The organism is Viscerimonas tarda (genome assembly GCF_054601255.1).
Window position 1 is genome coordinate 1 of sequence record NZ_BAAHWV010000026.1, and the last position, 54716, is coordinate 54716.

Genomic DNA, 54716 nt, shown 5'->3' on the forward strand with positions numbered 1-54716 from the left:
CGTACAAACATGGTGCAAATATAGCACTTTTTGAGGCTTGCGACACCCATTTTGGTGTCGCAATTTCTGCAAATAACTGTGTATGTGAATTTTATAAATTTGTTAAAATGAAAGTGTCAAAGTCAGGAACAAAGTGGTATCACAAAATGTGATTCCCAGAAACTGCAATCACTTACTTCATCTCCCCCAAAACCCTACTCCTAACACCCTTATCCATTATTTCAAAGTAGAAATATAGGTCAACATCCGACAATTTATCTCCTTATGTTGTATATCAGTCTTTACTGTTATTCCGAAAATCGGAAGGAGACAGCCCTGTCATTTTCTTGAATGCCTGATAGAACGAAATGCGGTTCCCAAAACCGGCTTCGAGGGCGATGGCATCTACCGACATTCGGTTCATTTTTTTATCCGACATCATTTTTATGGCTTCTTTCACCCGGTACTCGTTGATGTATGTGTTGAAATTTTTTCCGGCGCTTCGGTTGATGGCTTTCGATAACTGATTTCGGTTCACATTCAGCTCTTTTGCCATGAAATCCAGTGTCAAGTCAATATTCTGAAAGGTTTTATCTTTCACCAGAAACTCATGGGCTTTTTTTGTCAATGCCTTCTCTTCTTCTGTTTCGTGGTATATTTCTTCTTCCGATTCTTCTTTTGTTGCTTCATCTGCCGGTTCGTCATCTGTTGGATCATCGTCGTCTATCTGCCTTTTGGGCGAAACTTCAGCCCAATCCTGAGCTTTTAGTACCAGCGTGCGGTAGGCTCTTTTATTTTTCCGGTAAAGGATAAGCAGAAATACAAGGGCCAATGAAACGATGACAATGACGGTAGAGCTATAAAACAACTTGTTTTTGTAAACAATCTCGTTTTGCCTTATATTATCGTCTTTTACTTTCTTCTCCATCTCGAAAAGCTCCTGCTTGGCGAGTAGGATATTCAGCGTATTGTATTTCTTTTCGAGGGCTCTGGTGGCAACTATTGCCGAATCGAGGTAGGCAGCGGCTTGTTTGGCATTGCCTGTTTGTACATAATACTTGGTCATCAGGAAATACAATTCGGAGTACAGGTCGGTATTCTTGCCCCTTTTGATATACTTTCTCGACGAATCAATCATGTATTTTGTTTCTTGCAAATTGTTCTGGGCGAAATACAATTCCCCCATATTCACCGTTACTCCCGAAGCCAACGCGTAATTATTGTCGGCCAACATGTGCGACAGGGCAGGCTGAAAATAAGTCAGGGCTTTAGCATATTCTTTTCTGCGTGCCAAACACCGCCCGATATTGCTAAGCGACAAGGCGTTGAACATCAGTTTGTCTTTCACTTGTTCGGCGCTGTACAGCGCTGTTCTGAAGTAGTGCTCGGCAGAGTCTGTTTCGCCAATGATGTTGAAGTATGTTCCCAGTATATTCCGGGCTTCGAGGTTGGAGGTGTCGAAGTAGTATTTTGGATGAACCAATACTTTTCGTAAATACGGAATGGCTGCATTGTAATCCTGAAAAAAGTAGTAGGCTTTGCCAATGCTGCAATAGATATAGTTTTTCCGGGGAAAGGAAGTTTCGGACACACCCTGCAATTCATCGTCGAGCAGATGCGCCTGATGAAAAGATTTTGCATATCTCATCGACGACCAATAATGATCGAAAAGGGCTTCCATCCCCCGGAGTTTCATCGAGGTATCTTCCCGTTTTGTTGCCGATAAAATAACTCCCTGTATCTGCCTTTCTTTTATCTCAAATTCTTTTTCGTTGCTGTTTGGCAAGAACAGTGCATCCATAAAATCGGCTTCGTACCGGAGGTTTTTGCTGTTGTATTTTTCGGAGGCAGACTCAATTTTCCGGATTTCCTCTTCCTGCTTTTCCGGGTCGAGAAAAGGAACTATTTCGGTGTAATAGTAATATATTTTATCAATAGTTTTCTCAAATCCGAGCGTAGCGTATTCGTAGAAGATAGAGTCGGAATTATAATACAGTATCTTATTGTACTTTTTCACATACACACTATCCTTTTGAGCACAAGCCTCGCTTGTGAAAAACAGAAAGAACGGAATGAGCAAAATTATGAATAATGCAGATTGTTTGTATGTCATAACTTTTAGTTGCATATTGTTACAAAACCGACCGTAAAGCTAAAATAAAATTCGGAGGAATTATAAACATTTGGGAAGAAAATCGGGGCAAATGCATGAAAAATTTTACTGCTTATGCCTTTCGGTAAAGTTGCTGATATGAGCAGGAGATTCCTCCCTTTGGTCGGAATGACGGTCTCCTTTTTGGGAGAGGGGATGAGGAAGCGGCGGCAAAGCCGCCGCTTCCCCATCCCTTAAACCACTAACAGGCGAGTCATTCCGACCAAAGGGAGGAATCTCACCCGTAACAGTAGTTCTAAAATTTTTCATGCATTTGCCCTTGGTAAGAAAACAGTATTCCTCTCCTCAAAACGGATAACCTATGGCAAAATGCCAGGCCATATCCCGATTTATCTTGGGGCGGTATATGACGAAGCGGTCGCCCTCGTTGCGCGAAGGATCGTATGCTTTCATCCCCACATCGAACCGCAGAAGCAAAAATTCCATGTCGAACCGCAATCCAAGGCCATAGGAAAGGGCTATTTCTTTATAAAAATCGGCAAAAGTGAATAATCCTCCATCCTGTTCATCATATTGCCTGATTGTCCATACGTTTCCGGCATCAATAAAGCCTGCAATCTCAATTAAATCGCTCACTTTGGTACGGTATTCGACACTCATATCCAATTTGATGTCGCCCACTTGGTTGATAAATGTCGTAGATTCATTCGGTTTATAGGCGCCCGGCCCCAGTCGGCGGGTACTCCATCCTCTGACGCTGTTGGCTCCGCCTGCAGAAAAACGTTTTTCGTAGGGCAGTATGTATGCGTTTCCATAAGGCATGGCAAAACCCACAGCAATGTTGTAGGCAAATGATTTCTGCCGGTCAAAATTCCGCGTCTGGGAAAATCCGGTCGTCAATTTTACATACTCGGCATAAGCGATTCCAAGTATTTCGCGATGACCGTATTTATTAGTTTCCAGCCGGTCATGGCTTACACGGTCAACTAAATGTGGCAGCCAGCCGGCCAAATCCACCGCTCCACGCAAGGTAAAACTATTGCGCGGATACCGGAACCCTGTTGTAGAAGTAGTATAGGTAATTCCGTAGCCGGTACGGGCAATCAACTGGTCCTGGTAAGTAGCCATCAGGATAGGATTATCCAGCGATTCGGTAAACGTATCCGACATCCACGGCATCCGGACGTAGTTGATGTCCAGAAAATCGAATGAGTGGTTCAAGCGGGCTCGTAATGTTGTCCACCTGAAAGTGTAGGTGGCATTAAAAAACTGGCGGATATATTCGGGACGTTGCTGATTGGTCAATCCCAATGAAATTTGCGTACTGGCCGAAGGAATTTCCCGCCATGTTCGTTTAATCCACGGAAACAAAAACTGCGGAAATGAAAGACTTATTTCGCCGCCGTATTCGTAATAGTTATGTCCCGATACGCTGGCGTTTTCCTTTCCGGTAATAAATTCGTAGGCTCCTTTCAGCTTCAGTCCCAGTATTTCGGCTCCGTTAAAGATGTTTTGATGCCGGTAGGACAGGCTGGGGGCAATACCTATGTCTCCCGCCGAATTGGTGCCGTCGATACCTGCCTGAAACCAGTGAATATTGGCCGGCGCCAGGGTTATCTGTGCATCAATCAGGTTGGCTGTATCTTGTTTGACGGGGACAAAATTGATGTCGGCTTGCTTGATGGCGCTAATACCGCTGAATGCCGTATAGCTGAGAGTCGAAACCATATCGGAATACAATTGTCCGGGGCGTATATAGTTGTTCCGGAGCAAGGTGGAATTTCGGAGAAAGTTGTTTCTCCCGTGAACAATTGTTATGCCTTGGCTGACAACCGTATCCGGGTTTTGAAAAAGGCGTTTGTTGTAATTGGCGGCAGCATCGTAGCCGCTTGTGATGGTAACATTTCTTATCCGGTAACGCTTATAGTTGGTGTTATCGGTACTGTTATACAGCGAGAGATACAAGTCCACCTGATTGGAATTGAGCGTAGTATCGGCCCTGTAATACAGGTTTTCTTTCGAGAAATAGTAATAGCCGGCATTGCGCAGCCGGTTATTGATGGCGATGCGTTCGGCTTCCAGTATTTCCTGATTGAAGAGGATGCCCGGCTTCAGCGTCGAGAATCGCCTCATACGGTTCAGGATACGGGCAATGGCGGTGTCGTTTATCAGATATTCGTAATTGCGGACAGTGTAGGGCGTGCCGCTGGTAATTTGATAAGTTACCGAGGCTTTTTTGTCTTTAAATTGGAGCGATGTATCGACTTTGGCCGTCAAATAGCCCCGGTTCGATAATTCTTTTTCCATTTGTCCTGCCGAAATTATGGCTTGCCGCCCGCTGAATATAACTGGCGCTTGTCCTATTTTCCGCAGGTTGCGGCTCAGCCATTTTGTGCTGTCCTGCCCTGCCAGATTGTATATTTTCAGTCTGATTTTGCCCAAAACGGCAATGCTTGGGTTGGGTTTCTGACGCACAAAATTTTCCATGCTGATGGCATCAATCGCTGTATTTGCCGATTCAATGTTGATATTGTCCAGCAAATACCGGCCTTCCGGTATATTCTTGGTCGTACTGCACGAGCTGAGTGTGGCAAGCGTCAATATCAATAGCAAATAGAAGGGCTGTTTCATTCGGCGGGGGTATTACTTGATAATGAATCCTAGATTTTTAAATAAGGCTCTATTTTCCTCACTGGCATTCAAAACGGTATAGGCTCCATACTCTCTCCGTAGCGGATATTGGCTTCTTAAAACCGAAAATTCGGTAAACCGACCAGTCAGTTTGTCATGGTCTTCGATGGGATTATAGGCCTGTAAAATAGCATTATATGCCGAGTTATTGAGGGCGATCAGGTCAATAACCGGGTTTTCTGCATCAGGGACACGAATTCCGCGTATGGCCTCCTGAGGAAGGCCAAAAAAGCCGGTCAGATTCTCGAGCGACATCCGCGAAGCATTCGCTTTTCCATCGGCAGAATAGCCTGCGATGTGTGGCGTTGCCATGTCCGCCAGCCTCATGTACTCTTCATCAATGTGGGGTTCATTTTCCCAACAATCTATGATGGCTCCCGAAATCCGGTTGTCCCTGATCGCCTTTTTGATGGCCTCGGTTTCAACAATCCCGCCACGCGCCGAATTGATGATGATGGGCTTTTTGGCTAAACGCTCAAAAAAACGCTTATCGGCCAGATGCATGGTTTTAAATTCGCCCTCTTTTGTCAAGGGAGTGTGGAAGGTGATTATATCCGCTTCCCTTTTTATGGTTTCCAAACTCACAAATTCATCTGTCCCCTCATTCGCTTGCCGTGGCGGATCGTTCAGCAATACGCGCATTCCCAGCAATCCGCAGGCCTTGGCAACCTTCCGCCCTACATTACCCACGCCTACAATTCCGATGGTTTTTCCTTTCAGTTCAATATTCTTTTTCCTCGAAATCACAATTAAGGCCGATAGTATATATTGCATCACAGCGCCCGAGTTACAGCCCGGGGCATTCCTCCAGGCTATTCCGTTCTGTTCGCAATAGGCCGTATCAATGTGGTCGAAGCCGATGGTGGCGGAGCAGATTAGCTTAACATGGGAACCCTCCAGCAGCTCTTTGCCGAAATAAGTAACCGTCCGGACGATTAAGGCATCGGCATCCTTTATGGCTTCTTTGCTAAACATGGCGCCCGGCAGGTATTCCACCTCTCCGTAATGCTCTACTATGCCTCTCAAATACGGTATGTCTTTGTCAACTATTATTTTCATGACTAATGTTGTAAAATAATGTTTCTACCGATTCTATATTTTCGCTACTTTCGTCGAAGACCAACCGGCCTTTTTTCAGTACCATAATCCGCGAAGCAATACTCTCCACCTCGTGCAGTATATGCGTGGAGAATAATACAATCTTCGATTTGCTTAAATGGGTGATAATCTCCCTCATCTCCAATTGCTGATCGGGGTCAAGGGCGTTTGTCGGCTCATCCAGCGCCAAAAAATCGGGATTGTGTATCAATGCCTGCGCCAAGCCCAGCTTTTGCCTGTTCCCTTTCGACAAAGCATGTATTTTCTTTTTATACTCGTTCTTCAATCCGAATTGCAGTATCGAATCGTCCACCAATTCCCGTCTGTTTTTCAATTGATAGATGCCGGCAATGTATTCGAGGTATTCGCGCACATACATTTCCTCCGGCAAGGGATTGTCTTCGGACAGGTAGCCAATCCTTTTCTTGGCCTCAATGGGTTGTTGCTCCATGTTGTGCCCAAAAACTTCTACTGTCCCGCTATCGGCTTGCAATACGCCGGTAATAATCTTCATGGTGGTGGATTTTCCGGCGCCATTGGCTCCCAGAAAACCGACCAGCTCGCCCGTGTTCAGCACGAAACTAATGTCCTCTATGGCCGATACATTCCGGTATTTTTTCGATATGTTATTTATTGTTATCAAAATTTATTCTGCATTTGGTGTTTCCGTCCGTCTTCTGAAAGAACGGAAAAGTAACTTTAATGTTTTAGCTTCCTTTGTATAAATTATCCCGATGCCCTGCGTGGTAGGCGCTTGCCGGTAGAATTGGTTGTTTGTTTTATTGTAGGCCTTTAGCTGCCACAATTTGCTTAACTCATATTCTATGTCAAAATCGCCTATAAAGGTATTTTCGGAGGTTACTGTCTGGTCGGTTCTGTATCCAAGATTCGTATTCAGCTTCAGTTTATCATTAAATAATCGTGTAGAAACATTTACACTCATATCCACATCCGAGAATGAGCCGTCTTGCGATGAAATATCCGTCCCAATTTCCCACTTGTCGCCCATAATATTCCTGAATGTAGCATTGAGCAAGCCCGATAAGGCGCCCGAGGCAACGCTTGTGAGCATATTGTTGGTGAAGTCCACATTGCCGTGGCTCGAATAGAACGAACCTGTGGCTATCAGGCTGGCAAAGTTTTTAATCTTCTCATCATCGGTATTGATAATGCTTTGCAGTTTTCGTTGCGTATCGTCATCGGCATCGGGCAGGCTGATGTTGTAGGTCAGCTCCATCTTCTGGATATTCCCCTTGATGCCCAGCACACAATCTACATTCACCTTAGAGGCCGATGTAAAAGCGTCATCCAACTTCTGAAGGTCGGCGCGCACTCTCCGGTAGGCGGTGATGTTGAAGGTTGTTCGCATCGGGTCGCCGATAAAATTCAATTTACTGCCTTCCTGTATCTTGAACTCAAGGGCTGCCAGATTCTGAAGCTTTAATTTCACGTTTCCATCGCTCAATGTATATTCGCCATAAGCCGTCTGTTTATCGGCTTGCAGGTCGTAGTTGAATTTGATTTTTCCGGCTCCCTTCACATGCATGGCATCGCCTGTTGCCGGATTGATAATAACGCCCAGGGTAATAGACGGAGTGAGCTCGATATTCATGTCCAGATTCAGCGGCAGCGTTGCGGCGGCGACAGGCTCAACAAAGGTTTTCGTTGTATCCTGCTGTGGCACATTGATATATACAATACTCTGATAATCGGATGCTTCCGACACATTGGGCAAAGTGATGTTGATGGACGAGTTTTTCTCGCTTTTCACGTCCATGGTAACATTCATTTGCTGGTTGTTTCCGTTGGCTTTTATGTTTCCGCTGGTCATCAGTTTGCCATAGAACAGGCTGTCGGTACGGTTGCCGGTATTCAGAATCATAAAATTCTTCAGGTCAAGGTTCAACAGGTAACCAAAATCCTTGAACTTCTTATGGCTGATTAAGGCGCTTGCAACAGCTATGTTTTTATTGTTATCCATCACTTGCAGGTCGCGGAATCCGATTCTGTCGGGGAATACCTTTATGGTATCCGATATGTGGTAGGTAACATTGGTGAAATCGACCCCTATATCCATATCGTTGAACCCAATCCAGCCTTTGGTGATGGGAGAGGATGTTTCCCCCACCAACGACATTTTCGCGCTGATACTCCCCGAAACCTTATTCAGCAGGTCCGACATAAAAGGTTGCAGCCATTTAAGGGACAGTTTCTCCAGATTGATATTCACATTCATCGAATCTTTCGAGGTGGAGACATAGCCGTTTATATTGCTCGCCAAGCTGTTCTTTTTCAATGAAGCATCGAAAAGGATGGCTTGCTGAATATTATTCCACTCGCTCCGCACATCCAAGGTTCCCAGCGAATCGCCGAATATAACAATATTGGCGAGGTTTAATCCCCTGGTATATAATTCGGGTTGAGCCAACACATTGGTAACTACAATTCCGCCATTGGCCTCCGCTCTAATGCTGTTCAGGTCAAAAGCGGTCAGTATATCGCCAATTTGCGCCTGATTGAAATAGAGGCGGACGCTATCCTCTTTCGATTCGGAGACAATGCCGTCGATGCCAAAATATTTTCGCCCGTTCAGCGATATACCGGCATTGGATATGGTGGTTCGTCCGGCGTAGTTGCTTATTGCCGCCGGTAGAATGGCGAAATTGAGGGCGCCGGAATTGAGGGTTGTCGGTAGAATGTTCAAATAAGAAATCCGCTCTTTGTCTTCGTTCTCAAAGTGTGCGCAGGCCTTTAGCTGCCCGTTGATGTCAACTGCCGATTGGTTGTTTTTTACCGTCAGCAGCGCAGCAATGGTGTCATTTGATATTATTATACCGACATCCGCGCCAATAGAACCGCCTTCTTGCAGCAAATTGGCCTTGGCGTTAATATTCACCGCTGAGAGCGAATTGTCGATAGTCAACGCAATACCTTTAATTTCATTTTCGCCGTAGCGGATGTAGGGCATATCTCCTGTCAGGCTTATCCGGTTGTCGATGGTATTTATACCGGCCTTGATGTTCGCCTGCTGCACAACAGTAACAGGCAAAGCAAATAACCGGCCTATATCTTCGCTGTTTTTAACAACGATGTCCATCTCGAAGTTGTTCCGGTATTTTTTCAGTTTCTTATTCTCTGCAAAAAAATTGGGGAGATAGGCGTGCATTCTGTTTTCCAATTCATCGTAGAGGCGCATAAAATCGTACTCTCCCGTAATGTTTGCATCCAACAAGGGCGATTTCAGCGTGATGTACCGGCTTGCCTCCTGGTTTATACCCGATTCGAGGCTGAATTTCCCGGGCTTATAATCAAAGCCCGTCCCCCATAGTCTCAGGGTGTCGATAACTACCTGTCCCTGTATATCGTTTATGTTATTGCCCTTCAAATCACCATTCAGGCTCAAGGTAAGTTGAGGGTTTTCCCATGCGGTATTTTTATAGAAGTGGTCAGTCTTCAAATTGTGTAGCTTGAGGTTGAATTTGATTTCGGGATTTCGTCCCTGTGTCATACTCCCTTCGGCCAGAATTTTACCCATGGGCAGGTTGGTATATAGCCATGCCGAAATACCGGCAGGGTCGTACTTCCCTTTGAAGCGGATGTCTTTAACTGTGCTTTCCTGGTATTGTATCGCATCAATTGCGCCGTCCAGTTTCAGTTTCAGATCTTTTATGGATGCCAAATCAATGTTGACATACATGCTTAGCTTTTTCAAACCGGCATCCTTGCCTACAAAAGGGATGAGATTAAAATTCTGTGTACGGAGGGATGCCTTGAGTTTGAAATCGGCGAATGTTGTATCCGTAGCAACATGTCCCGTTAGCTGTATTGCCCCCTGATTTGTCCATGCATCGGCGGCGATATTCATGTTGTTCAATCTTCCATCCATTGAGCCTTTTAAATGAAAATAATCAATCGAAGAAAAGATGCCGGGGTTGACGTAGGTAGAATCGCCAATTCGGGCTAGCTGTTCTATTGCCTTGGGACTTACCCTAAAGTTGTTGATGGAAAGATTGATTTTGCTCTGTCCATAATCCTGCCAGCCGTCAATAGACGCGTTGGCTTGCAAGTCCAAATCTTCTCCGTAATTCAACGAAAGCCGTTCCACGTTAAGCGCCGACCGTTTTCCCGAAATCTTAGCGTTCAATGCCAGCTCGTTTTTCAGGCTCTTTAATTGGGGCATGAGGGGCAATAAATCTTTTGGCAGTATGGCTGATTTTAATTGCAGGTTGAGGTCTTTGGTAATCAGGTTATGGTTCAGCTCGCTAATCTCCAGGGTGGAGGAGGGGAGTTGCAATGCTATTTTTTTACTTTCGAGTTTGAAAGCCTTTAATTGCACTTCGCCCTCCAAATTGGTAATAGTCAGCCCCGATTTTTCTTTCAATGACAGGGACTTGGACGAAATCTCAAAATTACCGGCATCGACAATAACCGCTAATTCGGCATTCAATTCGTTGACCGACAGGTGCGAAACATTGAAGGTATCGGGCGTTTGCAGTTCGGACAGTACATCGTAGTTAATCCGCGTGTTTTGGATACGAATATCACCAATATTGATCTTCATCGGATTGCTGACCGGCTTGGGTACCGTATCGGAGCTGGCAAAGGCATCAATTAAAAACTGAAAATTGAAGGTCGAACCCGGACTTGCCTGCGAAATGTTGATGGCGGCATTGTCCAGCTTCACGGCATTTATCTGCAATTCGTTGTTAATCAGCTTCCATAAATTGAATTTCAGCTCCAGTTTGGTTGCATACAGCAGTGTATCCTTACTCCGGTCTTCGATATAAACGCCTTGCAGACGGATGCTGTTAAACAGCCCTATCTGGACTTTATCAATCGAAATTTCGGTATTGACAAGAGGTTTGATTTTGCTGATGGCAAAGTCGATGACTTTTTCCTGTACGGCAGGAATGGATAGCAGCACGTAGAGCAAAACGTGCAGACCCACGATTCCGAGGAGTATGCGGCAGGTTATTTTAAGAATTTTCTTCAGAAGAGAATTCTTTTGGGGAGGCGTTATGTCTTTTTCTCCTTCGGGCATGGCAAAACCTTGTTTATTTGAATAGTTTTGTCCATTCTTCTTCGTTAAAGCCAATCACGACGAAATGATCCCCGGCCACAATCGGGCGTTTTACCAACATGCCGTTGGAGGCAAGGAGCGCGATAAGTTCTTCGGCGGATGCCGTGTTGATTTTATCTTTCAAATGAAGTTCTTTGTACAGATTACCCGATGTGTTAAAGAATTTTTTCGGGGGCAGCTTACTCCATTCTTTCCATGCAGTCAGTTCCTCTTTTGTCGGATTATTTTCAACAATCGGACGGCTGACAACGTTAATGCCGTTTTCTTTTAACCAAGCTGCCGCCTTTCGGCAGGCGCTGCATTTTGAATAGCAGATAAATGTTAAATTCTCCATAGAACATTGTTTTAATGCCGGCTTCCTGTTACTTCTTGCATCGTGCTTTCTTTTCCCGTAATATCAACAAGCATCAATTTTCCTCTTTTCTCTACAAAGGCATATCCGGCTGCCGAGAAGCGGCTGATGTTATCGTAAATAGGCGGTATCACCAATCCGTTGGTGGTAATAAACCCGTTCAAATTTCCTTTTCTGACGGCAATTACGCCCAATTCGTCCTGGGTGAATACTATTTTGTCGTAAGTGGCCGGAATGTATTGCTTGTTGATAACGAATCCGTATTTGCCTTCTTTTTTCACGGTGATATAGTAAATGCTTGTCGAACAATCTATTTCGTCCAGTACCGGGTCGGCAATTGATTTGCCGGACAAATCGAGAAGCCCCAGTTTATTTTCGATGCTGACCTTGTACATATTGCGCTGAGGCAGTTTTTCGAGCGAATGATACTTGTCGGGAATGACCGTTCGCCCCAAATCGTCGATAAGGCCTACATTCCGGCCATTTCTTGTCAGGAATAAATTGTCTGTCAAGTTCGTAATTTCGTCGTAACTGACCGGCGCCACAATGGTCCCGAATTTAGTTGTCAATCCCTTTCGGTTATCCAACCGGATAATGTATAAATAATCGGTTAATTGGTCGATCCCTGTATATTCGATGGGCAAAACCGGCCGGTTAAATTTATCGACAATACCCCATTTGCTATTCTTCAGAACCATAAACTCATCGTTGCCGAGGTTTTGAACGTCCTGATAAACAGGCGGAAGCATAATCTGACCGGCTTTGTTTGCAACGCCAATCTTTTTAGCCAGTTCAATCAGAAAATAATTATCGGTCAAAGGATAAATGTAATCGAAAGATGCCCGGATGATAACCTTATTTTTATCGTCTTTTAGCCCGAACTTATTGCCCTTCTCAAAAATAGAAACCTCCTGAGCAAAAACATAAGCGCCCCAAACTACAAATAAGCAAAACAACAATCCTTTTCTCATCTACAACAGAAATTTAAAATTACCCCAAAGATAGGGAATAAATGAAAAACCAGGAAATAATAAAATAATTAATGAGAATAATGTGCCAATATGCCAATGGGAATAATGTAGAGACGTGGCGCGCCGCGTCTGTATGGCGATATGTAAAAACCGCATTCCGAATACTATTCGGGATGCGGTTTTTATAACGTACGACGAGCGTTTCTGCTTACTTTATCACCACCTTTTTGGTAGCAACTTCCTTGCCCATCAACAGCCTGACGTAGTAAATACCCTGGGGTAAATCGGACCGGTTAATGTTTACCGCCTCCGCATCGCAGCTGGTTTTGCCCAGCATACCGCCCGAGGCATTGTAAATCTCCACCGTGTAGGGTTGTACCTCGCCCGTTATTTCCACCGTGAAATTCCCGTCGTTGGGATTGGGATATACGGTGAAATCGAACTTTTCGCTTGGATTTTGTGTGGTTACTGCTTCTTCCAGCGAGGTGGCTATTTCGGGATCATCTACAACTTTGGCAGATAGGAGGCTGGGGGAAGCTTGTGCCGCCGTGATGGTAACGTTGGAACCTTGTTTTGCCCAGAAATCGGGGCCGATGGTTACGCCGTTTTGCGAATTGATATGGACGGTCGTATTGGCATTGATAGTCGTGTTGGTTATATTGATGGTGCAGCCGGTGATGACAAATTTTCTTATTCCAAATACATTTTCGAAAGAATTTGGGTAGGTTCTATTGATGATAATTGTTTGGGGACATTCCTCTGTCAGATATTCTGCCGTTGCTAACATTTCTTTTCTAACGCCTGTCTCTGCGTCAAAAATAGCTCTCATGCGTACAACTTGTCCCTCCGTAAACAAATTCATACAAGCATCATCGGTATAATCCATATAGTTCATAAACATAATGCCGGGACTTGATGGTGTGCAACAATCTGTTGTTGGAAAAGACGGGCAATCATATTTCATAACAGACTGATTGGGAGTATCGTCAACGCCGTCGCTACCATTGCAATGACATCCAAAATCTCCATCATCCCCCCATATATGCCGTAGATTCAGCCAATGACCGACTTCGTGGGTTGCTGTTCGTCCTTTGTTGTATGGAGCTACAGTGCTTCCGTTTCTTCCAAAACAATTAGAATGAATAACTACACCATCTGTATTTGGCGACATTCCAAATTCACTCGGAAATTGTGCATATCCTAATAAATCTTGTGAAGATGTCCGCCAAATATTACAAACCCAGATATTTAAATATTTATTGGCATCCCAAGCGTTCTGTCCACCCGTAGAAGAAAATTTTACGCCATCGTTCCCTGCATAAAATTTAGTTTGAGTGGTTGACGTGCGAGTGATACCGGTTGTCGGGTTTCCATTAGGGTCAATCTTGGCCAATTTAAATTCAATATTAGCATCTCCTGCAATATTAGCAAAAACAGCAGGTGTATTTGTCCTATCAGTATTTAGCCGTCGAAAATCCTCGTTCAATACTTGTAGTTGAGAATTAATTTGCGCATCACTAATATTTTGTGCGCTTGTATTATATACAACATGCACGACAACAGGAATGATAATTGTTGCTTGAGACATACCCCGAAAAGTAGCGCTATCCAAATGCGTTTGCATTTGATTTTCCAATGCCATAATTCGTAGATACCTTGCAGTGTCTGTTTGTTGTATTTCGGCAATATTTAATTCAGAACCGCATGTTCTTTGCCCATATACATGAATACACAGGACAAACATAAATATATTGAAGATTAAAAATTTCATAGCTTACCTCCTTTTTATATCGGTTAATTCTATTCTATTATATAAATATAGCCGTGCATTTGGCATCTCCTCGAATTTACATTGTATCACATTTCCGCTGATTTTAACCGGCAGTCCGTCAATTTTATACTTCTGAGGAATATCCGTTTCACAAGGACGAATAACGCCATGACGTATTAATTCCTCATACGAGGAAAGCAATTCAAATGTATAACATTCCAAAATTCTGTTATACCTGACATAAGCCGGTTCGTCGCTTAAAACTTTAACAACTTCCTTTTCTTCACAATCACAAGAGGCGACCTGCGGTTGAAAATACAAACAATCATTTTCGTTACAGTATAATGTTAGTTTGTCGTCAAAAACGCCAAATTTTTTCACATTTTTGATAGCATCTGCATAATATTGTCCGTCAAACACTTCATTAATTTTTGTGCCGACAAGATTTCGTATTTGAAGACTTGACGATTTTAAATCAACTTCATATTCTCCACTAAATTCATTGGTGGATGACATTCCTTCCAACGTGTTATCCGATTTAAAAATAATCGTATAACATCTTTCACAATCCTGAGGTTCGAGTATTCTTAGCATTTTCTCTTCATTGATTGTATATCCGGCTAATTTCCATTTGGTTCCTTGCAACGGATTTGGCGAAAGATTCTTTTCCTCTTCCTTATCGCAGCCGCTCATTCCGGTAGTCAGGACAAACAGGGCTGTCAATATAAATAATATCTTTTTCATAGCCTTATTTTATTCGTTTATAGAAAAATATCAATGGACTTCCCAATGATTCTGCGACAATGCCCTTAACATGTTTCAATATCAGCTTGTTGTAGTTATCTTCAAACTTATACTCATATCCATGCATTTGTGTTTTTTCGTCAAATAGCTGACCGACATGATAATAGTATGTCTTAAATAAACACGAGTCTATGCTGTATTTTACCTGTAATCCGGGGTACTCTGCAAATGTGCCTGGTTGAATAATAGAATCAGGAAGATATTCCACGTACCCGCCCGAAGATACCTGTTGTATTTTATCTTCCGATGGACCCTGAGCAATCAATCGCCACTTACCTAAAATGGCTTCTTGGGGCGTATCATAATGTCCAGGCGCTTCTATCTTTTCATCATCCCCGCACCCAGCAACACCCATTGCCACAAAAAACAGGGCAATAAAAAACATATATATCTTTTTCATAATCAATCCTCCCTATTTGTTTTTCAATTCTTTCATTTCAAGTTCCAATGTCTGTATTTTGTCATTCTGTTGAATAACATACAGCGTCAGTTCTTCAATTTTTTGCAGCAGCTTTACCTGCAATACGCCCAAGTCGGTGTCGCCGCTTGTCATCTCGGCGGCAGAAGGTATTTCGGGCAGGTGTTTGTTTTCCTTGATAAAGCTATGCACTTCGTTAAGCGATTTTAGCTGGTAGTTGGGTTCAAATACAAAGTCGGCGCCTGTGTTGAGGTTTACTTTTATTTCCCTTGCCCTGAGTGTGCCGTTCACATCCAGCTTGTAGTAGGGATTGTCGGTGCCGATGCCTACTTTGTCTCCAATTGTCATGAAACTATACATGGCAAGGTTCGAGAAATTTGTAACACGACCGATAACAAGCCTGTCGGCATCATCATCCCCTAACCCAATTCTAAATTCAGAAACATCACTGCTTACGGCATACTTGGCCATCCACACAGGGTCGGTGTTCCATTCGCAGCCCGAAAAGTTCAGCATCTTTCCATATCCCCAGGCTGATCCGCTAACCAAATCTTCCCCAATCTTATAATTTCCATTGCTGTCCGAAACCAATGCAGTTTGTCCAAGCGCCGTATTTGCCAACAGTACGGCAAATACCGATAGTAAAAGTTGTTTCGTTTTCATACTTAATTGTTTTAGTGATTTTTATTACGACAAATATATAACAATATTTCAGAATTACCCCCCCCATTTAGTTAAATATGGTTAATCATTGAAAAAGAATAATTCATAAAATAAATTTAGAGGCCTCAAAATACTACGCCAGAAAAAAAATACAGACATTTGTCCGGCAAAAACAAGGAACAATGCTTTCTGTCATTGCGGGTCGGAGCCCGCAATGACAGCGTTTTTTGCCGCTTCGCGCCAATTAGCACATTATTCACATCAGCGCATTAGCACATTGCCTCACATCCTCACCAGGGCAAACCTGAAAAATTTAGTACTATTGTTACGGATGAGATTCCTCCATTTGGTCGGAATGACTCGCCTGTTGGTGGTTTAAGGGATGAGGAAGCGGCGGCGAAGCCGCCGCTTCCTCATCCCCTCTCCTAAAAAGGAGACCGTCATTCCGACCAAAGGGAGGAATCTCCTGCTCATCTCAGCAACTTTACCGAAAGGCATAAGCCTCAAAAATTTTCGGGCGTCTGCGCTGTTTTTTCTGCAAACTTAAGCCTTGGTTTCGTTTTAAATGACTATATTTGCACGCAATAAAATTAAATCATATCCCTTATGTCATTTATTGCAGACAAAGTAGTAATGGATGGACTTACATTCGACGATGTATTACTCATTCCCTCATATTCCGAAGTTCTTCCCCGCGAAGTAAACTTGTCAACGAATTTCTCGCGCAACATCAGGCTGAATATCCCGTTTGTTTCGGCAGCAATGGATACGGTTACCGAGGCTAAAATGGCCATCGCAATAGCCCGCGAAGGTGGTATTGGCGTTATCCATAAAAATATGCCCATACAGGATCAGGCACAGCAGGTGAAGTATGTGAAACGTGCCGAAAACGGTATGATTTCCAATCCGGTGAGTATCCTGAAAGACAAAACGGTGGGCGATGCGCTTGCCCTGATGGCCGAGTACAAGATAGGCGGCATTCCGGTTGTTGACCCCGAAAATCATCTGGTGGGGATTGTTACCAACCGCGATTTACGTTTTCAACGCGACATGTCGGCGCTGATTGACGATGTGATGACAAAAGATAATTTGATTACCACACAGCAATCGACCGACCTCGAAGCGGCTGTTGATATACTGCAACAACATAAAATAGAAAAACTGCCGGTTGTGGATGCCAACAACAAGCTGATTGGTCTGGTTACCTACAAAGACATTACCAAAGCAAAAGATAAACCCAATGCCTGCAAAGACGAGCAGGGCCGCCTGAGGGTTGCCGCCGGTGTAGGCGTAACTTTTGACACGATGGAACGCGTAAGCGCTCTGGTAGAAGCCGATGTTGACGCCATTGTTATTGATACGGCGCATGGCCATTCGGCTGGTGTTGTCGGAATGCTCAGGAAAGTGAAAGAGGCTTATCCCCGCGTGGATGTCGTTGTTGGCAACATTGCAACGGGAGAGGCAGCAAAATATCTGGTAGATGCCGGGGCAGATGGCGTGAAAGTAGGTATCGGCCCGGGTTCGATTTGTACAACGCGTGTTGTGGCCGGTGTGGGCGTACCGCAATTGTCGGCCATCTACGAAGTATCTAAAACCTTGAGAGGTACAGGCGTACCCATTATAGCCGATGGCGGACTGCGCTATTCGGGCGATATAGTGAAAGCGCTGGCTGCCGGTGGAAATTCGGTGATGATGGGATCGTTATTCGCCGGTGTGGAAGAATCGCCGGGCGAAACAATAATATTCAACGGACGTAAATTCAAATCGTACCGCGGCATGGGTTCGCTCGAAGCAATGCAAAAAGGCTCAAAAGACCGCTACTTCCAAGATGTGGAAGACGACATAAAGAAACTTGTTCCCGAAGGAATCGCCGCCCGCGTTCCGTATAAAGGCTCGTTGTACGAAGTAGCCTATCAAATGCTGGGCGGTCTCAGGGCTGGAATGGGATATTGCGGCGCGAAGAATATAATCGCCCTGCATCAAGCCAAATTCACACGGATAACCAACGCCGGAATAGCCGAAAGCCATCCGCACGATGTGCAGATAACCAGCGAAGCTCCCAATTATAGCAGGAGAGAATAAAATAAAGGTAGGGGCGGGTTTTAAACCCGCCCTTATGGTAGTTGTATTGTTAACATACGGAATAAACATTAAGGCTGGGGGCTGTCTTATAAGTATCTTTGAACGCGAATTACGCTGATTACGCGAATTATCGCAATTTATTTATGGTTGAAATTCAATTAGATAAGAGAAATATATAGCGCTTATTTGTGTAAATTTGCGTAATCTGCGTAATTCGCGTTCTTTTGAGACAACCACCTTGCTTTTACTGGTACGATTGGGCAAAGGATTTTACATTTGCATTCAGTCCCTACCCTGCGGGACGGCGCTTTATTAACCTTATGCTTTCAGCTTAGGGAAGATTAAATCTAAAAACACAATGTTTTGTATCATTATTGTCAGTATATTGCTGACTATTTTACTTTAAAAAATATTTTTTCAAGAAAAACACAATCTTATTATAGTTTTTCATATCTTTGCTGTCAGATTTATTCTGACAGCAAAGATATGAAAAATAAGTATATATCAACACAATCGGGCACGCTTTTGTCCTATTTAAACGGACAGGGCATAACTTGTTTTGACTATTCTTCGGCTCAAAAAGCCTTGGCAAACTCAAAAGCAAGTGCGATTAGGGAATTGCTTAGCGATATGACTAAGCGAGGACTTTTAATGAGATTGAAAGAGGGCATTTATCATATAATTCCATACGAGCAAGATGCGGATTTTTTTATGCCCGATTGGCATTTAGTAGCCGAACATTTGGTAAATGGCGCAAAACATTACATCAGTTATTATTCGGCTTTGCAAATTCATAATCTCATAACGCAACCTTCCTTGAAAGAACAAATCGTTGTTTCAAAACAACTACGACCTTCCGAAATTAAAATTAAAGAAGTTCCTTTTCAATTTATTTATCATAACTCAACACATTTTTTTGGGGCAAAGAAAATTTGGATTGACAACTTCAACAAAGCGATGTGTTCCGACTTGGAAAAAACGATTATTGATTGCCTGTTCAAACCCGATTATGCAGGGGGAATTGTTGAAATTGCAAGAGCGATTTATATTTCCAAAGAGAAAATCAAGTATAACACATTGCTTGAATATGCTAAAAAATTTAATTCGCAAGCGGTCATAAAACGCTTGGGTTTTCTATTGGAAATCCTTGAAATCAATACAAATATTATTGACGAGTTGCAAAAATTAAAAACGGCATCGAATATTGTGCTTGACACGGAATTGCCAAAAACAGGAAAACGAATTAACCGTTGGAGTATCCAGCAAAATTTAGATGCAGAAACAATTAAATCAGCTATATACACGTGATAAAATCGGGAGAAATACAGCGAAAGGCGAGAAAAATTGGTGTTCGTGACCAACAAATCGAGAAAGATTATATTCTTTCGTGGATTCTGTTTGGCATTTCCAAACACGAGCAACTGTCAAAGGCAATAGTATTCAAGGGCGGAACAGTTTTGAAGAAAATCTATTTTGAAGATTACCGATTTTCGGAAGACCTTGATTTTACCTTGCTCAACAACGAAACAAACAACGAAACGATTTTTGAATGGTTTAAAGAAATCTTTGATTTTATCAAAGAAGAGGCAAATATTCCGCTCGAAATAATCACAGATAACGAACACGAAGATGGCGGAATAAATTTCTACATCAGTTATATTGGACCACTTGGAGGACAAGGCGGTAACAAAAAAGTAAAAGTAGATATTTCTCGAAGTGAGCAAATGGTTTTTGAGCCTGTTTTAGAAAATGTTTTTACAGATTATTCCGATTTGGAAGAACACCACCTTTTGTGCTATCCGTTGGAAGAAGTGTTGGTTGAGAAAATGTGTTCCGTTATGCAACGAATGCAGGCAAGGGATTTTTACGACATTTGGTATTTGTTGGAAATACACGAAATGGACATTGACTTTTACATAAACGAATTTAAAGCAAAATGCGAAAGTAAAGATTTACAAGCAACTGACTTTCCGAAAAAACTAACAGAACGATTGCCACAATACAAAGGGCGTTGGCAAACCTCGTTAAAAGAACAAATCAAAGATTTGCCGAATTTTGAGCAAGTAGAAAGAGAAGTGCAACGGCACATAAAAAAGTTGAAATTTTGAAAGCAAAGAAATGAAAGATTGGAGCAAGCGCTGCCTACAACGAGCAGTTTGCCACAATGACGGCAGTATCCCGCGCAAACGGCAGTACAATTTCGGAAGTTTCGTTCCCGCGCGAGCCTCATAAGCCTGCCACTATACCAAGCCGCCAAAACGTTAGGAGCAAGCAAAAACGACAACCGCAAATAGACGATCTTACAAATGTGAGCGATATTCAATATAGATATTCCTCAATCAAAATTATTAAAACTTGCAATATTTTCATGTTTTAATAATTTTATATATCTTTGCAGTCGAATCTTAAACTCTGCGTTATGAATAATTTTATTGAACGTAAAGAATATTTAGATAAACTGTTGGCATACAAAGATAAAGGTATGATAAAAGTGGTTACAGGGTTGCGCAGGTCTGGAAAATCTACCTTGTTGAAGTTATATCGCAATCGTCTTTCTGAATTGGAAATTTTACCTGAACAAATCATTTTCTACGACTTTGAACTGCCCGAATCTTATCTCAACAAAACCTGGGATTCGCTCTATTTTGAAATAAAAACAAAATTACCAAGCAATAAAACTGCGTACATTTTCCTCGACGAAGTACAAAATATCAAGGACTTTGAAAAATTGGTGGACGGGCTTTTTGCTACTGCAAATACTGACGTTTATATCACAGGTTCAAATGCCAATCTTTTGTCGAGCGAACTTGCTACTTTGTTAAGTGGCAGATACATTGAGATTTCTATACTCCCGTTTTCGTTTTACGAGTACTTGCAAGCACGGAAAATTGACACCTTAAACAAATACCTCAACTATGAAATGCTGTTTTTTGATTATGTAAATGAAACCTCAATGCCCAAAGGAGTGGAACTCCGAGACGGTGGCTACGACAAAGTGTATGAATATCTTGAATTTTTGTATGCAACAGTCGTTGAAAAAGATATTATGAAGCGGCATACAATCTACGACAAGCGGGCATTTGCAAACGTAACAAAGTATGTTGCGGGAGTTATTGGCTCCCGGGTATCGCCGGGCAGTATTTCTGTGGCATTGAAAGCAGACGAACAGACAATTCACAACACAACGGTAGAAAATTATTTGTCGTATCTTACAGCGTGTTTTATGTTTTATCAGGTCAATCGCTTCGACATAAAAGGTAAAAAGCAGTTGGCAACGCAGGAAAAATACTACATTGTGGATTTGGGATTGCTCAACATTTTGCTCGGTCGCGACAGAACAGCCGATAGAGGTCATATTCTTGAAAATGTAGTCTATCTGGAACTCTTACGGCGTGGCTACAAAGTTTGGACAGGAATGCTTCGCAATGGCGAAATTGACTTCTGCGTAAAAAATCGTAACGGTGATATTGAGTACTACCAAGTTACCTGGAAAATGGAAAGCGATAAAACCATTGAACGAGAATTCATTCCTTTAGAATCAGTAAAAGACAACTATCCAAAATATTTACTTTCAGCCGAATCCTTCCCTCAAACACGAAGCGGGATAATACATAAAAACGTATTTGCGTGGCTGTTAGAAAGACAATAGAAAAACGAGCCGTTATAAAGAACTGGCAAAATGCTTTTACATAAAGATGCTACTTACAAGAAACATTTTTTATTATCTTTTGCTATATATAAAAAACGTTTTGTAGCTTTGTAGAAAAATATTCTTATGGACAGTTTAGTGAAAATTTATCTGCGCTTATTGCAGGAAACAGAGGCAAAAACCTTTCGTTACCTCTATTCAAATATTGATTGGAACGAGCGTTGCATTGCTATTATCGGCTCAAAGGGCGTTGGAAAAACAACAATGCTGTTGCAGCACATAAAAACAACTTTCGCAAACAAAGATGAGGCAATTTTTGCGAGTTTGGATAATACTTGGTTTGCCAATCATACTATTTTTGAATTGGCAGACGAGTTTTATATGAACGGCGGGACACACTTGTTTTTAGATGAAATTCACCATTATCCAAATTGGGCAACCGAGATTAAAAACATTTACGACAGTTTTCCAAAACTGAAAATTGTATTTACCGGTTCTTCGCTTTTGCAGATTTATAAATCAACGGCGGATTTATCAAGAAGGGTTGTTTATGAAAAATTGGAAGGCTTATCTTTCAGAGAATTTCTAAAATTTGAAAAGCTGGGCGATTTTCCTGTGCTTTCGCTGAATGAAATCGTTGAAAATCACCAAAATATCGCTTTTCAGATTACGGAAAACCTGAAAATAATGCCTTTGTTCAAAAAATATCTGAAAAACGGCTATTATCTGTTTTATAAAGAAGGATTAAAAAAATACGATCAAAAATTGCAGGAAGCAATAAACAACGTGATTGATGTGGATATTCCTGCGATTGAGAATATTGAGTTTGAATCTCGGCATAAGTTGAAAAAACTGTTGGCAATTCTCTCAACATTAGTGCCTTATACACCCAGAATCACAGATTTAGCCACAGCAATCGACACCAACAGAAACAATACCGTCAAGTATTTATTATTGTTGGCAAATGCAAAGTTGTTGAACTTGATTTCATACAAAAACAAAACGATTGGCGACCTTACAAAGCCCGATAAGGTATTGCTTAACAACACTAATTTGTCATATTTGTACAGCGAAAATGCAAATATTGGCAGTACAAGGGAAACATTTTTTGTTAATCAGTTAAGTGCCGTTGCCGATGTTATACTTGCACCGCAGGGGGATTTTATGGTGGATAACTACACTTTTGAAGTCGGTGGTAAGAGGAAAACTTTTGACCAGATAAAAGACGTTCCGAACAGTTTTGTAGTAGCCGATGATATTGAAATCGGACACAAAAATAAAATCCCGCTGTGGCTGTTTGGAATGCTGTATTAAAGAACAAAGAAAAGCGCCCAACACACAGAGAACGCAAATTACGCGAATTACACAGATTTCCGCAAATAATTTTATAATCTGCGTAATTTGCGTTCTACCTGTGTTCGACTATTTCCGGTATGTTCCCTAATTTTCAGACTTGCTATTTATCAAATCCGCAAAAACAAAGGGCAACGTACGCGTTGCCCCCTATTCATTATTCACATTAGTCATCACAGCCGGTTAATCACTTCCTGCATAATGAAAGCCATTTTGGGTTGCGCTATTTTTGCGGCTTCCTGCACCTCTTCGTGCGATACTTCTACAATTTTGCCCAGAAGGCCCAAATCGGTGATGATGGAGAAAGCCAGTACTTTTATTTTGGCGTGATTGGCTACTATCACTTCCGGTACGGTGGACATGCCTACGGCATCGCCGCCTATAATTTTGAAGTAGTTGTATTCGGCTGGCGTTTCAAATGTGGGACCGGATGTTCCTACATATACGCCATGCTGAAGCTTGATGTTGTTTTCTTTCGCAATATTGGTTGCCAGCTTGCCAAGTTCCTTGTCGTAGGCCTGGCTCATATCGGGGAACCGAACCCCCAATTCGTTGAAATTCTTTCCGCGCAAGGGATGTTCGGGGAACAGGTTAATGTGGTCTTCAATCAGCATAATGTCGCCTATATCGAAACTGCCGTTCATACCGCCTGCAGCATTGGAGACGAACAGATACTTCACTTTCAATGCCTGAAAGACGCGCACAGGAAAGGTTACTTCTTTCATGTTGTATCCTTCGTAATAGTGAAAGCGGCCTTGCATGGCAATCACATCTTTTTTACCCAGTTTGCCGAAGATTAGTTTTCCGCTGTGGCCTTCCACGGTGGAGATGGGGAAATTCGGGATTTCGGAATACGGGATTTCATACTTACCGGTAATGGCATTTGCTAACTCTCCCAAGCCTGTTCCCAAGATGATGGCACATTCGGGTATCTTTGCCACCTTGCTTTTAATGTAGTTCGATGTTTCTTGGATCTTTTCTAACATGACGATTAATTTTTTTATTAAAAACTGTTTCTTCTTCTTTCGAAATAAATGCCATTTTTATTGGCAAGTAATACATGGAGTTTTTCAGGCTTTCGCTCAGGTCTTTCCTTCCGATTAGTCGGACGGCATCTTTTTCGGTAACAATTGTTATCGCCTTATCATCACCAATTTCGTGGTATGCTTTTTCAATGTCCTGAATGTCATCCGCCGTAAAACTATGATGATCGGGATAGGCCAACAATTTAATCGAATCGGTGTATTTACCCAATTCATCCAGTATTGCTTTCGGAGAAGCTACTCCGGTAATTAATAACACTTTTTTGTGTATTAAGTTCACCAAAGGCAGTTCTTTTTTACTAAACAAGTCTTCTTTATTGAACAAGGAAATCAAATCGCCATATTCGATGGTTGTAAATAATAATATTTGATAAGGATATGTATTAAATTCGTGAATAATAATCCGCATATCTATCGGTTTCATGTCGGTGGGCGCTTTTGTTACAATAATCATGTTCGCCCTTTCCATATTGCGGAGGGGTTCCCGCAATCGTCCGGCAGGCAATAACTTGTCCTGGTAGATAGGCCGGTTAAAGTCGCTCAGAAGAATAGAAAACGAAGGCTTCACATAGCGGTGCTGAAAAGCGTCATCCAGCAGAATGATGTCCGGTTTGTCCTTCATCGCCAGCAGGTTTTCGATGCCACGCCTCCGGTTTTCATCTACGGCAACGGTAATATCAGGGAATTTATGTTTCATTTGGAGGGGTTCGTCGCCTATGTCTTCGTAGGTAGAATTGGGTGTAGCCAGTACAAAACCCTTTGTCTTTCGTTTATAGCCCCTGCTCAATGTGGCAAGCTTGAAATCGTTCTGAAGCAATTGGATCAGGGACTCGATGTGGGGCGTTTTTCCGGTACCTCCTACTGTGAGGTTGCCGACAGAAATGATGTGTACATCGTATCGTTTTTCCGTCAGGAAGCCCCAATCGAAGAATTTGTTTCGTATAAGCACAACAAGCCCGTACAACCACGACAATGGCAGTAAAAACTTATTAATGCACCTGACCGCTCCCATCAATGACGAACAATAAAATTTGCAAAACACGAATCGGGTATATCGCTGAAATTATACAACTATTACTCAGAATAAAAGTAAAATATACAACCGCAACAAATATATTAAAAAATAATCTGAGAATGAAATAGAAAGCGAAAATAATGAGAATAATGTGCTGATGTGCCAATGTGCTGATGTGCTAATTGGCGGCGCAAAGCGATAACAAATTCATTATTCGCATTATTTACATCAGCACATCAGCATATTATTCTCATTATTAATCACTCATTTGAATGTATTCCGGTAATTTATCGTATCTTTGCAGCCTTAAAAATAAAATATGCAAAAAATCAGGAATATTGCGATTATTGCGCACGTCGATCATGGCAAAACTACGCTTGTCGATAAAATGCTTTTGGCAGGACAGTTGTTCAGGGAAAATCAACATTCGGGAGAATTAATCCTTGACAGTAATGATTTGGAACGTGAACGTGGAATAACGATTCTATCCAAAAATGTTTCGATTGACTACAAGGGAACAAAAATCAATATTATAGACACTCCGGGACATGCCGACTTTGGCGGTGAAGTGGAACGGGTGCTGAATATGGCCGATGGTTGCCTCCTGCTGGTGGACGCCTTTGAAGGACCTATGCCACAAACCCGCTTTGTGCTTCAAAAAGCCATTCAGATAGGGCTGAAACCTATTGTTGTGATAAACAAGGTGGACAAACCGAACTGCCGCCCGGACGAAGTACACGAAATGGTTTTCGATTTGATGTTTTCGCTGGATGCAACAGAAGAACAATTGGATTTCCCCACTATTTACGGCTCGGCCAAACAAGGCTGGATGTCGGAAGACTGGAAAAGCCCAACAACAGATATTACACCGCTCCTGGACGCCATTGTTCAGTACATCCCTGCGCCGGAAATATTGGAAGGCACGCCGCAAATGCTGATAACATCGCTCGATTACTCGAACTATGTAGGACGTATTGCCGTGGGACGTGTACATCGCGGCGAATTGAGGGAGAACCAGGATGTTTCGCTTTGTAAACGCGATGGCTCGATTGTGAAGACACGCATCAAGGAATTGAATGTGTTTGAAGGCTTGGGACGAATAAAAGTCAGTCAGGTACAATGTGGCGACATTTGCGCGCTGGTGGGCATTGACGGATTCGATATTGGAGATACTATCGCCAGCATCGAAAATCCCGAACCACTCGACCCGATTGCCATTGACGAACCAACCATGTCGATGTTGTTTACCATCAACAACTCGCCGTTTTTTGGGAAGGATGGTAAATATGTAACCTCCCGCCATATACACGACCGCCTGGTGAAAGAGCTGGATAAAAACCTGGCCTTGCGCGTGGAGCCAACCGACAGCGCCGATGCCTGGATTGTTTTCGGACGGGGCATTCTGCATTTGTCGATACTTATCGAAACAATGCGCCGCGAAGGATACGAATTGCAGGTAGGACAACCGAAAGTAATCATCAAGGACGTGGACGGTGTGAAGTGCGAACCTGTTGAATCGCTTACCATCAATTTGCCGGAAGAATATTCGAGCAAGATAATAGACATTGTAACCCGCCGCCGCGGTGAGTTGGTGATGATGGAATCGAAAAACGACCGCATCTTCCTGGAATTTAATATCCCTTCGCGCGGTATTATCGGGCTCAACAATGCCGCCCTGACCCTGTCGGCAGGCGAAGCTGTTATCGCCCACCGCTTCCTCGAATTTCAACCCTGGAAAGGCGATATAGAAAAACGCCTGAACGGGTCGATTATTGCCAGCGAATCGGGTAACGCATTTGCTTATGCTCTGGATAAACTTCAGGACAGAGGGCGCTTTTTTGTAGAACCTCAGACCGATATATATATGGGGCAGATTGTGGGCGAACATACCAAAGAAGGAGACCTGACCGTTAATCTGACCCGGGCGAAAAAACTGACCAACGTGCGCGCTTCGGGTACCGATGACAAAGCACATTTGGCGCCTGCCATTATATTCAGTTTGGAAGAAGCCCTCGAATACATCAAGGAAGACGAGTACGTCGAAATAACGCCAAGCGCGATAAGAATCCGCAAAATATACCTGGACGAAAACGACAGAAAACGATTGGGTAAAAAGGTAGCGTCGGCATAAAAAAATTAAGGCGCCGTGCGGCGCCTTAATCTCGTTAGCTTTGTAATAATCTCTGTTATGAAAGGATAGCAACTAAAAGTTTAGTTTTCTGCTAGAATCGTTTTCGATTCTGAAACAAAAGTATAGCATAATGCGGAGGATGTGGTTAATAATTACGATTATTAACCACAACTTTTTTAATACACTTATTATCAAATAATTAAATTGAAATATTTTTACAATTTTATTTCAGTAAAAAGTATTTCGCTCAAATTTTGTAGAAGGAATAGTCAATTTTTCCCTCTTATTTTTGGTTTTGGCGGAGTGGTTTGGGGGAATTTTTAGGTTGACTCTGTCATTGCGGGATCCGACCCGCAATTGAAGCGGAACGTAAATCGGCCTTAGCCAATCTCCCGACAAAAGCACAGAGTACCCCCAAACGGCTAGTAATACGATTACAAACAATCATTAAACTTTACACCAATAATTAGTTTTGAATCCGATTCGGAATTGTATTTTTGTGGAATAAAAAATTGAATATGGAAAATAAGACTAAAACGAAGAACCTCCGAAAAATATACCGTAATGCACTGGCTGTATATCTGAATGCAGCCACCGATAATGTGGAAAAATGCCTGAGTGTAACATCGGAAGAAAAAAAGGACGCTCTCCAAAAGCTAAGAGAGTGTAGTAACGATGCCAACAAAGAAAAATATTGGGAAGCAGCCCGAAACAATATTTTCTTTATCGGATGGATGACGAGCAAGCACAAATGCTTTATTCCCGACAACACGGAGGGTAAAACGAAAGAACAGATTCTCCACGAAAACTGGGAAATATTACTTGCTTGGCTAGGCATATTATTCGATCTCCGAAATTACTGGTCGCATACCGAACACAATAAAATAGTATTACCTGACAACATCAATGAAGCGCTGATAGATTTGTATGTGCAAGCATGTATGGAATCGGGCATTAATATTCCCGAAAAATACAAAGCCGAAAATGGGCTGAATATTATAGTGAAAGACAAGGAAAGTTACGAAGTTAAAGAAATCACGAAAGAACTATCCTTCACCGGAACTATGTTCTTTTGTTGTTTGTTTTTGGAAGGAAGGCAAATCAGCGATTTTCTGGAAGCGATGGAACTGAGTATCTATAGTTTTGATGAACTAAATGAACGATATGAACATAGACTGAATCAGGAAGAATACCCCGAAAATTTACGGAGAAAGCCGAAGCATTTTCTGTATGCTCGCGATGTATATAATTATTGGAAAATACGGGGGCATCGGAGTAATATTATAGAAGACCATAGTTTGGATGAGCAGGAAGCGTATTATGCGATGCTTGAATACCTGAAACGTTGCCCACTCGAATATCTGGAATTGGAAAATCCCGAAAAGAACGAAAAGAAACAAGTCAGAGTGGATGGGCAGGACTACGACATCCGCGAGAAAAACAAATTTATGGAATGGGGATTGGAGTTTTGGGACGAAGAAATGAAACGGCTTGGACTCACTAAATGGAAATGGGCAAAACATCAGTCGGCGGACGAAAAACAAAAAACACGGGAAGAGCTGGAGCAAAAAGCCAAAGAAAACGGACGTCCATACAAGTTTCCACGCTATAAAAAAGTCATATTCGATGAACCGGAAGATGAAGAAGAACGCATAAACTACCGAGGTGATGAACACGGGTTTACCTATTTCCTGATCAAGGATGATACGGAAACTGCCGCTCAGGCTATGTTTCGTTATGAGCAAACCAACACCCGCCAAGTGGTTGGTTTAATGGGTAGCCGGATGTTATGCTCGGTATTGGAATATTATTTTGCCAACTATCCTGTTACGGATAAGTCGGAAGAAACTGACAAGAAGCGAAAAACCTTTTGGGGCAGTTTATCTAATGCTTGTTTTCAACATATCGAATCTACCCATAAAAATACCGAATCTAAACCAGATATTACAAAAGAACAAGTGGCAAAGCGCATCGAATTCCTTCAACAGCAATACGATAAAGCTACCGAGAAAAAGATAATAAAAACAAAAGAGGGAAAAGAGGTGGAAGTCCCCTTTTTTACCTCCCATCAAAAAATACGCTTTATTCTCGACACATGGAACCAGGCGCTTACCCGTGGACAAAAAACCAATTTGGAGCACGCCGCCGACGATGGCAACAGGCTGGGCGGGAAGAACGGCTATCAGAAATTGCTCAGCTGTTTGTCGCTTATGGATAATAGTCTGGAAATCAAGCGAGAAAAGGCGCACAACGAATTAATAAGAATACTGACCAGCTTGGGTAGTGGGAAAACGGGCAAAACATACCTCTCTGTCCTCAACGAGGATATGGGTATTGATTTGGGAGATTATGACAGCTTGGACGCATTACTCGAAAGATGTATCAAATATCGAAACTCAATACTTAATGTATTCAGAGCTAAATTAGAAAAAGAATTTGACATAAAAGACTGGCGGCCACGCATCGAAATGCGTTGGTTGGACTTGCATGACGGACGGACAAGACGAGCCAGTCAACAAACAAGCCCGCCGAAAGAAAGCGTGCCGGAACCAACCCACATCATTAATGGGGATCATAAAGACTATGCGGCAACCGGACTGCCCCGCAATATTCGGCATTTAGAAAAATTTAAAAATTCTGTTGACTCCGAATATCTTGAAAAAACACACGAAAAAATCTATCCTTCGCCCAACAAGTGCGAATTACTGATTCCCGATTTCTTTAAAACCGGCAATGGCGAAGAACTGAATACCATACGGGGTAACCAACACGTGCGCAAACGTCTGTTTCTTATTCGTAGGCAAGATACTGTATTGTCGCACATCGCCTACAAAAGGGGAGTAGAGTTTATGGGAAAAGAATTGGAGGCTATTCGATTGAAAGAGAATGATTATCAAACCAAAGAAATGTTGTTGCCAATCAAAAACAACGAGACGGACGAACCTATCCTTAAGATAAGATTCTATTACCGGTATTACAGGCAAAACAGGTACCAACTGCCTGCAAAACTCACATTGCAAATTGCCCAATTACTGGTGTCGAGAGAGCTGGTTGAGCCCGGAGGCATCGTCCCTTTCAACCGTTTGGAGCCAGTAGCAAAAAGCAAGATGAATTTCGCCGAACGCTTAGCCTTGCTATCGAAAGAAGAGCAAAAGTTGCCGTTTGATGAAAAACAAGCTTTGATTAACGAACGTTTTGCTCGTGTAAATAACATCGTATTGAAACCCAATAACAATTTATCCGGCTTCTGTTTCGATGAGTTGTTGCAAGGGTACACTATTCGCAGGTGGGAGATAATGGAGGAGATTCACAAATTAGAAGATAAAGTAATAGGTGAATACAAACTCAGCCCAAACGAAAAAGGTTATATTGAGTTTAATTCCATCTGCGATACATTGGAAGCTGACGCAAAAATTAACGCAGAGGAAAAAGCGATGCTGAGGGATGTGCGCAATGCCGCTTTCCATGGCAAGTTGCCGAAAGACAAATATATGCCCGATAAAGAACATATAAAACAAACAGTGAAAGAAAAGAAAGAAAAATATTACCTCGATTACTTTGGATACGGAGTGAAATTAGTATCGGATATTTTGAAGAGAATATAGAAGAATGGAACAAAATATAAATTGTTATTTTGCGTAAATAACATTATACACACCCGTATTATGGCGGGTAATTACAGCCCGTTACTTTTCCGATGTGGAATTTTTGCTGAACACACCCGTATTATGGCGGGCAATTACAGCAAATAAGTTGTTGATTTTTTGATATACTGGGCTGAACACGCCCGTATTTTGGCGGGCAATTACAGCATTTTAAGGGAATCGCCTTTTTGTTTTCCTGCTGAACACACCCGTATTATGGCGGGTAATTACAGCTTATTGACCCTATTATTTGTTCCGCTACTGCTGAACACACCCGTATTATGGCGGGTAATTACAGCCTGTCGATAAAATCGCCAACCGTCCAGCCGGCTGAACACACCCGTATTATGGCGGGTAATTACAGCTTAGATGGAGTTGCCTATATTGGAGCCTTGGCTGAACACACCCGTATTATGGCGGGTAATTACAGCGCAGTCTCCGCTGGAAGCGTTTTGTGCGTAGCTGAACACACCCGTATTATGGCGGGTAATTACAGCCAGGAGTCGAACCTGCAAAATTATGATCCTGCTGAACCCACCCGTATTATGGCGGGTAATCACAGCAAAGAGCTGCATTTCAAAAAAATTGAAATGCAGCTCTTTTATTGCTTGTTCCCCTTTGGGGGTGTGGTCGCTACGAAAACCTCATTCCCACCTAATTTAATTTAACTAAACAACCTCATTAACAATGGATTACAAGATATAATTTAACCTAATTACCTCATTGTTCATACGTTTTTTGTGCCGATAAATTTTTGTGTAAATAAATGAGGTAATGAAGTCGGGTTATTTATTATAACATACTGCTACTGAGGTTGTTTTGTTAAATTGAATTAGGTGGGAATGAGGTTTTTTTATCCGTATTTATCGTAGGGGCGTATGGCATACGCCCGCTGCCGCGAATAGGTTGCAACGATAAATAATACACCTGCACGAATGCGGGCGTATTCGATACGCCCCTACGATGTAATCAATTCAATCATAAAAATCAGCTACAATCAACGGTTCGGACGATTGGTCAGGAGATTGCGGGTCGGAGCCCGTAATGACAAAGAGGCAGGGAAACTCCTCTCAAAATCTCACCTTCTCGGCAACAACAAAATCCTTTGAAGAGATATTTACTATGTAGAGGCTGCCTTTATGCTGCTCTAGTTGGTACGATTTTTCTTTGGTGGAAAAGGTGTCGGCTACGATTGTTTTTCCATCAACAGTGAGTATGCGTATTTGGTAGTTCTGGTTGTCGTCCACATTTTTTGTTACGCGAATGCGACCTGTTTTGTCGGATAGTACTTTGACGTTTTCGTTCGATATAAGGGTTGGGGTTATGGCTGTTTCGGTATCGGATTTTGCCATGTCCAGCGCTTTTATCATGTCGGGGATTCCGTATCCATAGTCGTCATCGGGATGGGCATATTTGTCCGAGGATTTTCTGACGAGTTCAATCAGTTGCTTGTTTGTCAGGTTCGGGTAGGCTTGCCACAGGCAGGTTACCAGGCCACACATAATGGGCGATGAAAACGAGGTTCCCGAGGCATTCCCCACATATCCGTTCCAGGTAACAGTAGAGGCCGAACTGCCGACCGCCACCACATCGGGTTTGGTACGAAAGTCGGACGCAGGTCCTCTCGAACTGAAAGAGGCAAGCGTCGAATCTCTTGCTATGGCGCCTACTGTCAGCACCTCTTCCGAATCGCCGGGAGCGGTAATGTAACGCCAGGGTTTGACGCCTTCGTTACCGGCGCTACCCACTACCAGTATGCCCTTATTGGAGGCCATAGTGGCTCCTTTGCTTATAAATGTTGTTTTTCCGTCGAGTTGGGAATAGCTGTAACTCATTTCCGCCACATCGAAGACCGAATAGCCCAACGAAGTGTTGATGACATCCACTCCCACACTATCGGCAAATTCCGCCGCTGCCAGCCAGTAATCTTCCTCCACCGGATATTCCGAACCGGGGTTCTCCGATTGCAGCAACCAATATTGGGCTTCGGGAGCCGTGCCGATATATATCCCCGGCAAATCGGTCGCCATGCACGAAAGCACCCTCAATCCGTGATCCATCTCGTAATCGTCGTCTTCGGAGTAAATAAAGTTTTTCCGTCCCCGTATCAGGATATTTTCCAGTAGCATATTATCGTCCAAGCCCTTAAATCCGCCATCTATTACGGCAATCTCCATGCCATCGCCCCTGAATCCGGCGCGATGCAGCGAATCGCCGTTGTGAATGGCTATTTGGGCATACGAATTTCCGTAATATCCGGGCATTTCGGCTTGGGTTTTCGGCATCGACCGATAGCCCTTTTTGGTTTCCCCGCCTTTCTTTTTCCAAACCCAGGCAACGTCTTGCACAAAATCGAGCTTTTTTATCTCCTCCACCAGCGCCGAATCCGCGCAATGAACGGTGATAGTGGCCAGCCACTTGCTTTTTGCTACAACCACACATCCCAACTCTTCCAAGCTGGTAATATATTGTGCCGATATGGGGAGATCCGATTCATCGACCGGAATATGCTGTCTTACCCTTCGGGCAATGGCTCTGTCCGACAGGTATTGCTGGGGATTACTGATGCTGAATGAAGACGTTCCCTTATCGTTGAGGTAAATGCGGAACTTATAGGCCGACTCAGCCTGACTGACCGAAATTATTGTCGATAAAAATAGAAGGACTGTAAAAAGTTTGTATTTCAACATATTATTGTTAATTAAATAACAAAAATAGAGAGGAATTTTATGATTGCCAAATATTCCGCTTTAATAAAACAAGAATTATAGCTATCTTTCGCCTCTTTTTTAAGTTTAGCGTTAAAAAAACAGATGAATGAAAGATTTTATTAAAGTACTCAAGCGTTTTATCCCGCCCTATAAACGGCAGCTGATACTAAGCTTCACGTTCAACCTCTTGTCGGCATTGATGAATGTCGTATCGTTCGGATTGATTATTCCCATCCTGAATATATTGTTTAAAATTGACGAATCGAAGTACGAATTTATGCCCTGGTTCAACGTCGGCGCCGAAACAGGAATACAAAAATTTGAAGGTTTTTTTGAGGCCGCCAAAAACAATTTCTATTACTATACCACTTCGGGCATGGATACCTACGGGGCCGACAATATGTTGCTGTTCTTTGCCTCGCTGCTCATTGTGATGACGTTGATAAAAATGGGTGTAACCTACCTCAGCACATTCTACCTGATACCGATAAGTACGGGCGTTGTTCGTGATATTCGCAACCAGATAAATGATAAAATTCTGTCGCTGCCGCTTACTTTTTTCTCCGAAGAACGCAAAGGAGATATTATAGGCCGGATGACGGGCGACGTGAACGAAGTGGAGAACTCCATCATGAAGTCGCTGGATATGCTTTTCAAGAATCCGGTGCTGATACTCATCTATTTTTCTACAATGTTGATTATCAGTTGGCAGTTGACTTTGTTTGTGCTGGCGCTTTTGCCCGTATCGGGATTTATTATGGGGCGCATCGGGAAAACATTGAAACGCCGCTCGACACAGATACAGGAAAAATGGGGCGGACTGATTGCTCAGATAGAAGAAACATTGGGCGGATTGCGTGTTATCAAGGCCTTCAATGCCGAAAAGAAAGTATCGAACCGCTTTCATGCCGGAGGGAACGAACTGAGACAGATGACAAACAGGGTTATTCGCCGACAAGAACTGGCGCATCCCCTAACCGAACTGCTCGGCACAACAATAATAGCCATTGTGCTGTGGTACGGCGGCAGCCTGATACTCAGCCACGATGCTGGAATCACCGCTTCGAGCTTTATGTTTTACCTGGTGATGTTTTACAGCATTATCAATCCGGCGAAAGATTTTTCGCGCGCGGCCTACGCCATTCAGAAAGGCTTGGCTTCGATGGAGCGTATCGACAAAATATTAAGCGCCGAGAATAACATTAAAGACCCCGAAAACCCCGTAGAGATAATATTCGAGAAACAAATTGAATACAAAAACCTGTGGTTCAAGTACCAGTCCAACTGGGTGTTGCAGGATGTAAACCTCGTTATACCCAAAGGAAAAACAATTGCGCTGGTCGGCCAGTCAGGTTCGGGCAAATCGACCATGGTGGATTTGCTTCCTCGCTTCTACGATGTAGCCCAGGGCGGCATAGCCATAGACGGTACCGATATACGCAATGCCAGGGTGCACGATTTGAGGGCATTGATGGGAAATGTGAATCAGGAAGCGATACTGTTTAACGATTCTTTCCTCAACAACATCACCTTCGGAGTGGAGTCGGCGACTATGGAGCAGGTGATTGAAGCGGCAAAAATAGCCAATGCCCACGACTTTATCACAGCCACCGAAAATGGCTACGAAACCAGTATCGGCGACCGCGGCGGCAAACTTTCGGGCGGTCAGCGGCAACGGATAAGCATCGCCCGTGCGGTGTTGAAAAACCCGCAGATACTCATCCTCGACGAGGCCACATCGGCCCTCGACACCGAATCGGAATACCTGGTGCAGGAAGCATTGGAAAATTTGATGAAAAACCGCACAACCATCGTCATAGCGCACCGCCTTTCGACTATCAGGAGCGCCGATGAAATTTGCGTGATGCACGAAGGACGGATAGTTGAACGCGGACACCACGACGAACTGTATGCCCTGAACGGATACTACCGCAAATTATGCGACATGCAACAATTCTGATTTTTTTGATTTGCAGGACAAAACGCCCCGTTCGCGGCAACGGGCGAAAGATATTTCGCCCCTACGGTAATACGGACGCGGAATACAGACGTGGCGTGCCACGTCTGTATTTGTCGTATTTGTATATGTGTAAAACAAGAGCCCATCCGCGGCAGCAGGCATACACACAGCGAGTTTCATTATTCTCATCAGCATATTAGCACATCAGCACATTATTCTCATTATTATCCCCATCCCCATTCTGCCTTTTTCATGCGTTTTCTCCGATAAAAAGATATTTTAACGGGATAATGTTATTGATATTTCAGTAATCGCACTATTTTTGTCAGTTCAAACAATTGAAATTTTAAATTTTAAAACTAAAAACTGGAAATTATGTTGAAGACTATTTTGTCTGTTACCGGAAAACCTGGTTTATTCAAACTAATATCAAGTGGGAAAAACATGGTTGTTGTTGAGTCGCTGACGGAGAACAAAAGAATACCGATTTATGCCCGCGATAAAGTAGTTTCACTTGGCGATATAGCGATGTACACAGCCGAAGGAGAAGTCCCTTTACAAGAGGTATTGATTTCGATTAAACAAAAAGAAAACGGCAATATCGCGTCGATACAGCCATCTGCCAGCCCCGAAGACCTGAAAAAATATTTGAGCGAAATACTTCCCACATACGACAAAGAACGGATTTACAGCTCGGATATTAAGAAATTAGTCAGCTGGTATAATCTGTTGATTACCACCAAAATTGATTTCGAGACAAAACAAGAAGCAGCAGCGGGCGAAGAAACAGCGGATGCAAAAGAAGAAGTAAAAGCAGTATTGCCCAAAGCCGAAGCTCCTAAAAAAGAGAAAAAAGCAAAAGTTCCGGTAGCCACCACCAAAAAAACAACTGTCGAAAAAAAGACAAGAAGCAAGAAAGGCTGAACAAAGTAAGTATCTTTAGTATATAAAAAAAATGGGGCTGTGTCAAAAGCCTGTCATCCCGTGCCTGACACGGGATCTCCTAACAAACATCAGTTGAATGTCAGGAGATTGCAGGTCGAAGCCTGCAATGACAAGCTCAGAAAAAGGCTTTTGACACAGCCTCATTTTTTTTGGTTGTTTATCTACAACTTCCTCAACCCTTTAATCTGCGCATTATCGGTTACTTCCAACAAACTAATGGCATACCCGCCACCGGGCGCTGATTTTTGCGTGAGTTTCGATTTGCTGTCAACGAGCGCTTTGCGTATGACGTATGCCTGCGGATTGGTTTTGTAATCGGCATGGGGGGCATCGGCATAAATGGTGGCGATGTATTTTTTATCCGGCTCCAGAAAATCGAAAGAAATGCTGGAGGTAAATCCTTTCTCGCCACACACATTTCCTACAAACCAGCTGGAACTTCCTTTGGCTTTGCGGGCAACGGTAATGTATTCGCCCGGTTCGGCTTCCAGGTATTTGGTGTCGTCCCAATCCAGGGCAACATCTTTGATGAATTGGAATGCATCCAAAAAACGGTTGTAGTTTTCGGGCAGGTCGGCAGCCATTTGCAAGGGGCTGTACATGGTTACGTACAAGGCCAATTGGTTTGCTATGGTTGCGTTGACGTGCGAATGATTATTCGGATTCATTTTCTCGACATCCATTTCAAAAATTCCGGGCGTATAATCCATGGGGCCACCCAGCAGCCGGGTAAACGGCAGAATGGTAACATGATTGGGTTTGCTTCCGCCAAAGGCCTGGTATTCTGTTCCGCGAGCCGATTCGTTGCCGATGAGGTTGGGGTAGGTGCGGCAAATTCCGGTGGGACGAACCGCTTCGTGCGCATTGACCATTATTTTATAATCGACCGCTTTTTTGATAGCGTGCAGGTAATGATTGTTTTGCCATTGACTGTAATGATAGTCGCCGTGCGGCAACATATTGCCTACATAACCGCTTTTCACGGCATTGTAGCCATTGTCTTTCATAAACTGATAGGCGCGATCCATCCACCAGTCGTAATTGCGGGTGGAAGCCGATGTTTCGTGGTGCATAATCAGTTGAACGCCTTTGCTTTTGGCATATTCATGAATGCCTTTCACGTCAAAATCGGGATAGGGAGTGATGAAATCGAAGACAAAATCTTTTTGATGACCAAACCAATCTTCCCAACCGATATTCCAACCTTCGACCAATACGCCGTCGAAACCGTGTAAAGCGGCAAAGTCGATGTATTTTTTCACGTTAGCAGTTGTTGCACCATGTTTGCCATGCGGTTTTGCCTGGCTATAATCCGAGACGCCGATTTGCACCACCGGAAAGTCGGAGGTGTAAGACCACTCGCTTTTGCCGGTAATCATTTCCCACCAAACACCAACATATTTGGTTGGCTTAATCCAGGAAGTATCTTCAATTTTACAGGCTTCGTTCAGGTTCAGCGTCATATTGGAAGCGAGGATTTCGCGTGCATCATCGCCCACAATAACCGTACGCCAAGGCGACACGGAGGGCGTTTCGATATACCCTTTCGCACCCGTTCCATCGGGAGTCAGATGCGATTGGAACACAAAGGTTTTGTCGTCCAGATTCAAGTGCATGGCTGCATAATTAATCAAAGCGGCTTCGTGAATATTGATATACAATCCCTTGTCGGTTTTCATCATCAACGAGGTCTGTACGCCTGTGGGCGAGAATTGTGTTTGCGAAGAGTTGTCGGTAACAGCGGCTTTCATCAGTCCGCGGATTTCCGACAAGCGCGAAGTCGTGTAATCGTATTCCTGCGTATCGTAGTCGCCCGGTAGCCAATAGGCGGTGTGGTCGCCGGTCAATGCAAATTCCGTCAATTCTTCCTTAATGGTGAAATAAGTCAGATTGCCGCCTTGTTCCGGGAATTCATACCGGAATCCCAAGCCATCGTCGAACAAGCGGAAACGGAGATTGATAATGCGCTTGGTGGTCGTTTGTTGCAGTTGCACCAACAATTCGTTGTAATGATTGCGAATATCTTTTGTTTCGCCCCACACCGGTTGCCAGGTTTCGGCGAACGCGCTTGTTTTTGTATCAACAATTCTGAAACCGTTGAACAAGTTGGTACGCAAATCAAACTTCAAGGTTTGTGCCGTTTTGGGGGCGAAATCGTCAAATGTCCGTTGAATACCTTCCGGCATCAGTTCCAATCCCAATTTGCTGGGTTTGATGACCGCTTGGCCTTTGTAATCGAGCGTGTAGGTTGGAGAGCCCTCGCTCGAAAGCGAAAACGTCATGCTCGCTCGTCCGTTGGGCGATTTCAATTCTTGTGCCACTATTACGGATGCGCTTATCAAACACATCCACAGTATATTTATTATTCGTTTTTTCATCTTCGTATTCATTTAATATTCAACGACAAGCATATCCCAATATTTCAACGAGGGCAAGGTGAATGTAATCTCGTTGCCGGTTTGCGTAAAGGCGACGGCGCGGGCAACTCCCTTGTCGTTATCCGGCGAGGCCATCCATAGTTTGAGCGCCGGTTTGGAGACGGAGACGGTCAATGTTACCTCCGACAAGGTTTCCGGTTCGCGTTGCGTGCCGTTGGTGTCGCGCCATTCCATAGTAGAGGCATTGGTGAAATTGATGAAATGGAACACCTCTTTATCGGCCAGTTTTCGGCTGAAAGTAGCAATCGTTCCTTGTTGCACGGCTTCGGTAATCAGCGTTCCGCCATCGCGCAACAAGTTTTCATAGCCCACCAAGAAATCGTAGTAGTTGGTCAAGGCGCTCTTCAAGGCAGTCTTCATTTGCAGGTTGCTATTGGGGAAATATTCATTCGCCAGATAATGTTCTCCTATTTCCAGGTGCGAGCCGCCGGTGGCAAAAATCACCGCATTGGCCAATAAAACGCCCGCCTCATTCACATAGCCCGTGTTGCTCGATTTGGCATAGTTGATGTAAGCTGCCAGAACGGTATTTTTGCTGTAATTGCTATACGCATTGTTATCAAGAATAATTTGCACTAATTGGTCGAACGACTTATTCGGGTCCCATACTTCGGTGTAGAGGAAATCAACCGGACTGGTGGCTATGCTATTGCCTTGCCCGAACTGATTGACGGCATTTGTTACATGATATTTCTGAGGAAAAGCCTGTTTCATTGCCTCAATAAACGAGCGATAAGTTTCATCCAGTTTCAGCTTGTTTCCGGCATAATCATATACGGCGCCACGGTCGCCAACCTGGTCGATGTGGTATCCATCGAAGTCATACACGGCATAAACGTCTTTCGTGCGCTGTGTCATATAATTTTGCCACTCCACATTGGCCGGATTGGTCAGATAGATGCTGCTGCGGAAAGGCGGGTTGAGGTGCAGCTTGTCTTTCTCGCCGTGATTCGTGTCTTTGTAGATATACCATTCTTCCTTTACGCCATCGGCAGCCGCATTTTTCAGCGCGCCAAACAGCAGGTTGTAAAACATTGCTTTCATGCCCTTAGCGTGAGCTGCCGAGATGTAGCCGTCGATGGTAGAACGATAGGTGGGGCGATCCATTATATCCGGCCACGACTCAGCAGGTTTTTCTACTGTGCCCGCCAAAGGACGGTGATGGTCGTAATGCCAGTCGTAGAACTGAATCCCATTGATGTGGTAACGGTTCATTGTGCTGATATTGTTTTCGATGCTCGCCTTGTTCATTTTCCCATATTCCGAAAGAAATCCGTAACGGGGGAATTTCTTCCAATCGGACGACACATCCACGCCAATGCTTTCCCTGATGACTTCTTTCCCGTCAATCACTTCGTACAAATCGACCAAGTAACCCTGAAAATCGGCGCTTGGAGGTGTCCACGACCAGGCAGCGCCCGAAAGATTTTCTTCTTTTAACACATCGCCCAAGTGCGAATAGCGCACTTTTGTGCTGGGGCCAAAGGATTCCTTTAGCTTAAACTGTACTGCCTCGCCGGGTTTGTAGCAGGCCTTATCCGTACTGATCGGAGTATTGAAATAAGTATCTCCGTAGCTAACCGGATTGTTTTCGGTTTCGTAATAGTCGGTGCAACCAGTTAGTATGCACAGACCAAGTATTATTGATGAAATCATTTTATTCATTGTATTAATTATTTATTTGACACAGCCTCGACAGAACTTTGAGACAGCCTCCTGAATTATTGTTTTTTTATAACCACCGTTTCTTGCAATTGGTCTAACTCAATGGAATAGGTTCCGGCTTCGGTAATGTTCCATTTGTTGTCAGCTCCGGCTCCCGGATAATGGAATATCATTTGTTCTTCGCTTCCGGTTGGCGCCATTCCGGGCTGAGAAGCGAGGAACCACGCGCCATTCCAATCGCTTTGCTTGTCGCAGGTAAATTTCAGCTCGCCGGTATTCAACTGCCCTGTCCAAGTGAATTTATAGGGGTCGCCTCCGGCTGTCATCGGAGTGGCATTATTTATATCCCATTCCTTGGGCGTAGCGCTACCCACCAGATAAATCATAGCGTATGGAGTGAATGGCACAATGTCAATTTTCATATCGCGGGTGTTGAGTGCGATTTTATAAATACCTCCGCTGATGTTCCATTTATAATCGGGATCGCCTGCCCATTTAGCCACATTCAAACCCGAACCTTCGGGTGTTGCATCTATTTCGGGGCGGAAGAATACGGCATCCCAATTTTCCTGCGTAGCAATCTTAATTTCGCCACCCGCCGAAAGGTCGGCATTGTAGTGGAAAACAAACTGGTCGGAAGCATCAACAGTCATCGGCTTGAATGACCATCCGGTTGGATTACCTACAAACCATAGTTCGCTATATTCGGGAGCATCCAAGGCCTCAACCCGAATAGCCAGCGTGATGATGTTGAGCGTAATCCGATATACACCGGCAGTCGCTATCACAAACTTCTCGTCATACGGGTCGTCATCCGATTCGCGGAAATACAATTTAGTATCATCGCTGCCTTTGTTGTACGAAGGTGTAAAGTCGCCCAGGTTGGTAATGAACTTCAACGATCCGGCTGTTAATTTTCCTTGCCAGGTAAATCCTCCGGCTGTTCCGGTAACGCTGTTCATCTTGGTGGCGTTATCTGCGCTCCAACCATTAGGGCTAGCATCGCCTATCAGGTAAAGTGTTTTGGAAACCGGCTTGTAACCGCTCACTTTAAAAGCGACCGTTCCCGAAACCTGTGGGGCAATGCCTTCGGCCCTGACGATAGCCGTTACGCGGGCTTCCAGTTCGGCCTCTTCGTTGGGCGCTATGCCAAAATGATTAATTAACACATCGTTGAGTTTTTCCGTTTTCAAAGAGGCAGAAGTAACACCCTTATCGAATGTTTGTTCCCAACTTGCATCAAAATCCGTTCCTTTTTTAGCCAGTTCCAAGGTATAGGAGATAGCCGTGTTGGTATTGAAATTCGAGCCCGGCGTCCAATTAAATGTGAGGGCATTGCTTTCCGGCGCGGTGATGTCGAGCGCCAGCTCTGTTTCGGTTGCCGACAACACCAGGGGCTGATTGCCTTTGTCGGTATTCATCAAATCGTCATCGCAGGCAGCAAAGCCTGAAGCAACGATGCAAATTGCAAGTATTTTATAGATTGTTTTCATTGTCATCTGTTTTTGTTCGTGATTATTAATAACCGGTGTTTTGTTTCAAATTCGGATTGGCGTCAATTTCCTTTTGCGGAATAGGGAGCAATAAATGCTTTTTGGAGGCATTCACTTTACCTATTGAGTGTAAGAAATCCAAGGCATACTGACCGCCTTCCCAACGGATAATATCGAACCAGTATTGTCCCTCGAAAGCGAGTTCCATGCGGCGTTCGTGGCGGATTTTGTTGCGCATGGCATCCTGATTCAGATTTTCTACATCGCCCCGATTCGTCAGGCCGGCACGTTTACGCACTTCATACAAAGGCTCTTCGGCATCCGTAGTATAACCTTGCTCGTTGAGGGCTTCGGCTTTCATCAGCAACACATCGGCAAATCGCAAAACAATGATGCTGGCCGAATTGGTATTGTAGTCGGGCGATACGGTGAGCGGCGCCAGAAACTTGCGCACATTGTATCCGGTGGAAGACATGGTACTCTTATAAGACTTCCCGTCGAAAGCAGGACAGCCTTCGTACAGAATGGTTTTGTCTTTCCGTAAATCACCGGCTTCGTATTGGTCAACAAATTCCTGTGTCGGTTGATTCCAGCCGTAACCGCCGCCTACCCAGTTGCTATTGCGAGGGCCCATATACGTGCTCAACCAGCAAGCCTGATTTTCATCGCTCCAGAAATCGGCTTTCGTCAAACCCAGGTATTGTATCTCGAACAACGATTCGGTGGTGTTTTTGTTGCGTTCTTCGCCGCCAAAGCAATCGCTGTAATCGGGATTGAGGGCGTAGCCCAAGCTTTCGACTTCTTCGCACAGCTTCACACATTCGCCATAGTTGCCCAATGTCAGGTAAACTTTCGCCAGCATACCGGCAGCGGCTCCTTTGCTTGCCCTACCCAAATTGCTGGTGTTGTATTCTCCGCGAGAGGGTAACAATTCAATGGCGTCTTTCAGGTCGGGAATGATTACTTCGTTGTAAATTCTGTCTTTGCTTACGCGGGAAGAGAACAGATCATCGCCGGGCGTAATGGGTTTCAATGTCAACGGAACATCGCCAAACAGCTGTACCAGCAGAAAGTAATAGCTGGCGCGAAGAAATTTAGCTTCGCCGAGGCAGCGATTCTTTATTCCATCGCTGATATTCATTTGAGGCACATTTTCTATCACAGTATTGCAATACAGAATGCCCGGATTGGGGCCGCGCCAAAGGTCAATGGCCGCAAAATTGTCGGGACCGGCTACGAAGTTGGCCAGTTGAATGGTTTCGATGCCATCGTCTCCTCCTCCTGCACCCACAATACTGTTTCCGGCAATAATGTCGAGCGTCCATATTCGCATGTTGTACAACTTGGGGCGTTGCATGGGTTGATAGGCGGCATTGGTCATGGCAATGGCCGAGTTTTCGTCCGAAATTGTTTCGGCGCTTGGGTCTTCAAACGGTTCTTTGTCCAGAAAATCGGAACAGGAACTCCATATAGTTGTCAGGAGAATGAATCCCAGTATAGCTGATTTTTTCATGATTGTATTTTTTATATTGATTAGAATTTAAGATCAACGCCGAAACTAAGGGTGCGCGTAAGCGGGTAATTACTACTGTCCACACCGCTTTGCACTTCGGGGTCGAAACCGGAATAATTGGTGAGCGTCCACAAGTTTTGCGCCGAAAAATAGACCCGCAAATTGCTCAATTGAGCTTTCTTTGTCAAGGTTGCAGGGAGCGTATAGCCGAACGTTAAGTTTTTCAGGCGCAGGTAGCTTCCATCTTCCAGAAAACGATTGGAGTTGCGGGTGTTCTTGTTCGGGTCGCTATAAATGGCGCGCGGCGCCGAATTGCTTGTTCCCTCCCCTGTCCAGCGGTCGAGTACTTTTTTCGTCTGATTCCGAACGGTGTACATTCCTTCCAGTGTTACGCGGTTGGCATTGTAAATATCATTGCCGGCAACACCCTGAAAGAAAATCTGCAAATCGAAATTGCGGTAGGCGAAGCTGTTGTTCATGGCAAAGTTCCATGTGGGCGTAGGGTTGCCGAGGCAGGTGCGGTCGTAATCATTCACCACGCCATCGTTGTTGATGTCCAGAAACTTAATATCGCCGGGAGAGGTGCTGTTGGCTGGGTCGGCTCCCTGATACTGATAAGCGTAATTGTTTACTTCGTCCCAGGTTTGGAATAAGCCATTGGTAACATAGCCATAAAATGCGCCCACCGGTTTGCCTACGCTATGCGTCTGATAACCGTAATACATCGGCACATCGCCATCAAGCGCTATCACCTTGTTTTTGTTGTACGACACATTGAAATCGGTATTCCATTCCAACTGTCCGGTTAGGTTGCGTGAATTTATGGACACTTCGTAGCCGGTATTTTTCACTTTTCCGGCATTCGTCATAGGCGTATAGCTATCGGAATAGCCCGAACTGATAGGCACGACCATTCCCACCAACATATTGGAGGTATTTTTGATATAGGCATCGAAAGTCAGGTTGATGCGTTGCTTGAGCAGGCTCAGGTCTAAGCCGATATTACCTTGCTCGATGGTTTCCCACTTGATGTTCGGGTTGGGCATCACCAGCGGATAGAGGGTGGATACGGGTGTTCCGTTGAAGATGTATTGTCCTGTTTTCAGGCGCGTTACTGCCGCATAATTATCCAGCACGGCCTGATTACCTGTGATTCCATAACCTGCACGCACTTTAATATCGCTCAGCACATCGTTCTTCTTGTAAAAAGATTCTTCGGACAAACGCCATGCTGCCGAGAACGAAGGGAAAGCGCCCCAGCGGTTTTCTTTGGCAATGCGCGAAGTACCATCGCGGCGAACAGTAGCCGTCAGCAGATACTTATTGTCGAAGGTATAGTTGACGCGACCGAAGAAGGACAACAAGGCCCATTCGTTTCTGCTACCACCCACCGTTGGGTCGAGCAAGCCGTTGTTTAACTGGTTGTAATCGTCCGACAAAAATTCGGTGATACTTCCGGTCATGTAGTTATATACATTGTTCTGGGCGCTCGAACCAATCATCACATTCAGGCTGTGTTTCTCTCTGAAGGTGTCCATATACGTCAGGGTATTGTCCCACAAGTATGTCAGGCTTTTGTGCGAACCTTCGCTCCGGTAAGAACTGGGTACAGGAATCGGCTTCCAATCGTATTTGGGAGAGAAAGACATGGTGTCCCAGAATTTAAAATCAATTCCCCCTAAAGTTTTGAATGTAAGTTTATTGAAGAGAGATACTTCGGCATAAAGATTACCCAGGGCATTGTACCCATTAGTCGTATTCTTCTCTAATTTGGCTGTACCAATCGGGTTGCGCATGTCGCCATAGAATTTTGCTTCGTTTCCCGGGCCGGAATACGTGCCGTCGTCGTTGAGTATGGATTGAGTAGGCAAGGAGGCCATTGTATTAATCACGCTGTAAGAACCGTTCTTCTTCACATCGCTGCTCAGGGTCAGGTTGTTTCCGAACTTCAACCACGAACGCACTTTCGATTCGTTGTTGAACTGCAAGGTGTAACGGCGATACGAGGTATTGAGGACAATCCCGTCCTGATTGAACACGCCGCCGGAAACATAATAGTTACTCTTCTCGCTACCACCGGAGTAAGCCACCGAATAGTTTTGCATGCAGGCTGTTCGCAGCAGGGCGTCTATCCAATCGGCGCCTGCTCCCCAAAGCTTGGGGTCGGCAAAATCGGGACGTTGCCGTTCGTTGTTATTCGCCATCATTTCGTTATGCAGCGAGGCAAACTGCGAGGCGTTCAGCATTTTCGGAACGCTGGTTGCTTGTTGTATGCCCCAGTTGGCGCTCACCGAAATAAGGCCATCGCCCGATTTCCCTTTCTTGGTTGTAACCATTACCACGCCATTCGCTCCGCGCGAACCATAGATAGCGGTTGACGAAGCGTCTTTCATGATGTCGATAGATTCCACATCGTTTTGGTTGAGTGCATTCAGAGGCATGTCCGTAGGTACTCCGTCTATGACCAGCAAGGGGTCGCAATTGTTGATAGAGCCCAAGCCGCGAACGCGAATAGAGGCATTGCTGCCCGGAGCGCCGGAATTGATTATCTGCACGCCGGCAGCCCGTCCTTGCAAAGCTTCGCCGATATTGGCAACAGGTTTATTCTGCATGTCTTTGGCGCCGACAGACGAGAGCGAACCGGTGAGGTCTTTCTTGCGCATTACGCCATAACCAACGACCACCACTTCGTCCAGCATCTCAACATCTTCCTGAAGCACAATGTTGAAATTCACTTGTTCTCCCACAATCAGGCTCTGTGATTTGTAGCCCAAATACGAAAAATTCAAGACCGTTTCTTTTCCCGGGACATCCAACTGAAATTTTCCGTTGATGTCGGTATCAGTTCCGGTAGAACTTCCTTTTACGAATACCAACACGCCGATGAGCGGCATTTTTTCTTTGTCGGTAACAGTCCCCGCGATTTTAAAAGACTGTGCTTTAGCCGGTAATATGCAGAGGCATATCAGCAAGCATAATAATAGGCATTTTTTATTTTTCATAATATTTATAAATTATACGGTTAATAATGCAACACGTACGCACAACGTGCAAAAAGTTCTTTTTTCTTTCATGGTTTTATAGATTTTAATGTTCCTGTTGCAAAAGAACATCAAAGATGAACCCGTTTTTCTTACAAGAGTAAAAAAGTGGACGATATGCTTGTTGTGTTTATTATAAGATATTGATAATTATTATATTACAATTTTGTCTCGATTAAAAAAAAGTGGATGCCATGTATGCGTTTATTTGCTAAACGAGCCAATTTCCATAATACTTTTCTCAAAGTCTTCGCGCGGAATGGCCGATTTGCTTTTAATTTTTGCACGATAGTTATAGATGGTATTGCTCGAATACCTCAAAAATTGGGCTATTTTCGAGCTGTCGGTAATCCCCAAGCGGATGAGTGCGAAGATACGCATTTCCACATTCAACAGTTCGCCCTGTTTTCTCACAAAACGTTCTTCGGGCAACAGCAAAGCATTGAAATCTTCGATGAAAGTGGGGAAAAGATACAAAAATGTATTATCGAAGTTTTGGTACAATTCGGCCAGTTCCTTTTCAACCATTTCGGTGGACTTCAACATCCTGAACAGCTCTTCCAGTTTATTATCGGCAGCCTTGCGGTTTAAGCTCTTCCGGTAAGTTTCCAGTTTGTCGATATAGGTTGAACAGAGGTCTAAGAAGCGCCCGATGTATTCTTCCTTGATATGGTTGGCCTCCGACAGTTTTTGGTTGTAATGTTGCAATTGCCCGTTTAAGCCTTTGAGTTGTAAATTGATATTCGACAAGTCTTTGCGGGCCTTGCTCAGTTTCTTCATTTGCTTGTAAACATACAGCACCGCAATAATCAGGAAAGAGGATAAAACAGCGGTTAAAAGGAGATAAAATCGCAGTTGTTCCTTTTGCTTATTCGTCTTTTCCTGATAGGCGTCGTCAATAATCGGGAATATTTTGGTTATTTCAAACGTACGCATCCGCGCGTTGCAAAAAGTAGCATCTTCCAACGAATATTTGATGTATTTGTAGGCATGATTCAGGTCGCCCGATTCGTACAGCAAAAGAGCCAAAGCTTGCATGGAAGCGTTCTCTTTGATGGCATCCCTGATGTCGGCAATGGCCGATTGGGTATAGTATAGTTTGGCCTGTTCCCTCTCTCCTTTTGCCATAAACACCTCGGCAATGGCATAGTTCAATACGGCAAACAGATGATTGTCGGGTTCAACGGTTTTCAATAAATCGAACAGAATTTTGCCGGCATCCTCTACCTTATTCTGTTCCAACAGCTTTTCGGAATAAACAATTAAATAATGGTCGGTTGTTTTATCCAGTATCTGGAGCAGCGAATCGCGGTAAATATCGCTAATCTGCTTATATTCGGATGCATACACGTTATTGTTGGAGTAATTGCAATACACCTCCTTTTGGTAGTTGAAGTACTTTATCCTCAATTCGTTCGGAAGGGAGTTTTTATCGATGGACGCCAACATATCCAAGGCCTCCTTGTACATCCCGATAACGTTGAAAACAGAAGCGACATTCAACACCGACTCCTTTATGCAATAATCGTTTTGCCAGACACGGGCGATGCGCAAAGCATTCTGGGCATAATAAAAAGCCGAATCGCAATTATAGGTTTTATAATCGCTGTATAAATTGGTGTTCAATTCGTAGGCCTGTTCCTGAGAGATATTCGGCGTTTTGAGCATCTGTTTCAGCTCAAGAATTCTTTTCTCCCTCACATCCATATACGACTGTCTTTCGGTAATCGTTTGGTCTAATTGATTTAAAACAAGGTTCAAATCACCAGAACCAAAGCAGTAAGCAATTGAAACAAAAAGAGATAAGACAACAAAAAGTAGCTTCATGGTACAAGCAAGATTAAAAAGTCAAAAGCAAAGATAGCCATTTTTTGAAGAAAACCTGATAAAAGCTGCCCCTTTTTGTTTGGCGCAGGCATGAAAAATTTTACTGCTTATGCCTTTCGGTAAAGTGGCTGATATGAGCAGGAGATTCCTCCCTTTGGTCGGAATGACTGTCTCCTTTTTGGGAGAGGGAGTAGGGAGTGGCGGCGAAGCCGCCACTCCCTACTCCCCTTAAACCACTAACAGGCGAGTCATTCCGACCAAAGGGAGGAATCTCATCCGTAATAGTGGTTCTAAAAATTTTCAAGCTTTGCCCTGCCCCTTTTTGTTTGGCGCAGGCGCTTTGAAGAAATTTTTGCAATAAGATTTCCCACGGTTTATTTGTTTATGAAAATAATTGTTATCTTTGTCCCCGCTAACCCAATAGCTTTGCGGCTGTGGTGTAATTGGTAGCCACGCCAGACTTAGGATCTGGTGCTTCACGGCGTGGGGGTTCGAGTCCCTTCAGCCGCACAAAAAAAATCCTTTCAATTAATTTTGGCGGGATTTTTTGTTTTATCCGATTATTCGGGCTCACCAGTAATAATAGGAACGCAAATTATATATTGTTTAAAATCAAGTCAATTCATAAAATCAGTTGCGCGAATTCGCGTAATTTGCGTAATTTGCATTCTTCTTGTGTTCGACTATTTACCCTCCCCACATTTCCGGCATGTTCCATGAGCCAAAAATATTACAATTGTCAATTATAAAAAAAAATCTTATCTTCGCTATATCCAAACCACAAAGTAGTATGTTCAAACAACTGAAGATAGACGAAAAACAGTAAAGAAAATGAATTATATAATTGATTTACAAGAAATTTCACCGAATAATTGGCAAGCAAAGTATCAGGGAAATTATGGAATATACACCATAAAAATCACTACTGATGGAAAGAAAATTTCTAATTTTTCCTGTTCTTGCCCAAGTGATGGCTATCCCTGCAAACACATCGCTATTGCTAAAGAAGCGATTGATGAACGCATTGTAGCATGTGATGAATCGGAAATAAGCGTTGAGGACTTGCTAAAAGACGTACCTCTAAAAGAATTGCGCGACTTTATTATCCGGCAGGCCAGATACAATCCGGAACTGACCCAAACTATTTTGCTCGAATTTATGCATAAAGTAAACGATGAGAAAAAGGAAAACAACTATCCTTCCATCTTGCGTCAAGCATTGAAGAACTTATATTTTGACTATGAAGACCTGTATGATACCGATTACTGCCTGAGCATCGACATCTTAGACCAATGGATTGAAAAAGCAAAAAAGCACATTCAACACGAAGATTACCAAGAAGCCATGCTGATAGCCAAAGCCTGCATCGAAGAATACGCTTCGTGGCTGGAGAATACGGATTGTGATTTGATTGAATACATCGAAGTGGATTATCAGCACGCCCCATTCGAGATTCTAAAACAAGCTGCACTATCTCCCGGTATAAGTTCAAAAGAATTGTCCGATTACTGTCAATCCGAAATGGAGAAATCCAAATATAAGGGGACGGAGATGTATGATAACTTCAATGATTTTCTGATGGTATTGATGAAAACAACAAATCCCAACGAGTTTATTGCATTGCAGGACAGGATACTAAGCGAGATTCAAGATAGAAGTTCGTATGAAGCAAGAACGGTTCTGCAACGAAAAATTGATTTTTACAATGCTACCGGAAAACCGGATAAAGCCTGGGAAGTTATCGCCGAAAACCTGCAAATCGAATCTTTTCGGGTAGAACTGGTCAAAAAGAAAATAGCGGGAAACGCATTTTCGGAAGCTAAAAAATTGATTTATGATTTCATTGCTGCTAACCAACAGGAAAATCTCCGGCATCACTTTTTCTCATGGAAAGAATTTCTTTTAGAAATAGCCCAAAAAGAAAAAGATACCCCTACTATTCGTAGTATTTCCTTTGAGTTTATAGAAAGTTACTTTAAGTCAGAATATTACAGCATCTATAAGGCAACTTTCGATGCAGAAGAATGGACACGTGAATTAGAAAACATCATCAAACTCTACGCAGCAGAAAATAAATACTTTAGCCATTCGGTGGCCGATGTTTTGTTTGTCGAAAGTGCGGAAGAAAGGTTAATGAAATACATTGAAAAACACCTTTCAACCGAGAGAATAGAAAAATACTTTACCGGTTTTGTTACCTCCTTTCGGGAAGAAGCGCTTGTTTTATTCCGAAAAGCCATTGACCAATATGCAGAAGATAACACAGGGCGAGAACACTATGTGTATATCGTTTGTTTGTTAAGAAAAATGAGTGAAATTGAAGGCGGCAAGGCAACCGCAACCGATATGGTAAATCAATACCGGATCCGCTATAAAAACAGAAGAGCGATGATGGAAGAATTGAATGGTTTTCAGCACACTATAAAATAAGTGAACAAAGATTTTTGTGCTTTCAGCCACACAAAAAATCCTTTCAATTGATTTTGGCGGGATTTTTGGTTTTTTATCCGGTTTTCGGGCTCACCTGTGCTAAAGCATACGGTTAATAAAGCGCCGTCCCATGCAGGACTAGACTAGTTTTGCCGGTGAACCGAATAAAGTCCTTCGGACTTTTTTCATGGTTTTCCCTGAGTATAATTGCAACATTGTTGCAATTATAAATTATTATTGTATCTTTGTTGCATTAATAACGATTTATAATTGTAGCTATGCAAAAAAGAAATACGAATACTAAACAGATGGTAATGAGTTTATTGTCTGATTCAACTTCGGCGCTTTGCCACGAAGAAATTGAAAAGCAACTGCCCGGGAAAATAGACAGGGTAACGATATACCGAATTTTGCAAGGCTTTTGCGACGACGGCAGGGTACACAAAATCGCCGGTGATAACGGAAAGAGCTATTATGCTTTGTGCCACAGTTGTTTGGCGGGGAATCATAACGACAACCATCTGCACTTTCGTTGCTTGAACTGCGAAACGATTTCGTGTATAGATGAGCCTTTGAGCATCCCCAAACTTCCGACCGGATACAGCATGTCGGGCATTGCCTGTCTTATATCGGGCTATTGTCCCAAATGCCTCGTTCAAATGAAAACATTATCTGTTATGCTGCTGCTTTTCTTCATGCAGTTCAACTTGTCTGCCCAGCAGCAAATCGAGGTAGCGGACAAGGAAACAAAGCAAGCAGTGGCTTATGCCGACGTGTATTTCCCCGATTTAAAAACCGGAACAATAACCGATGAAAATGGCGTTTTTTCAATCAATACCAAAAATCAGGCTATTCTTGTCCAGATTTCCTGTATGGGGTATAAAACTTTTTTGGGAATACTGACACCTCAAGACGGTTCAAAGGTTTATATAGAGCCCTCTCATTTCGATTTGCAGGAAGTCGTTGTTTCGGGAAACAGTTCCAGATTGCAAGGAGAGAACGTGGCAAATGTCGCCAGATTAAGTCTGGCAAATAATGCGGAAACGCAAGGACTGTCGCTTTCGCAGAAGTTGACGGGAGTGGCGGGTCTCAGCAATTTCAGTACTGGAGCGGGAATCGGAAAACCGGTTATCCGGGGGTTGAGCGGCAACCGGATTGCTGTTTTTTCGCAAGGTGTCCGAGTCGAAAATCAACAGTGGGGCGACGAACACGGCCTGGGTTTGGACGAGAACGGCTACGAACAGGTGGAGATAGTCAAAGGCCCTGCATCGCTTTTGTATGGCAGCGATGCCTTGGGTGGGGTGTTGTATTTCTCGGACGAACGCTATGCAAAGGAAAATAGCGTGGAGGGCAGGCTTGGATCGGAGTACAACAGCAACACAAATGGATGGCGCAACACAGGCGCTTTCAAACTTTCCAAGAACCGCTTTCATTGGAGCGCTTTTGGCGGATACACCAGGCATGAAGATTACAAAGATGGCGACAAAAATCCGGTACCCAACAGCCGCTTTCATACTGGTAATTTCAAAACGGCCTTGGGATATATCGGCAATAAATTTATCAGTTCGCTGAAATACAGTTTTTTGAACGAACAGTATGGCTTAACAGTCCTGCCCGAAGGGGTAGATTTGGAAGCCTCCCCTACGGGGAGGTTTGGAGGGGCTCCCTATCAGGATTTGACTACGCATTTAATCAGTTCTGAAAACGCTTTTTTCTTTGACAACGAATCCAAATTAAAGGTGGATTTGGGGTACATCTTCAACAACCGCAAAGAATTTGAAGACGAAGAGGTCGCCGCATTGGATATGAATCTCGGTTCTTTGTCGTACAACATCAAGTGGTATTCGCCCCGATTAAACGGGCATTGGGCGCTAACAGCCGGTAGCCAGGGATTATACCAGACCAATGCCAACAAAGGCGAAGAATTGTTAATTCCCGATGCCACAACTGCCGACCTTGGCGTGTTTGCCGTATCGGATTACTACTATTCCGAGAAATCGTATTGGCAAATCGGGTTGCGCCTCGATGGACGACATATCGCAGGAAAACAGCACGGCATGGAAGATGAAGAAGCCTATTTCCCGAAATTTTCAAAAACCTATACGGCATTCAACTTTTCCACCGGCATTTATCAGCAACTGGCAAAAAACATTTCGCTCCGAGCAAATCTTTCTTCGGGATACCGTGCGCCCAATATGTTTGAACTGCTAAGCAATGGAATTCACGAGGGTACAAACCGCTACGAGATAGGAAATACGGCCATGAAAACCGAAAATAGCTACCAGATAGACCTGTCGCTGGATTATAAAAATGAACACATCGAACTTTTTCTGAATCCCTATTTCAATTACATACGCAATTACATTTTCCTGCAACCAGCCCCCTCTAACTCCCCCGGAGGGGTTGGGGAGGCTCACATTTACTACTACGCCCAAGCCAATGCCTACCTTTACGGTGGCGAAGCCGGATTCCATTTTCACCCGCACCCCTGGGATTGGCTGCACTTGGAAGGCTCGTACAGTAACACTTTCGGCGAAAATGTAGCGCATAATGCTTTGCCGCTGATGCCTTCGCAAAAGTTAAATGCAAGCATCAGAACCAGTTTTTCGGGAGAGAAATGCCTCAAACGATATTCCGCCTATCTGCAATATCAATATTCATTTGCTCAAAACCGCGTTGCCGAATACGAAACAACAACCGCTGCATACAATTTGGTAAATGCAGGTTTGGCATTTGAATTTCAGTTCGGCAAACAAAAAATGCTGTTCAACACCACAGTCAGCAACATTTTCAACCAACGCTATTACGACCATTTGTCGCGTTACAAACAAGACGGCATTTACAACATGGGTCGAAATATAAACGTTCGACTGAGCTTGCCGTTTCGGTGTTCAATAGACAAATAACATGGCTATCTCTCTCAAAACAAAAGCATAACGGTGGAGAGGACGGTTACGATGATGATGAAAGTCCGGTAGTTTTTTTCGGGGATGAGCTTTACGAAATAGATGCCGGTTATGGCGCCGATTATCATAAAGGGGATGGCCATGGCGTTGAGAGACAGTGAGGCCATGGAGATATTATCCCACACAAAGATTTGCAAAGGAAGCTTCAGGTAATTTACGACCAGAAAAAACCAGGCGCTGGTACCTACAAAACTGTATTTGGGCAGACGCATGGAGAGGAGATAAACGGCCATGACCGGCCCGGCAGCGTTCCCTATCATGGTAGTAAAACCTCCCATCAGACCAAAGGCCGGGCCATACCACCACGAAGTAAACAGCTTACTTCCCTTCCCCTTCCGTCCCGTCCAAAGCATGACGCCCAACCCCAGGAATATACAGGCAGCCATCAGATGCCGAAACCCGTTGGGCGGAATAAGTTTATCTACCGCAATAGCCATAAAAAAGCCGGCCACCGCCGAGGGAAGCAATTTCAGGATGTACTTCCATTCAGCCGTTCGCCGGTAATAAACAACCGCTATCAAATCGGAGAAGCAGAGCATAGGCAGTATCAGTCCGGTAGATTCCTTCGCGCCAAAGTTAACAGCCATCAGCGGTATAGCCAACACACTAATCCCCTGTATGCCAGTCTTAGACATGCCAATCAACAAAGCGCAACCAAAAAGCAGCGCCCAGTCGTAAGGAGAATCTATCCACAAAGAAATATCAGGCATAGCAGCAACTTTCAAATTTGTTTGCAAAGATGCGATAAGTAAGTACTCAAAATTAAGCGACATTATGCGAATAGTTAATGAACAGTTCTTTACCCACCGCTGCCACCGCCCTGTTGGTGGAGTAGAAAAGTGTGTCAGTACTCGCATAGTCCTGTGGTCT

Annotated in this window: 34 protein-coding genes, 1 tRNA gene and 1 CRISPR repeat array; of the genes, 12 read left to right on the top strand and 23 right to left on the bottom strand. The window is 43.7% G+C overall.

Annotation, left to right across the window (positions count from 1 at the left end; all coding sequences use genetic code 11):
- Positions 1–274: 274 nt before the first annotated feature.
- The 12 genes from ACYPWY_RS11375 to ACYPWY_RS11430 form a co-directional block, all read right to left on the bottom strand.
- Entirely contained in the window at positions 275–2092 is a 1818-nt protein-coding gene (locus tag ACYPWY_RS11375) for a helix-turn-helix domain-containing protein (RefSeq protein ID WP_459685649.1), read from the bottom strand.
- 105 nt (positions 2093–2197) lie between these two features.
- The gene (locus ACYPWY_RS11380) at positions 2198–2401 is read right to left on the bottom strand and encodes a hypothetical protein (RefSeq protein ID WP_459685650.1); all 204 of its coding nucleotides are present in this window, start codon (positions 2399–2401) and stop codon (positions 2198–2200) included.
- A 36-nt stretch (positions 2402–2437) separates the two neighbouring features.
- Positions 2438–4723, bottom strand: coding sequence for a translocation and assembly module lipoprotein TamL (gene tamL / locus ACYPWY_RS11385; protein WP_459685651.1), 2286 nt, complete (start codon positions 4721–4723; stop codon positions 2438–2440).
- 12 nt (positions 4724–4735) lie between these two features.
- Positions 4736–5842: a 4-phosphoerythronate dehydrogenase PdxB gene (gene pdxB, locus ACYPWY_RS11390; protein ID WP_459685652.1), complete on the bottom strand. Its 1107-nt coding sequence runs from the start codon at positions 5840–5842 to the stop codon at positions 4736–4738.
- Positions 5826–6524 (bottom strand): ABC transporter ATP-binding protein, encoded by a 699-nt coding sequence (locus tag ACYPWY_RS11395; RefSeq protein ID WP_459685653.1) that lies wholly within the window; start codon positions 6522–6524, stop codon positions 5826–5828. Before ACYPWY_RS11395 ends, pdxB begins: the two co-directional genes overlap by 17 nt.
- Before the next feature lie 3 nt (positions 6525–6527).
- The gene (locus ACYPWY_RS11400) at positions 6528–10922 is read right to left on the bottom strand and encodes a translocation/assembly module TamB domain-containing protein (RefSeq protein ID WP_459685654.1); all 4395 of its coding nucleotides are present in this window, start codon (positions 10920–10922) and stop codon (positions 6528–6530) included.
- Positions 10923–10935: 13 nt separating this feature from the next.
- Positions 10936–11295, bottom strand: coding sequence for an arsenate reductase family protein (locus ACYPWY_RS11405; RefSeq protein ID WP_459685655.1), 360 nt, complete (start codon positions 11293–11295; stop codon positions 10936–10938).
- Between the two features lie 11 nt (positions 11296–11306).
- Positions 11307–12284: a WG repeat-containing protein gene (locus ACYPWY_RS11410; RefSeq protein WP_459685656.1), complete on the bottom strand. Its 978-nt coding sequence runs from the start codon at positions 12282–12284 to the stop codon at positions 11307–11309.
- Between the two features lie 208 nt (positions 12285–12492).
- Positions 12493–14055 carry a M43 family zinc metalloprotease gene (locus tag ACYPWY_RS11415; RefSeq protein ID WP_459685657.1) on the bottom strand — a complete coding sequence of 521 codons (1563 nt, stop codon included), beginning with the start codon at positions 14053–14055 and terminating at the stop codon, positions 12493–12495.
- Between the two features lie 3 nt (positions 14056–14058).
- A complete protein-coding gene (locus tag ACYPWY_RS11420) occupies positions 14059–14799 on the bottom strand; it encodes an META domain-containing protein (protein WP_459685658.1) in 741 nt (246 codons plus the stop codon).
- A 4-nt stretch (positions 14800–14803) separates the two neighbouring features.
- Entirely contained in the window at positions 14804–15259 is a 456-nt protein-coding gene (locus ACYPWY_RS11425; RefSeq protein WP_459685659.1) for a hypothetical protein, read from the bottom strand.
- A gap of 12 nt (positions 15260–15271) precedes the next feature.
- A complete protein-coding gene (locus tag ACYPWY_RS11430) occupies positions 15272–15940 on the bottom strand; it encodes a hypothetical protein (protein ID WP_459685660.1) in 669 nt (222 codons plus the stop codon).
- 606 nt (positions 15941–16546) lie between these two features.
- Between ACYPWY_RS11430 and guaB the strand changes: the two genes are divergently transcribed.
- The 5 genes from guaB to ACYPWY_RS11455 all read left to right on the top strand — a co-directional run bounded on the left by guaB (position 16547) and on the right by ACYPWY_RS11455 (position 22985).
- Positions 16547–18022, top strand: a complete 1476-nt coding sequence (gene guaB, locus ACYPWY_RS11435) for an IMP dehydrogenase (protein ID WP_459685661.1) — start codon at positions 16547–16549, stop codon at positions 18020–18022.
- Between the two features lie 363 nt (positions 18023–18385).
- A complete protein-coding gene (locus ACYPWY_RS11440) occupies positions 18386–19330 on the top strand; it encodes a type IV toxin-antitoxin system AbiEi family antitoxin domain-containing protein (protein WP_459685662.1) in 945 nt (314 codons plus the stop codon).
- Positions 19327–20130 carry a nucleotidyl transferase AbiEii/AbiGii toxin family protein gene (locus tag ACYPWY_RS11445; RefSeq protein ID WP_459685663.1) on the top strand — a complete coding sequence of 268 codons (804 nt, stop codon included), beginning with the start codon at positions 19327–19329 and terminating at the stop codon, positions 20128–20130. The genes ACYPWY_RS11440 and ACYPWY_RS11445 overlap by 4 nt, the downstream gene beginning before the upstream one ends.
- 311 nt (positions 20131–20441) lie before the next feature.
- The gene (locus tag ACYPWY_RS11450; RefSeq protein ID WP_459685664.1) at positions 20442–21671 is read left to right on the top strand and encodes an ATP-binding protein; all 1230 of its coding nucleotides are present in this window, start codon (positions 20442–20444) and stop codon (positions 21669–21671) included.
- 126 nt (positions 21672–21797) lie between these two features.
- The gene (locus ACYPWY_RS11455; RefSeq protein ID WP_459685665.1) at positions 21798–22985 is read left to right on the top strand and encodes an ATP-binding protein; all 1188 of its coding nucleotides are present in this window, start codon (positions 21798–21800) and stop codon (positions 22983–22985) included.
- 212 nt (positions 22986–23197) lie between these two features.
- On the opposite strand, the gene ACYPWY_RS11460 is transcribed toward ACYPWY_RS11455, so the two are convergent.
- Positions 23198–24010 (bottom strand): purine-nucleoside phosphorylase, encoded by an 813-nt coding sequence (locus ACYPWY_RS11460; protein WP_459685666.1) that lies wholly within the window; start codon positions 24008–24010, stop codon positions 23198–23200.
- The gene (lpxK, locus tag ACYPWY_RS11465) at positions 23973–25082 is read right to left on the bottom strand and encodes a tetraacyldisaccharide 4'-kinase (RefSeq protein WP_459685683.1); all 1110 of its coding nucleotides are present in this window, start codon (positions 25080–25082) and stop codon (positions 23973–23975) included. Before lpxK ends, ACYPWY_RS11460 begins: the two co-directional genes overlap by 38 nt.
- Before the next feature lie 319 nt (positions 25083–25401).
- Between lpxK and typA the strand changes: the two genes are divergently transcribed.
- Positions 25402–27213 carry a translational GTPase TypA gene (gene typA, locus ACYPWY_RS11470; RefSeq protein ID WP_459685667.1) on the top strand — a complete coding sequence of 604 codons (1812 nt, stop codon included), beginning with the start codon at positions 25402–25404 and terminating at the stop codon, positions 27211–27213.
- A 518-nt stretch (positions 27214–27731) separates the two neighbouring features.
- Entirely contained in the window at positions 27732–30818 is a 3087-nt protein-coding gene (locus tag ACYPWY_RS11475) for a hypothetical protein (protein WP_459685668.1), read from the top strand.
- 42 nt (positions 30819–30860) lie between these two features.
- A CRISPR array of direct repeats spans positions 30861–31420; the repeat unit is 36 nt; unit sequence GCTGAACACACCCGTATTATGGCGGGTAATTACAGC.
- Positions 31421–31927: 507 nt separating this feature from the next.
- Here the strand turns inward: ACYPWY_RS11475 and ACYPWY_RS11480 are convergent.
- The gene (locus ACYPWY_RS11480; protein WP_459685669.1) at positions 31928–33547 is read right to left on the bottom strand and encodes a S8 family peptidase; all 1620 of its coding nucleotides are present in this window, start codon (positions 33545–33547) and stop codon (positions 31928–31930) included.
- Between the two features lie 127 nt (positions 33548–33674).
- Here ACYPWY_RS11480 and ACYPWY_RS11485 point away from each other — a divergent pair, with 127 nt between their 5' ends.
- Together ACYPWY_RS11485 and ACYPWY_RS11490 are read left to right on the top strand one after the other, a co-directional pair.
- Complete coding sequence (locus ACYPWY_RS11485; RefSeq protein ID WP_459685670.1) at positions 33675–35528, top strand: ABC transporter ATP-binding protein; 1854 nt, start codon at positions 33675–33677, stop codon at positions 35526–35528.
- 375 nt (positions 35529–35903) lie between these two features.
- Positions 35904–36452 (top strand): DUF5606 family protein, encoded by a 549-nt coding sequence (locus ACYPWY_RS11490; protein WP_459685671.1) that lies wholly within the window; start codon positions 35904–35906, stop codon positions 36450–36452.
- Positions 36453–36634: 182 nt separating this feature from the next.
- Here the strand turns inward: ACYPWY_RS11490 and ACYPWY_RS11495 are convergent, their stop codons facing one another.
- The 7 genes from ACYPWY_RS11495 to ACYPWY_RS11525 all read right to left on the bottom strand — a co-directional run bounded on the left by ACYPWY_RS11495 (position 36635) and on the right by ACYPWY_RS11525 (position 48754).
- Positions 36635–38851 carry a glycoside hydrolase family 97 protein gene (locus ACYPWY_RS11495; RefSeq protein WP_459685672.1) on the bottom strand — a complete coding sequence of 739 codons (2217 nt, stop codon included), beginning with the start codon at positions 38849–38851 and terminating at the stop codon, positions 36635–36637.
- Between the two features lie 12 nt (positions 38852–38863).
- Positions 38864–40576, bottom strand: coding sequence for an endo-dextranase (locus ACYPWY_RS11500; protein WP_459685673.1), 1713 nt, complete (start codon positions 40574–40576; stop codon positions 38864–38866).
- A 56-nt stretch (positions 40577–40632) separates the two neighbouring features.
- Positions 40633–42069, bottom strand: a complete 1437-nt coding sequence (locus tag ACYPWY_RS11505) for a SusF/SusE family outer membrane protein (RefSeq protein ID WP_459685675.1) — start codon at positions 42067–42069, stop codon at positions 40633–40635.
- Positions 42070–42094: 25 nt separating this feature from the next.
- Positions 42095–43582, bottom strand: coding sequence for a RagB/SusD family nutrient uptake outer membrane protein (locus ACYPWY_RS11510; RefSeq protein ID WP_459685676.1), 1488 nt, complete (start codon positions 43580–43582; stop codon positions 42095–42097).
- 20 nt (positions 43583–43602) lie between these two features.
- A complete protein-coding gene (locus ACYPWY_RS11515; protein ID WP_459685677.1) occupies positions 43603–46584 on the bottom strand; it encodes a SusC/RagA family TonB-linked outer membrane protein in 2982 nt (993 codons plus the stop codon).
- 243 nt (positions 46585–46827) lie between these two features.
- Entirely contained in the window at positions 46828–48450 is a 1623-nt protein-coding gene (locus ACYPWY_RS11520) for a DUF6377 domain-containing protein (RefSeq protein ID WP_459685678.1), read from the bottom strand.
- A gap of 100 nt (positions 48451–48550) precedes the next feature.
- A complete protein-coding gene (locus ACYPWY_RS11525; RefSeq protein ID WP_459685679.1) occupies positions 48551–48754 on the bottom strand; it encodes a hypothetical protein in 204 nt (67 codons plus the stop codon).
- Between the two features lie 124 nt (positions 48755–48878).
- Between ACYPWY_RS11525 and ACYPWY_RS11530 the strand changes: the two genes are divergently transcribed.
- The 3 genes from ACYPWY_RS11530 (at position 48879) to ACYPWY_RS11540 (ending at position 53786) form a co-directional block, all read left to right on the top strand.
- A tRNA-Leu gene (locus tag ACYPWY_RS11530) sits at positions 48879–48960 on the top strand.
- Positions 48961–49281: 321 nt separating this feature from the next.
- Positions 49282–50880 (top strand): SWIM zinc finger family protein, encoded by a 1599-nt coding sequence (locus ACYPWY_RS11535; protein WP_459685680.1) that lies wholly within the window; start codon positions 49282–49284, stop codon positions 50878–50880.
- A 278-nt stretch (positions 50881–51158) separates the two neighbouring features.
- A complete protein-coding gene (locus tag ACYPWY_RS11540) occupies positions 51159–53786 on the top strand; it encodes a TonB-dependent receptor domain-containing protein (protein WP_459685681.1) in 2628 nt (875 codons plus the stop codon).
- 14 nt (positions 53787–53800) lie between these two features.
- On the opposite strand, the gene ACYPWY_RS11545 is transcribed toward ACYPWY_RS11540, so the two are convergent.
- Positions 53801–54556, bottom strand: a complete 756-nt coding sequence (locus ACYPWY_RS11545; RefSeq protein ID WP_459685682.1) for a sulfite exporter TauE/SafE family protein — start codon at positions 54554–54556, stop codon at positions 53801–53803.
- Between the last annotated feature and the right edge of the window lie 160 nt (positions 54557–54716).

What these genes read in the sequence shown, in the direction of transcription:
- ACYPWY_RS11375 (WP_459685649.1), bottom strand. Translation starts at nt 2,092, where the DNA reads ATGACATACAAACAATCTGCATTATTCATAATTTTGCTCATTCCGTTC.
- ACYPWY_RS11380 (WP_459685650.1), bottom strand. Translation starts at nt 2,401, where the DNA reads ATGAAAAATTTTAGAACTACTGTTACGGGTGAGATTCCTCCCTTTGGT.
- tamL (WP_459685651.1), bottom strand. Translation starts at nt 4,723, where the DNA reads ATGAAACAGCCCTTCTATTTGCTATTGATATTGACGCTTGCCACACTC.
- pdxB (WP_459685652.1), bottom strand. Translation starts at nt 5,842, where the DNA reads ATGAAAATAATAGTTGACAAAGACATACCGTATTTGAGAGGCATAGTA.
- ACYPWY_RS11400 (WP_459685654.1), bottom strand. Translation starts at nt 10,922, where the DNA reads ATGCCCGAAGGAGAAAAAGACATAACGCCTCCCCAAAAGAATTCTCTT.
- ACYPWY_RS11405 (WP_459685655.1), bottom strand. Translation starts at nt 11,295, where the DNA reads ATGGAGAATTTAACATTTATCTGCTATTCAAAATGCAGCGCCTGCCGA.
- ACYPWY_RS11410 (WP_459685656.1), bottom strand. Translation starts at nt 12,284, where the DNA reads ATGAGAAAAGGATTGTTGTTTTGCTTATTTGTAGTTTGGGGCGCTTAT.
- ACYPWY_RS11415 (WP_459685657.1), bottom strand. Translation starts at nt 14,055, where the DNA reads ATGAAATTTTTAATCTTCAATATATTTATGTTTGTCCTGTGTATTCAT.
- ACYPWY_RS11420 (WP_459685658.1), bottom strand. Translation starts at nt 14,799, where the DNA reads ATGAAAAAGATATTATTTATATTGACAGCCCTGTTTGTCCTGACTACC.
- ACYPWY_RS11425 (WP_459685659.1), bottom strand. Translation starts at nt 15,259, where the DNA reads ATGAAAAAGATATATATGTTTTTTATTGCCCTGTTTTTTGTGGCAATG.
- ACYPWY_RS11430 (WP_459685660.1), bottom strand. Translation starts at nt 15,940, where the DNA reads ATGAAAACGAAACAACTTTTACTATCGGTATTTGCCGTACTGTTGGCA.
- guaB (WP_459685661.1), top strand. Translation starts at nt 16,547, where the DNA reads ATGTCATTTATTGCAGACAAAGTAGTAATGGATGGACTTACATTCGAC.
- ACYPWY_RS11450 (WP_459685664.1), top strand. Translation starts at nt 20,442, where the DNA reads ATGAATAATTTTATTGAACGTAAAGAATATTTAGATAAACTGTTGGCA.
- ACYPWY_RS11455 (WP_459685665.1), top strand. Translation starts at nt 21,798, where the DNA reads ATGGACAGTTTAGTGAAAATTTATCTGCGCTTATTGCAGGAAACAGAG.
- ACYPWY_RS11460 (WP_459685666.1), bottom strand. Translation starts at nt 24,010, where the DNA reads ATGTTAGAAAAGATCCAAGAAACATCGAACTACATTAAAAGCAAGGTG.
- typA (WP_459685667.1), top strand. Translation starts at nt 25,402, where the DNA reads ATGCAAAAAATCAGGAATATTGCGATTATTGCGCACGTCGATCATGGC.
- ACYPWY_RS11475 (WP_459685668.1), top strand. Translation starts at nt 27,732, where the DNA reads ATGGAAAATAAGACTAAAACGAAGAACCTCCGAAAAATATACCGTAAT.
- ACYPWY_RS11480 (WP_459685669.1), bottom strand. Translation starts at nt 33,547, where the DNA reads ATGTTGAAATACAAACTTTTTACAGTCCTTCTATTTTTATCGACAATA.
- ACYPWY_RS11485 (WP_459685670.1), top strand. Translation starts at nt 33,675, where the DNA reads ATGAAAGATTTTATTAAAGTACTCAAGCGTTTTATCCCGCCCTATAAA.
- ACYPWY_RS11490 (WP_459685671.1), top strand. Translation starts at nt 35,904, where the DNA reads ATGTTGAAGACTATTTTGTCTGTTACCGGAAAACCTGGTTTATTCAAA.
- ACYPWY_RS11495 (WP_459685672.1), bottom strand. Translation starts at nt 38,851, where the DNA reads ATGAAAAAACGAATAATAAATATACTGTGGATGTGTTTGATAAGCGCA.
- ACYPWY_RS11500 (WP_459685673.1), bottom strand. Translation starts at nt 40,576, where the DNA reads ATGAATAAAATGATTTCATCAATAATACTTGGTCTGTGCATACTAACT.
- ACYPWY_RS11505 (WP_459685675.1), bottom strand. Translation starts at nt 42,069, where the DNA reads ATGAAAACAATCTATAAAATACTTGCAATTTGCATCGTTGCTTCAGGC.
- ACYPWY_RS11510 (WP_459685676.1), bottom strand. Translation starts at nt 43,582, where the DNA reads ATGAAAAAATCAGCTATACTGGGATTCATTCTCCTGACAACTATATGG.
- ACYPWY_RS11515 (WP_459685677.1), bottom strand. Translation starts at nt 46,584, where the DNA reads ATGAAAAATAAAAAATGCCTATTATTATGCTTGCTGATATGCCTCTGC.
- ACYPWY_RS11520 (WP_459685678.1), bottom strand. Translation starts at nt 48,450, where the DNA reads ATGAAGCTACTTTTTGTTGTCTTATCTCTTTTTGTTTCAATTGCTTAC.
- ACYPWY_RS11535 (WP_459685680.1), top strand. Translation starts at nt 49,282, where the DNA reads ATGAATTATATAATTGATTTACAAGAAATTTCACCGAATAATTGGCAA.
- ACYPWY_RS11540 (WP_459685681.1), top strand. Translation starts at nt 51,159, where the DNA reads ATGCAAAAAAGAAATACGAATACTAAACAGATGGTAATGAGTTTATTG.
- ACYPWY_RS11545 (WP_459685682.1), bottom strand. Translation starts at nt 54,556, where the DNA reads ATGCCTGATATTTCTTTGTGGATAGATTCTCCTTACGACTGGGCGCTG.